This window comes from Serratia oryzae (assembly GCF_001976145.1).
In the GTDB taxonomy this organism is placed as follows: Bacteria; Pseudomonadota; Gammaproteobacteria; order Enterobacterales; family Enterobacteriaceae; genus Chania; species Chania oryzae.
This window is the reverse complement of record NZ_MOXD01000001.1, coordinates 341,388-399,058: the sequence shown is the minus strand read 5'-3', so window position 1 is coordinate 399,058 and position 57,671 is coordinate 341,388. Positions and strand designations below refer to the sequence as shown.

Below are 57,671 nucleotides of genomic sequence, written 5' to 3'. Positions count from 1 at the left end.
TTGGGTAATTGCGGATAATTGATACGTTTTATTAATGACATGACAAACCCCACCAGATCTTTCAAAAAATAATCGCTCTATTACCGGGGAAACTGTGCTGACAAAATTTTTGCAGTATGTTGCCCGGCAATACTATCATCCCAGTGAGTCGTTCTCGCAATAAGGATGCACCAAAGGCATGAACCAGGCATTTACGCCTTATCTGCAACGCTGGCAGCTTGAGCCGGATGGTGATGCTTTCACCACTCACAGCAGCTTGCTGATGCCGGTGCGCTATCAAGGGTTGCCAGCCATGTTGAAGATCGCCCGTGAACAGGAAGAGAAGTTCGGCAACCTGTTGATGTGCTGGTGGCAGGGAGAAGGGGCCGCGCGCATCTTCGCCTGGCATGAAGACGCTATCCTGCTGGAGCGGGCGCTGGGCCAAGCCTCACTGGCGCAGATGGTGCGCAGCGGTCAAGATGAACGGGCAACCGAAATTCTGTGCCAGGTGATTAGCCAACTGCATGCACCGCGCACTGCGCCCTTTCCGGATCTGATCCCTCTGCATCAATGGTTTAACGCCTTGTGGCCAGCAGCCCAGGCCCACGGCGGGCTGCTGCGGCTGAGCGCCACGGCAGCGGCGGAGTTGCTGACGAGCCCACGTGAACAAGGCGTGCTACACGGCGACATCCATCATGACAACGTGCTGGATTTTGCCGAGCGCGGCTGGTTGGCGATCGACCCTAAACGCCTGTATGGCGAACGTGGTTTTGACTATGCCAACATCTTCTGCAACCCCAATTACGGCATTGCCACCGATCCCGATATCTTTCACCGCCGCGTGGAGCAGATTTGTGCACTGGCCGGGCTGGAACGTTGTCGTCTGTTGCAATGGATCCTGGCCTGGGCCGGGCTTTCCGCCGCCTGGTTTCTGGAAGATGGCGAAGCCGCTGATATCGACTTCCGTGTGGCTGAGCTGGCAGCGCGTGCGCTGGGCATCACGCTGCCGCAAGGGGATCCGGGGTTTATCCTGCCGGTGATCGAACGTCTCTGAATAGCGCTAGAGGTTAAGCAAACGCCTGGCTGACAATCCGCGCCGCCGCAGCGATCACCTCATTGTTGGCTTTGGCATCCTGCTGGGGTTGCGTGAAATACACGACGATCGCCAGTGGTGCACGGTTCTCACGCCAAACGATGCCGATGTCATTCGTGGTGCCGTAATCGCCACCCCCGGTTTTATCAGCCACGATCGCACCGGCTGGCACGCCCGCCCGGATGCGTTTACCCCCCGTGGTGTTGCCTTTCATCCATGCCACCAACTGTTCGCGCTGCGCCTGCGGCAACGCATTGCCTAAGGTCAGTTTCTGTAAACTGGCCGCCATGGCCGCTGGCGTGGTGGTATCCCGCTCATCACCAGGGATCGCGCTGTTGAGTTCAGTTTCCCAGCGATCGAGCCGGAATGTGCTGTCGCCGATGCTGCGTGCGTAGGCGGTAATGGCCGCAGGCCCACCAAGCTGTTTCATCAGCAGATTGACGGCGGTGTTATCGCTGTACTGAAGCGCGGCAGCACAGAGTTCAGCCACGGTCATGCCGCCGTCGAGGTGTTTCTCTGTGATGGGGGAATAAGCCACCAGATCGCTTTTCTGGTAACGAATACGCTGCTGCATAAAGCCGTTGTTGTTCAGGCTGTGATGCAAAATGGCACTGGCAGCGATCACTTTGAAGGTGCTACAGAACGGAAAGCGTTGGCCGCCGTTCAGTTGCAACGTTGTACCATCGGCGGTATTGATGGCAACCACTCCCAGACGGCCGCCAGACGCTTTTTCCAGCGCCGCGAGCTGTTGCTGAGCTTGCTGTAACGATGTGTTGGCGGCATACGCCAGCAGGGGAGTGAGCGCACTGATTGCAGGTATAGCAGCCGCAGCCAAAAGCAATTTGCGGCGTAGTGGAGAGAATGGCATAAGGGTAGGGTCCGTGTCGGTTATTTGGCGCTCCATTATATGCAGATTCAGCACGTTATGCGCCGTGGCCGTGAGAAAATAGTGATGTTGCTAAGCAATGCGCATAAAAAACGCCGAGATGATTAACCTCGGCGTTTATCCTGCAATCGCTGCCTCTATCAGAGAGCGGCAGCCGCCTGCGCTTTGGCTTCGGTATCTTCTGCCGTATCCAGCGTCATGCGGTACAGCTTCGGTGCCGTCAGCATCATCAGGATGGCGATAACGGCGGTAGCGATACCGATCTGCATAAACACGTGGCTATAGATAGCCAGTGAGGCATGCGCATCGTTGATATCACTTGGCACCGCGGTTAGCCCCGCCACCTTGCCGGCAATCAGCGCAGCGGCAGCGGTGGTCAGGAACCAGGATCCCATGATAAAGCCCATCAGGCGTTGCGGCACCAGTTGTGCCACCATCGCCAGGCCCAGGCCGGAAATCATCAGTTCACCGATACTTTGCAACGCATAGCTCAGGATCAGCCAGTTAACTGACACAATGCCCTGATCGTTAGCAAAGCTGGCACCCCACGGCAGCACTAGGAATGCCCCTGAGCACAGGATCATACCGAAGGCAAACTTGTGCGGCATGGGCAGGCGATCGCCCATCTTGTTATACAGCGCCGCCAGGATCGGGCTGGCCAGCATGATCCAGAAGGGGTTCAGCGCCTGATACTGTTCCGGCTCAAAGGCAACGCCCAGAATGTTGTGCTCAACGTTGTGGATGGCGAAGAAATTGAGAGAAGTTGGCATCTGGCTGTACAGCACAAAGAAGACCACCGCTTCCAGCATCAGCAGGAATGCCACGATCATCTTACGGCGAGCGGCACCGTGCAGTGCAAAGGTCTCCTTGGCGAATACGATCACGATCCCGACAGAGACGATCGCCAGCGCCCAGCGCGCAATGGTCTGGTTATGCAGCAGCCAACTTGAGATGGCGATCAGCGCAACCACGCCAACCATAACCATCAGCAGCTTACGCACTTGCAGCGGCTGAAAGTCGGGTTTTGAGCCGTGTTGTTTAACCCAGCCCTGGCACAGCATAAAGTTGACCAGAGTGATCAGCATGCCCACCACGCTCAGCGAGAAGGCGACGCTCCAGCCATACTTGGCCGCCAGCCAAGGCGTAGCCAGCATAGAGAAGAATGAACCGATATTGACGGACATATAGTACATGGTAAATGCACCGTCCAAACGCGGATCGTCTTTCTCATAGCAGGTAGACAGCAGGGAGGAAGGGTTGGCTTTGAACAGGCCGCTGCCCACAGCAATGGTCGCCATACCCAGATAAACCCAGAACACATCGTGGCCGGAATAGGCCACCATGGCATAACCGGCGGCCAGAACTATCGCCCCCAGAACGATCACTCGCTTTGAACCGAGAACTTTATCCCCCAGCCAGCCGCCAATGGCCACGAAGCCATACACCAGCGCGCTGAAAGAAGAGAACAGGGTAATAGAGTCGGCTTCGCTCAGGCCAAGCATTTTGACCAGATAGACGGCCATGATGCCTTGTAGGCCGTAATAGCCAAAACGTTCCCAGAGCTCAATCGAGAAGATCAGGTAGAACGCCTTTGGCTGTTTGAAAGCGTTAAGACTGACGCTTTCTGCTTGTTTGTTGTTTGCAGTTGACACTGGGACCTCTGGTTTTTTCACTGCCCGTATTATCACGACGGGAAAGGGCAAAAGTGATGCAGGGCTGCATCCTTTGCTTGTTATAGGATTAAATGACGGCGGGTAATGTTCACTATCTTTGTCAACGAGGCAAGCTTTTTGACATGTTCTGTTACAGATAACTTGTATGATGTGATAAAGCCATGTTGCAAATTTTATGCAGCATTAACGTTCGTATTCCTTATCTATATCGATTTTTTGTTTTGATTAATTAATAGCGTTTATTTTTAAAGTGATATATTCTGCTATTTATAACTTATTCAGCTTATGTAGATAATCTATTGAAATAACCCGAGCGATCATGGTGCATAAGTTGCCTTTTGTAAAATTATCGAAATTTGGGAAAACAGCAGAAAGTATGTAAACGGAATGTGATCGTGAAAACCTGATGCGATTGGCAATTCTTGCCTAATTTTTTTATTGAAAATATCTCAACCATGCGCTTCACGGCAAAATCGGTAGGGCTAGCGCTGGTAAGACAGCGTGATATCACTTTTTTGACAAAAGATCGCTACGGCAGGGTAATACTTGTCAGTTACGGCTAACCAGTCCCCTCTCCCTGCGGGAGAGGGGCGACCCCTTTGCCATTGATGCATATTTATGCCGCTTTGCGCTTAATTGGTCAGCAGTAGCTACGGCAGGGGGAACTGAGTGAGGCTGACTACGCTTGGGCCAATGATTACAACTCTGTTTTGTCGTTATACTCGCACAGATCTTCGATCAGGCAGGAACCGCAGCGCGGTTTGCGCGCGATGCAGGTATAGCGGCCATGCAGGATCAGCCAGTGGTGGCAGTCCACTTTGAAGGCGGCGGGCACCACTTTCAGCAACTTTTCTTCTACCTGCTCCACGTTCTTCCCTGGAGCAAAGTGGGTGCGGTTGCAGACGCGGAAAATATGCGTATCCACGGCGATGGTTGGCCAGCCAAAGGCGGTGTTAAGCACCACATTGGCCGTTTTGCGGCCCACGCCGGGCAAGGCTTCCAGTGCAGCGCGATCTTCCGGCACTTCACCCGCGTGCTTTTCCAGCAGAATACGGCAGGTCTTGATCACGTTCTCGGCCTTGCTGTTAAACAGGCCGATGGTCTTGATGTACTCTTTTACGCCATCGACACCCAGAGCCAGCATTGCCGCCGGCGTGTTGGCGATCGGGTAGAGTTTGGCGGTGGCCTTGTTGACGCTGACGTCGGTGGCCTGTGCGGAAAGCAGCACGGCAATCAGCAGCTCAAAAGGTGTGCTGTAGACCAACTCCGTGGTTGGGTGCGGGTTGCTGTCCCGTAAACGAGTCAGAATTTCCAGGCGTTTTTCTTTATTCATAACGCTTTCTCGGCGTGTCCCTGTTCCATTTTGGCTTCAGCCAGCAAAAGTTTAGCCTTGCGCGCCTTCATTTTTTCATCAATCACATACTTGGTTGCCAGCATCAGCCCCAGGCCGATAAACGCCCCCGGCGGCAGCATGGCTAGCAGAAAGGGGCTGTCGAAATGCACGACTTCAATGCGCAGCACCTTGGCCCAACTGCCCAGCAGCATGTCAGCACCGTCAAATAGGGTACCGTTGCCAATCAATTCGCGCAGCGAACCGAGCACAAACATCGCCCCGGTGGCGCCCAGACCGATGGCGATGCCATCTACCAAGGCCAGACCGACCGGTTTTCTGGCGGCAATGGCCTCGGCACGGCCTACCACGATACAGTTAGTGACGATCAACGGGATAAAAATCCCCAATGACTGATACAGACCGAATGCGTAGGCGTTGATCAGCATCTGCACGATGCTGACTGCCGCCGCAATGATCATCACATAAATCGGAATGCGGACTTCGCTGGGCACCCAGCGGCGCAGGGCAGAAATGGAGCCGTTGGTGATGGTCAGCACCAGCGTGGTAGCCAATCCCAGCCCCAGCGCGTTGGTGGCGGTTGAGGTCACCGCCAGCAGCGGGCACAGGCCCAGTAATTGCACCAGCGCAGAGTTGTTTTTCCACAGCCCTTGAACAATTAACTCTTTGACTTCACTCATTCGCTGGCTCCACAGACGGGTAAGGTGTCCAGTTTAGATGGCAGTGTTTCCATATACAACGCCGTACGGCGCACGGCGTTGACCACCGCACGCGGGGTAATGGTGGCCCCGGTAAACTGATCGAACATGCCGCCGTCTTTCTTCACTGCCCAGCGGCCATCATTGGCGCCTTCAACTTTTTTACCGCTGAAGAAGGTGATCCAGTCAGAGAGGCGTAACTCAATTTTGTCGCCAAGCCCTGGGGTTTCGTGATGCTCTACCACGCGGGTACCGAGTACGGTGCCGCCGAAATCGGCTCCCACCAGTAGCTTAATTGCCCCGGAATAGCCGTCTGGGGCGGTGGTTTCCAGCGCTGCCGCCACCGGTTGGCCATTTTTACGTGCCAGATACAGACGATGCGGTGCGCCATTGCCCAAGGCCGAATCGCTCACCACCAGGCATTCACTCTGCATATCGTTGTCGTAATATTCCGGCGGAACTACCTGATCCAGCAAGGCTTTCTGCTGGAGCGCTGCCTGGTGGGCAATGGTGGTTTTGGTCAAGGTGTAGACCAGCGCGGTCAAACCGGTGGTCACCGCAGCAAACACCGCCAGGGTGATGCCATGCTTTCTCATTGAATTCAGCATGATAGTTCCTTAGCGGTGGCCATATACGCGCGGCTGCGTATAGTGATCGATTAACGGTACGGTGATATTGGCCAGCAGCACGGCGAACGCCACGCCGTCGGGATAACCGCCATAAACACGGATCAACCAGACCAGCAAACCCACTAAAGCACCGTAAATCAACCGGCCCTTAGGCGTTGTAGCGGCACTGACCGGATCGGTGGCGATAAAGAAAGCCCCCAGCATAGTGGCACCCGAGAAGAGATGCAGCAGCGGCGACGCTTGGTGTGCGGGATCCAGCAGCCAGGCCACGCCTGAACACAGGGCGATGGCGGCCAGCATGCTGAAGGGAATTTGCCAGTGAATCAGCCTGCGCCCGAGCATAAACAGCCCACCGGCCAGGAACCCTAAGTTAATCCACTGCCAGCCGATACCGGCAAACATGCCGCCAAACAGCGGCTGTTGTAGGATTTGCTCTACCGAGTGGCCGCTGCGCAGACCGGTTTTAAAGCCGTCGAGCGGCGTAGCTTGGCTGATGCCGTCAATCCCCAACTGGAGCTGATGGATGGTAGTACCTTGAGCAGTATGGCCGGTAAAAATACTCAGCAGCGTATCTGGCAACGAGAGTGCGCTGGCCCGCAGTTCGTCCGGCGGCAACCAACTGGTCATTTGCACCGGGAAGGAGATCAGCAGGACCACATAGCCGACCATCGCCGGGTTGAACGGATTCTGCCCCAGGCCACCGTAGAGCTGTTTGGCGATCACAATGGCACAAAGGGTACCTATCACGATCATCCACCAAGGGGCTAATGGCGGCAGGCTGATCCCCAGCAACAGGGCGGTAAGCAGGGCAGAGTTATCTGCCAGCCGCGCGCGCACCGGTTGTTTGCGCAACGCCAGCACCGCCGCTTCCGCCAGCAGCGCTGTCACCATCGCCAGCGCCGTTTGCACCAGATTGCCATAGCCAAAGAACCACACCTGTGCGGCCATGCCGGGAATGCAGGCCAGCATCACCCAAAGCATGATCCGGCGGGTGCTTTGCTGGTTATGGGTAAAGGGGGAACTGGCGATATGTAAGCCTTTGGTGGCTGTTTGTTGTACCGGCCTGAACTTCATAGAGTCACTACCATTTCTTTGCCATGTTATCAGCAGGTTCACAGCGCCTTGGTTGCGGCACTGGGGAAATTACAGCGCTGCATTCTACCTCATTCATACCGAGGGTAATACGTGCTAATGATAAGGATATTCAGGTTTTCGCATTTGTGGCCTGGCAGGGGGCCTAACGATAGCCGGACTGGTTTTTTCGCCATAAACATGAGCTAGGTTAACCTGACATAAAATGATTTCGCGTATAAAACGTTCGAAAATGATTGGTGCTTACGCGGCTAACACGTTATTTTAGTGGGGATTAGCCGCACAAAATAACAACTTTCATATAATCTACATCGGTTACTATCCCAGGTATTATTAAGTTGGCGAATAAATAATAATGACTGACGAAGACATTTTTTTCATTGAAGAACTGATTGAGTGGGTCGAAATTCACCTAGAAACACGGCCGAATCTTGATGAGGTTGCGCGAATTTCCGGCTATTCCAAATGGCATCTGCAGCGCAAGTTCAAGCGCATTACCGGCATCCAGCTTGCCACCTACATTCGCTCACGCATTCTCACCCGGGCGGCGGTAGCTCTGCGTATTACACATCGTTCAATTATTGATATTTCCGATGAGCTGGGTTTTGACTCTCAGCAGACCTTTACCCGCATGTTCAAACAGCGATTCGGCATCACGCCAAACCGTTATCGCATCATGGACAAGTGGGATGTGAAAAACCTGATGCCGCGCTTCAACTTTGACGCCCGCTATGAAGCGGATTTTTACCCTGAAGTGAAAAGGCTGACGTTGCCGGATATGCATCTGGTGGGGTTCAGGCGGGAGCTGGAGTTTGAGGCTTCGGAAGGGATGGCGCTTTCCTCTTGTGTCGCGATGAAATCCGAGATTTTTAAAGATTTCTTCCGTGGGTTGAACGTTGAATGCCACAAGGTTTTCAGCATCCACTCTTCGCGCGAGTCTGGTGATGACGAGTGTTTGTCCACGCATGTCATGGCCGTAGAACCCGAGCATAAGAAAGACATTCTTTCTGGGCATCATATTGATAATATTCATGTTCCAGGGCGGGAGTATATTTCTATCACCCACCAGGGAACGGCGAAAGAGTGTGGGCAGTTTGTGTCTTATCTGATCGCTAACGTCAGGCCGGGGCTGCTGAATGAGGTGAAAGGCAGCGTGGAGATGGAAATGCTCGAAGCCAAAGAGTGGCAACCGGATGCCAAGTTGCGCCAGATTGATATTAATTACACCTATCTGATCTCTATTGATTAAACAGAGCCTTGCGTTCTGCAAGGCTCCCTTCACTACTCTTTATCTGCGGTGGCGAGCTGTTGCGCGGCCTTTTTGGCTTTAACGCGCGCGATGGCGGCAGCTACCGCGACTTTGCGTGGATCGTCTTCTGCGGCAGGTTCAGCCGCTGCGGCCTGCGCTTCCTGCTGCGTGGCCTTTTTGGCCTTCACGCGCGCGATGGCGGCAGCTACTGCGGCTTTGCGCGGATCGTCTTCTGCGGCAGGTTCAGCCGCTGCGGCCTGTGCTTCCTGCTGCGCGGCCTTTTTGGCCTTCACGCGTGCGAGTGCGGTAGCTACCGCGGCTTTGCGTGGATCGTCTTCTGCGGCAGGTTCAGCCGCTGCGGCCTGTGCTTCCTGCTGCGCGGCCTTTTTGGCCTTCACGCGCGCGAGTGCGGCGGCTACTGCGGCTTTGCGCGGATCGGCTGCTTCTGTCAGCTCTGTGATTGCCGGAGTTGCTTGCACCGCCTGAGCTTTGCGCTCTCTGGCCTGTGCTTTACGCGCCTCACGAGCGGCAATGGCGGCACTGTTATCTGGCTCTTGCCCAGTGATTACCACACCAGCGGCTTCACTGTTCTTACTGCGTACGCGCGCCAAAGCGGCGCTGACGGCATTCTGCTCGCTGTCAGTCAGCTTCACCGCCGCTTTTTTATGGCGTTCTTCGCGCGCGAGTTTTTCACGCTCTAAGCGGGCCAATTTAGCTTCATAACGTGCCTTGGCTTCTGCTGCGCGGGCTGCTTCCTGATCCTGCGCCTTAATCTCGGCTTTCTCCTGGCGGTAATACTGCACCAGCGGAATATTACTTGGGCAGACATAAGCACATGCGCCGCATTCAATGCAGTCGAACAGATTATGGTTGCGCGCTTTCTCGTGTTCACCGCCTTTGCTGAACCAGTACAGCTGTTGTGGCAACAGCCCGGCCGGGCAGGCATCAACGCACAATCCGCAACGGATACAGGATTGCTCCTGTTCCTGCGGGGCCATTTCGTCGATCGTGGGTGCCAGCAGGCAGTTGCTGATTTTCACCACCGGCACATTCAGCGAAGGCAGGGTAAAGCCCATCAGCGGGCCCCCCATGATCACCATCTGCTGTGGCTGCGGCTGGCAACCGCCAAACGCCAACAGATGTTGCACCGGTGTGCCGAGGCGTGCCCAGACGTTGCCGGGCTGGCTCATGGCGGCACCCGTCAGGGTCACCACACGTTCAATCAGCGGTTCACCATCCACAATCGCACGCTTGATGGCGAACGCAGTGCCGACGTTTTGCATCAGTACGCCGATAGCAGACGAATGCTTGCCATGCGGCACTTCTTTGCCGGTCAGGATCTTGGTTAACTGCTTGGCCCCGCCGGAAGGGTATTTGGTAGGAATAACGCGCAGTGCGATATCAGAATGGTCACGCAATGCGGCTTGTAATGCAGCGATCGCCTGCGGTTTGTTGTCTTCAATGCCGATCAGCGTCAGCTTGGGTTGCAGCAGATGGCGCAGGATCTGGGTGCCTTCAATAATCTGATCGGCATGTTCCTGCATCAGCCGATCGTCGGCGGTAATGTAGGGTTCGCACTCGGCGGCATTCAGGATCAGCGTTTCTACACCTTGGCCGCCCTGCAATTTACTGGCGGTGGGAAAGCCGGCCCCGCCTAGGCCCGCAATTCCGGCCTGGTGGATACGTTGCATCAGCTCTGCCGCATCCAATTGGCGGTAATCTGCCACCGGAGCCAGTTCACACCAACGATCTTCACCGTCCGGTTCGATGATCACGCACAGCTCTGCCAATCCTGAAGGATGGGCGGTGACATGGGGTTCAATGGCGCGGATGGTGCCTGACGTGGGAGCGTGTACGGGCAACGTGCGGCCGCGGCCAAAGGTCAGCGGTTGGCCTTTCAAGACGCGATCGCCAGCCTTAACGCACAGTTCGCCTTCCGGCCCCAAATGCTGTTGCAGCGGGATAATAAATACGGCGGGCAGGGGAACCACGCGCAGCGGCACACCGCTGGATTGGGTCTTCATTTCGGGTGGATGAATACCCCCGTCGAAATCCCAAATCCGGTCTTTTTTAAAGGCGGTGAACAGATTAAACATGTGGCTCCACGTGAATCACTTGCACCGGAATGGCCTGCATATCCCACTTCCAACTGGCGGTAGTGGTGGCGACCGGTTTCATTTCAATACAATCGGTTGGGCAGGGCGCAACGCACAGGTCGCAGCCGGTACAGAGATCGGTAATTACCGTGTGCATGGCGCGCGTTGCGCCAACAATGGCATCAACCGGGCAGGCCTGGATGCATTTGGTGCAGCCGATGCAGTTGGCTTCATCGATAAACGCCACTTTGCGCACCGGCTCGGCCACGGCTTCGCCATCCAACGGCTGTGGTTCAACGTTGAGCAACTCGGCCAGCTTCAGCATCACCTGCTCGCCACCGGGGGCACATTTGTTGATCATCTCGCCGTTGGCGACGGCTTCGGCATACGGGCGGCAGCCCGGATAACCGCATTGACCACACTGGCTCTGCGGCAGGATCTCATCCACCTGCTCGGCCACCGGATCTTCTTCCACTTCAAAACGGCGTGCGGCAAAGCCCAGCAGCACGCCGAACAGCAGGCCTAGTGCACTCAAGGCGGCAATCGCTATCCACAACGCAGTCATTAGAATTTCACCAACCCGGTAAAGCCCATAAAGGCCAATGACATCAGCCCGGCGGTGATCAGCGCGATCGAAGAACCACGGAAGGGGGCTGGCACGTCGGCGACGGCCAGGCGTTCACGGATGGCAGCGAACAGCACCATCACCAGCGAGAAACCTGCGGCAGCGCTGAAGCCATATACCGCAGACTGCAGGAAGTTGTAGCCCAGATTGACGTTAAGCAGCGCAACGCCCAGCACGGCGCAGTTGGTGGTGATCAGCGGCAGAAAGATCCCCAGCAGGCGATACAGCGCCGGGCTGGTCTTGCGCACCACCATTTCGGTAAATTGCACCACAACGGCGATCACCAGGATGAAGGACAGCGTGCGCAGATACACCAGATCCAGCGGGATCAGGATAAAGCTGTTGATGAGCCAGGAACAGACAGAAGCCAGGGTCATCACGAAGGTGGTGGCCATGCCCATGCCGATGGCGCTTTCCAGTTTTTTGGAAACGCCCATAAATGGGCACAGGCCCAGAAACTTCACCAGGACAAAGTTATTCACCAGCACGGTGCCGACAAACAGAAGCAGGTATTCGGTCATTGCGATGCCTAAAAAAATAAAAGCCGCCTATTATCGGGAATTGGCGGCATAACGACAACCGATGAATCGCAGGGGTATAGCGCTTTTTTGTTTCTTTTGATGAAAATTTGCCCTGCGGAATGCTTAGCGTTCGGTAAATGTGCCTATTACGCGTTTGGAGCGTTTGATATAGGGCACCAGCAAGGCGGCCATCAGCAGCGGCCACATAAGGCTGCGCACTGCCATCTCATCCGATACCGGAGAGAAAGCGAAGGCTTTGATCGCCAGCAGCACGGTGATCAGCAACCAGAGCAGAAACAGTTTCGGGAAGCGCCGCGAGCGTTGGCAGAACAGCCGCAGCAGATACAGGGTAAAGCACCACATCACCAGCGCGGTGAGCACCGAGAAATACCACTGTAGGGTAAATGCCTGGGCGTTGGTGATCAGATATTCGCGCGATTCCGGCATAAAGATCGCCATACCGTACAGCATCAACATCAGGCTGGCGCTGAGCAGGGTGACGATCAGATAGGCCATGGGGGCCAGCAGCCAACCGCCGATGCGGGAGTATTCAGCTTGAGTCATAACGGTATCCTGAGTGACATGATTTAGCATGGTAAGCCGCATAGCTTAACGGGTAATGGCCGGTTCGTCATCAATGTCAATCAGATGGATTTACTCGTCATACTTCAAGTTGCCTGACAAAAACGCGTTGCGTTTTTGTCAGGCAACTCGAATTATTTAGAGTAAATGGGCGCAATAGGTTGCGCCCATGGAGAAAGTTACCGCTCAGCCCCATTGCTGCCGATCAGCTTCTGATACCAGAAGAAGCTCTTCTTGCGCTGGCGCGCCAGGCCTTTGTTGTGATCAACGTACACGAAGCCGTACTGCTTCTGGAAGCCATTGAGCCAGCTCAGCAAATCGATAAACGACCACGGATAATAGCCGCGCACGTCCGCACCTTGGTTGATGGCATCTTCAATCGCCCCAATATGCTGGCGCAGATAGTCGATACGATCGTCATCCACCACTTCGCCATCGATAATCGGGTCTTTGGCACCCAGGCCGTTCTCGGTGATATACATAGGAATATCGCCGTAACGCGCCTTGATGTTCATGATGCCTTCGGTCAGGCCCTGCGGGTAAATTTCCCAGTCCCAGTCGGTGTAAACCCCGTTCGGGTTACGCACGAACTTGAACAGCCCTTTGAAGCCGAACTCGTTACCCTGCTGATGGCCTTTGCCTTTCTCGCCAGAGGTGTTCATGGTCAGGTGCGATTCATGATGGTTGGCGGCGATGGTTTCGCGCTTATAGTAGTTCAGGCCGATAAAGTCGCAGATATTGTCACGCAGCAACTGCTCATCGCCTGGGGCAAATTGCGGCACGCCCCACACTGCCTGCGCCTGCGCCAGCAGCTCCGCCGGGTATTCCCCTTTCAGTACCGGATCGTACAACCAGTGGGTGAAAATGCCCTCCGCCAACTGATAGGCGGCCAGATCTTCCGCAGACTGGCTGAGCGGAGTATGAGTCTGCAACACGTTGACGAAGCCGATCTTGCCATCAATGCCGCTGGTGCGGAATGCGGCGACCGCTTTGGCGTGCGCAACAAACACGTGGTGACAAGCCTGCAGCGCACGCGCCGGGTTTTTCACGCCCGGTGGGTGGCCGCCGGTGATGTAACCGAAGCCGATAAAGCACACGGTTTCATTGAAGGTTGACCAGAGTTTGACGCGATCGCCGTAGCGCTGGTAGCAAAGGCTGGCATATTCTTCGAAGGCTTCTGCGGTGCTGCGAGCTTCCCAGCCGCCCTCGTCCTGCAGCGCCTGCGGTAGATCCCAGTGGTACAGGGTGATCATCGGCTCGATGTTGTGCTCCAGCAGGGCATCGATCAGATCGCTGTAGAACTTCACCCCGGCTTCGTTAATGGTGCCACGGCCCTGCGGCAGCAGGCGCGGCCATGAGATGGAGAAACGGTAGCTCTGCATGCCCATCTCCGCCATCAGCGCCACGTCTTCACGGAAACGATGATAGTGATCGACGGCGACATCGCCATTGGTGCCTTGATAGGTGGTGCCGGGCAGATGGGAGAAGGTATCCCAGATGGAAGGGCCTTTACCGTCAACATCATGCGCACCTTCAACCTGATAGGCTGCGGTAGCCGCACCCCAGAGGAAATCTTTCGGGAAAGCAGACATAACTATTCTCTCTTTGTTAGGAAACAACAAACCAACATTGAGGATAGTTTATGTGGATCGGAAATGTGTTTGCAACCGGTTTCTGAAACCGGTTGCAGTTTTGCGGCAGGGTTAGCGGCGATTCAACTGATAGTTAACTTCATTCCAGCGGATCTCGTTCTTGAAGGCTGGCAGGGTGGTGGCGTGATCGATCAGCAGGAACTCGATGTTATGCATCTCGGCATACAGGCGCAGGTCATCGGCATTGATCGCCTGCGAGAACACCGTATGGTGTGCGCCACCGCCGAGGATCCAGGCTTCGGCCGCCGTTGCCAGCGTTGGCTGCGCCCGCCAGATGGCGCGGGCCACCGGCAGTTTCGGCATCGGGTGAGGTTGCTCAATCGCATCGACCTGATTCACCAGCAGGCGGAAACGATCGCCCATGTCGATCAGGCTGGCATTCACCGCCGGGCCTGCCGGGGTAGAGAAAATCAACCGTGCCGGATCGGCTTTGCCACCGATGCCCAGGGCCTGAACGTCCAGCAACGGCTTTTTCTCTTTGGCGATTGATGGGCATACTTCCAGCATATGTGAACCAACCACCAGATCGTTACCCGGCTGGAAGTTGTAGGTGTAATCCTCCATAAACGAGGTCCCACCGTGCAATCCGGCCCCCATCACTTTCAGGATGCGCAGCAGGGCGGCGGTTTTCCAGTCGCCCTCGGCACCAAAGCCGTAACCTTGCTGCATCAGGCGTTGCACCGCCAACCCCGGCAACTGTTTCATGCCATGCAAGTTTTCAAAGTTGGTGGTAAACGCATGGAACTGGCCTTGCTCCAGGAAGCGTTTTATCCCCAGTTCGATACGGGCGGCGTCAAGCAGGTTCTCACGTTTCGCTCCGTTGGCTTTCACGGCATCGCTCAGCTCATAGCTGGCTTCGTACTCTTCGATCAGCGTATCGATTTCGCCTTTGCTCACTTCGTTAATCACGCTGACCAAATCACCGATGCCATAGGCGTTGACCGAATAACCAAACTGGATCTGCGCGCCGACTTTGTCGCCCTCGGTCACCGCCACTTCACGCATATTGTCGCCGAAACGCGCCACCTTCAGTTGCTGGCTCTCCTGCTTGGCGGCGGCTACGCGCATCCACTGGGCGATGCGCCGATGGGCGGCAGGATCCTGCCAATGCCCGGCAATCACGCTGTGCTGCTGGCGCATGCGTGCGCCAATAAATCCGAACTCACGGCCGCCGTGAGCGGTTTGGTTCAGGTTCATAAAGTCCATATCCATGCTGTTCCAGGGAATTTCAGCGTTGAACTGGGTGTGGAACTGCAACAGCGGTTTGTTGAGGATCGACAGCCCGGCAATCCACATTTTGGCCGGTGAGAAGGTGTGCAGCCAGGTGAGAATGCCGATGCAGTCCTGGTGATAGTTGGCATCGCGGCAGACGGCGGTGATCTCATCCGGGGTGGTAACCAGGGGTTTCAGCACCAGTTTCACCGGCAGGCCCGCTTCGCGATTCAGGCTGTTGACCACCTGTTCGGCGTTTTCTTTTACCTGCTGCAAGGTTTTTGGGCCATACAGATGCTGGCTGCCGATCACGAACCAGACTTCACGTTGTTTAAAGACGTCCATCAAAGACTCCTGATAATAGGGTTAAGTGTGTATTAACGCTGTGCGGCGTAGCGCGGCTCAGCGGCTTGGCACCACTGCTGATAACGCTCATACAGTTGCTGATAACGTGCCGCGCGCTGTGAGTCGGGCTGCATGGTGCGTTCGATACTGCAAGCCATCTGCCGTTGTGCCTGCGGGACATCGTCAAAGTGCCGGGCGGCGACGGCGGCGAAGATCGCCGCGCCCAGCGCGCAGCACTGATCGGAGGCGACGATCTGCAACGGACGGTTCATTACGTCGGCACAAACCTGCATGATCACCGGCGATTTGCGCGCAATGCCGCCTAATGCCAGCACGTTGTCGACGGGGATATCCTGCTGTTCAAAACATTCCATGATGGCGCGCGCGCCAAACGCCGTAGCGGCGATAAAGCCACCAAACAGGGTCGGGGCATCGGTGCCGAGGTTCAGATCGGCAATCACCCCTTTGAGACGCTGGTTGGCATAGGGCGTGCGGCGGCCGTTGAACCAGTCCAGCACGATCGGTAAGTGGTCGAGAGACGGGTTTGCCGCCCAGGCGGTAGTCAGCGCTGACAGCATGCCGTTCTCGATCTGCTGCAACTGTGCCTGTAACCGTGGCTGATCTTTGGCGGCTTCGCGCAACGGCCAGCTCAGCAGACGGCTGAACCAGGCATACATATCGCCAAAGGCGGATTGCCCGGCTTCCATGCCGATGGTGTGCGGCACCACGCTGCCGTCCACCTGGCCGCAGATCCCGCCAATGGCGCGCTCGCCCACTCGCTGACGATCGGCAATCAGAATGTCGCAGGTGGAGGTGCCAATCACTTTCACCAGCGTATAAGGCTGGGCTCCGGCACCGACTGCCCCCATGTGGCAGTCAAAGGCGCCGCCGGAAAGCACCACGCTTTCAGATAGCCCCAGGCGCTGCGCCCACTCTTTGGTCAACGTGCCAACGGGCAGATCGGCGGTGTAAGAGTCGGTAAACAGCGGATAGGGCAGATCGTTCACCAGCAACGGATCCAGCGCGGCGAAAAAACCTTTTGGCGGCAACCCCCCCCAGTCCGGGTGCCACAGGGTTTTATGCCCCACGCTGCAACGGCCGCGCTTCAGTTGCTGTGGCGCGGTGGTGCCAGAAAGCAGGGCGGGCACCCAGTCGCACAGTTCCACCCAAGAGGCTGCGGCGCGACGGACGGCGGCGTCCTGGCGTGAAACGTGCAGGATCTTGGCCCAGAACCACTCAGAGGAATAAACGCCGCCAATGTAACGTGAATAATCGGGGAAATCGCCGCTGCGGCACAGTTGGTTAATGGCATCGGCTTCTTCAATCGCGGTGTGATCTTTCCACAATACGAACATGGCGTTGGGGTTGCTGGCAAACTCCGGGCGCAATGCCAGCACATCGCCATTTTCATCGATCGGCGCGGGGGTGGAACCGGTGGAGTCGACGCCAATGCCGATCACCGCTTGCCGTTGCGCAGGATTCATGCGTTGCACCACGGCAACAATCGCTTGTTCCATGGCCTCGATATAGTCAAGCGGATGGTGGCGGAACTGGTTTTCTGCAGCGCAGCAGAATTCACCGCGTTGCCAGCGAGGGTAGTAGACCACCTCGGTATCCAGTTCATTGCCGTTATGACACTCGACAGCCAGTACCCGTACTGAATCGCTGCCGAAGTCCAGTCCCAGGGTGATCGCGCCTGCCGTCATGATGCTGACTCCTTAGTTGTTAGACAGTGGTTAACGATAGGAGCGTGGGCAGTGGGCAGGTGAGGAGTGGTTAGCTGGAAGTATGCACTTTTCTGCTTCCTGCAGTGATTTTGTGATGGCAGTCAAAAGTTATCGCTTGGCCAAATTTGCTAAATATATGGATCTATCTGCTGTTATTCCTGGATGTGATAGCGCTCTACATTTGAGTAACAAATACCCGTTAAAACTGATCCCGTCTTACTGTTGAGAGCGGAAGAGGGCGCGTAATAAGCGCCACGCCGTGATAAACACCCTAATGATAACGTTTTCACAGCAGGCCCGTTTCAAAGCTGCAGAAAACAATACAGCGGAGAGCATCATGCATAAATTCACTAAGGCACTGGCGGTAATCGGTTTGACGGCGGTTATGTCACATTCGGCTATCGCCGAGACCATGAAGCTGGGCTTTTTAGTCAAACAGCCAGAGGAACCCTGGTTCCAGACCGAATGGAAATTTGCCGATAAGGCCGGTAAAGATTTGGGTTTTGAGGTGATCAAAATCGCCGTACCGGACGGTGAGAAAACCCTGAACGCCATCGACAGCCTGGCGGCCAGCGGGGCGAAAGGCTTTGTAATTTGTACCCCCGATCCCAAACTCGGTTCGGCGATTGTCGCCAAAGCGCGCAGTTACGATCTGAAAGTGATTGCCGTTGACGATCAGTTCGTTACCGCCAAAGGCGCACCGATGGACACGGTACCTTTGGTGATGATGGCAGCGACCAAAATTGGTGAGCGCCAGGGCCAGGAACTGTGGAATGAGATGCACAAACGCGGCTGGAAAGTGGCCGAAACCGGCGTGATGGCGATCACCGCCGATGAGCTGGATACCGCCCGCCGCCGCACCGGGGGCTCCATGGCAGCGTTGAAAGCCGCGGGTTTCCCAGAAAAACAGATCTATAAAGTCCCTACCAAATCTAACGACATTCCAGGGGCATTCGATGCCGCCAACTCAATGTTGGTGCAGCACCCTGAAGTGGAAAACTGGCTGATCGTCGGCATGAACGACAACACCGTGCTGGGTGGCGTGCGCGCCACCGAAGGCCAGGGCTTCAAAGCGCCGAACGTGATCGGCATCGGCATCAACGGCGTTGACGCGGTGAGCGAACTCTCGAAAGCGCAGGCGACCGGTTTCTATGGATCTTTACTGCCAAGCCCGGACATCCACGGTTACAAGAGCATCCAGATGCTGCATGACTGGGTAGAAAAAGGCGTGGAACCGCAGAAATTCACCGAAGTGACCGACGTGGTGCTGATCACCCGCGACAACTTTAAAACCGAACTGCAGAAAAAAGGCCTGATGTAATTGTTGTGCCGCCTGCGTTACGCGGGCGGCGTTATGTCAACACCATGAGGAAAGCATTATGACCGCCGTAACGCCCTATCTGGCTTTCAAAGGCATCGGTAAAAGCTTCCCCGGCGTAAAAGCACTGGATGACATCAGCTTCAGCTGTCAGGCCGGGCAGATCCACGCGCTGATGGGGGAAAACGGTGCGGGCAAATCCACGCTGTTGAAGATCCTCAGCGGCAATTACGCTCCGAGCCAGGGTGAAATCATTCTCAATAGCCAGCCGGTACAGTTTGCCAATACCACCGAAGCCTTGAACGCCGGTGTGGCGATTATCTATCAGGAATTGCATCTGGTACCGGAAATGACGGTGGCCGAGAACATCTACCTTGGCCAGCTGCCCACCAAGCTTGGGCTGGTGGATCGCAAACTGCTGCGCTACGAGGCCCGGCTACAGATGGAGCATCTTGGGCTGGATATCGATCCGGATACGCCGCTGAAATACCTGTCGATCGGCCAGTGGCAGATGGTGGAGATCGCCAAGGCGCTGGCGCGCAACGCCAAAGTGATTGCCTTTGATGAGCCCACCAGTTCGCTGTCTGCCCGTGAGATTGAACAACTGTTCCGTGTGATCCGCGAACTGCGTGCCGAAGGGCGGGTGATCCTGTACGTCTCGCACCGTATGGAGGAGATTTTTGCCCTCAGCGATGCGATCACCGTGTTTAAAGATGGCCGCTACGTGCGTACCTTCGACGATATGCAGCAGGTGAATAACGCTCAACTGGTGCAGGCCATGGTGGGGCGCGATCTCGGCGATGTTTATGGCTATCAGCCGCGTGAAATGGGCGTGGTGCGTCTGCAGTTGGATGGTTTCAAAGCCATGGGGGTAAAAACCCCGATCGATCTCAGCGTGCGTGCCGGGGAGATTGTCGGCCTGTTTGGCCTGGTGGGGGCCGGGCGCAGCGAACTGATGAAGGGGATTTTCGGTGCCACAGCGGCCAGCGCTGGCCGTTTGCTGCTGGACGGGCGGCCGCTGACGATCCGCTCCCCAATCGATGCTATCCGTGCCGGGATCATGCTCTGCCCAGAAGATCGCAAGGTTGACGGCATCATTCCGGTGCACTCGGTACGTGACAATATCAACATCAGCGCGCGGCGCAAAAGTATCAAAGTCGGTTGCCTGATCAATAACGCCTGGGAAACCCGCAATGCCGATCACCACATTCGTGCGCTCAATATCAAAACGCCCAGTGCTGAACAACTGATTATGAACCTTTCCGGCGGCAACCAGCAGAAGGCGATCCTGGGCCGTTGGCTGTCGGAGGAGATGAAGGTGATCCTGCTGGATGAACCGACGCGCGGTATTGACGTGGGGGCAAAGCATGAGATCTACCAGGTGATCTATGAGTTGGCGCAGCAGGGTATTGCAGTGCTGTTCGCTTCCAGTGATTTACCTGAAGTACTGGGGCTGGCGGATCGCATCGTCGTGATGCGTGAAGGGGCCATTTCCGGTGAGCTAAGCCATGATGATGCCACTGAGGAACTGGCCCTCAGCCTGGCAATGCTGAACACCCCTAATATCGCTGCGGCGGTGGCCTGATTGTGAAGGAGAAAGAGATGTCGACCATGACAACCCATTCGGTAAAAAACCGCAGCGGCCAAGGGCTGGCGCGGATCTGGGACAGTTACGGCATGCTGGTGGTATTTGCCGTGCTGTTTATTGTCTGTGCGCTGTTTGTGCCAAACTTTGGCAGTTTTATCAATATGAAAGGCTTGGGCCTGGCGATCTCCATGTCCGGCATGGTGGCCTGCGGCATGCTGTTCTGCCTGGCCTCTGGCGACTTCGATCTGTCGGTAGCCTCGGTGATCGCCTGCGCGGGGGTTACCACTGCGGTGGTGATCAACATGACTGAAAGCCTGTGGATTGGCGTCACGGCAGGGCTATTGCTGGGCGTGCTCTCCGGGCTGATCAACGGCTTTGTGATCGCCCGGTTGAAAATCAACGCCCTGATCACCACGTTGGCCACCATGCAGATCTTCCGTGGGCTGGCTTATATCATCTCCGACGGCAAAGCGGTGGGGATCGAAGATGAGCGTTTCTTTGTTCTGGGGAACACCAACTGGCTGGGGTTGCCTGCGCCGATCTGGCTCACCGTGGTCTGCCTGATCCTGTTTGGCTTCCTGCTGAACAAAACCACCTTTGGCCGCAATACGCTGGCGATTGGCGGTAACGAAGAGGCGGCGCGTTTGGCCGGGGTGCCGGTGGTGCGCACCAAAATTATCATCTTTGTGCTTTCCGGGTTGGTGTCGGCGGTGGCGGGGATTGTTCTGGCTTCGCGCATGACCAGCGGCCAACCGATGACCTCGATCGGCTATGAGTTGATTGTGATTTCTGCCTGCGTGCTGGGTGGGGTATCGCTCAAAGGTGGGATCGGCAAGATTTCTTACGTGATCGCCGGGGTGCTGATCCTGGGAACGGTGGAAAATGCCATGAATCTGTTGAATATCTCGCCGTTCTCGCAGTACGTGGTGCGCGGCGTGATCCTGCTGGCGGCGGTGATTTTTGACCGCTACAAACAGAAAGCCAAACGCACGGTGTGAGGCACAGCGCAGTTTTGCGATCGGCCCGAGCGGCCTTCACTCTGGCTGATAAACTCGCTATAGCTTTACGGCACGATCAATTCCCTCTCCCTTGGGGAGAGGGTTAGGGTGAGGGAATATAAGCATGATACTTTCGGAGGCCAGATGTACCATCGCATAGTTCAGGAACCTCAACCGAATCCGCTGTTGCCGGGTTACACTTTCAATGCCTATCTGGTCGCTGGGCTGACGCCGATCATGGCTGACGGGCCGCTGGATTTCTTTATCGATCGCCCCGGTGGGATGAAAGGTTATATCCTCAATCTAACCATCAAAGGCCAGGGTAAAGTGTTTGACGGTGAAGATACTTTTTACTGCAATCCTGGCGACCTGCTGCTGTTTCCGCCCAAGGCGGCGCACTACTATGGCCGCTCGCCAGAAAGCGACTGCTGGTATCACCGCTGGGTTTACTTCCGCCCGCGTGCCTACTGGGCCGACTGGCTGGAATGGCACAGCAAAACCCACCAGGTGGGCCGCCTGACGTTGCCGAACAATAATCTGTTGCTGGAGTTTGATCGGCTGTTTGCCAATATCGAGCAGACTCAGCGCTCCGGCCGCCGCTTTGCCGAAGAGATGGGCATGAACCTGCTCGAACGCCTGCTGCTGCGGGCGATGGAAGAAGACCCTCTCAGCCCGCAGAGGATTATGGATCCACGGGTGATCGAAGCCTGCCAGTTTATTACCGGCAACCTGGCCGGTGAGCTGCGCATTGATGAAGTGGCACGCCACGTTTGCCTGTCGCCATCGCGCCTGGCGCACCTGTTCCGCGAGCAGGTGGGGATCAACATTCTGCGCTGGCGTGAAGATCAGCGGGTGATCCGCGCCAAACTGCTGTTGCAGACCACGCAGGAGTCGATCGCCACCATCGGTCGGGTGGTGGGATATGACGATCAGCTCTATTTCTCGCGGGTATTTCGCAAGCGGGTGGGCGTCAGCCCGAGCGATTTCCGCCGCCGTAGCCTAGAAATCAATTACCCGGCGAACGGCTTTGGCGATCACGCTTTAGCAACGGCATCCCGTTAACGTTGAATTTACTGCTTGTGACTGCCCGCGCCATGGTGTCAAATCGCGTTAATCGATGTGTAGGCAAGAGAGGAACACCATGGCTGAGAAAATCCGCGTTGGGCTGGTCGGTTACGGCTACGCCAGTAAAACATTTCATGCACCTTTGCTTGTGGGAACGCCCGGCGTGGAGCTGGCCGCCGTCTCCAGCAGCGACGCCGCTAAGGTGCATGCCGACTGGCCGCTAATGACGGTGGTGAGCGATCCCCAGGCACTGTTTAGCGATCCGTCCATCGACCTGATCGTCATCCCGACCCCTAACGACACGCACTTCCCCCTGGCACAGCAGGCGTTGGCTGCCGGTAAACATGTGGTGGTTGATAAACCCTTTACCGTGACGTTGTCACAAGCACAACAGCTGCAACAGCAGGCGGAGCAGAGCGGCCTGCTGCTTTCGGTATTCCATAACCGCCGCTGGGACAGCGATTTTCTGACGCTGAAAGCGTTATTAAAAGAAGGCTCGCTCGGGGAAGTGGTGTATTTCGAATCTCATTTCGATCGCTTCCGCCCGGAAATACGCCAGCGTTGGCGTGAGCAAGCAGGCGCGGGCAGCGGTATCTGGTTCGACTTGGGGCCGCATCTGATCGACCAGGCGTTGCAACTGTTCGGCAAGCCGGAAACGCTGTTTGTCGATCTCGGCGAGATGCGCCCGGGTTCACAGTCAGTGGATTACTTCCATGCGGTGCTGAAATACAGCAAGCTCCGCGTGGTGCTACATAGCACGGTGCTGGCTCCTGCCGCATCCGCGCGCTATATCGTGCATGGTACGCAGGGCAGCTTCGTTAAGTTTGGTTTGGATCCGCAGGAAGATCGCCTGAAGGCCGGAGAGCGCTTGCCGCAGGAGGATTGGGGATATGATATGCGCGACGGCGTGGTGACGTTGTCACGTAATGGTGCGTTAGTGGAACAACCCTTGTTGACCATTCCCGGTAACTATCCCGCCTATTATGCTGCGATCCGTGATGCGATCAACGGTGTCGGCCGCAACCCGGTACCGGCCAGCGAAGCCATCAGCGTGATGGAAATGATCGAGCTGGGCATCGAATCCGCCAAGCAGCAAAAAGCGCTGCCGGTCGCTTAACAATAGAACCTGTGTTCAAGGAATCTCGCTGAAATGTCCTGGTTGCAACGTTTGCGTATCGACAAGTTTTTGCTGGTACTCGTGCTGGTGGTGCTTGTCGCTTCGATTTTCCCCTGCGAAGGGATATGGAAAACCTTTTTTGCCCACCTGACCACTGCCGCAATCGCATTGCTGTTCTTTATGCACGGCGCCAAGCTTTCACGCGAGGCGATTATTGCCGGCATGAGCCATTGGAAGCTGCATCTGGTCGTGTTCCTTAGCACCTTTGCCCTGTTCCCATTGCTGGGGCTGGCAATGAATCTGCTGGTGCCTGGCATGATGACGCCAACCGTTTATCTGGGGTTCCTCTATTTATGCGCGCTACCGGCGACGGTGCAATCGGCGATCGCCTTCACCTCTGCCGCGGGCGGCAATGTGGCGGCGGCGATTTGCAGCGCTTCGGCCTCCAGCATTCTCGGTGTGTTTCTTTCACCGTTGCTGGTCGGGGCGCTGATGCATACCCAGGGAGGTGATACCGATGTGCTGCACGCCATCGGGGCGATCATCCTGCAATTGATGGTGCCGTTTATTATTGGCCATCTGGCGCGGCCATTGATCGGTAAATGGGTCGATCGCCACCGTAAGCTGATCAATCTCACTGACCGTTCATCAATATTGCTGGTGGTGTATACCGCGTTCAGTGCGGCGGTGGTAGAGGGGATCTGGCACACCATTGATGGCTGGTCGCTGTTGACGATCCTGGTGATCTCGTTAGTGTTGCTGACGGTGGTGTTGATTATCAATACCTACGCCGCGCGCGGGTTGGGGTTCAATACCGCCGATGAGATCACCATTGTGTTTTGCGGTTCGAAAAAGAGCCTGGCCAACGGCATCCCGATGGCCAACGTGCTGTTCCCGGTTGCCGCCGTTGGGGCGATGGTGTTGCCTCTGATGATCTTCCACCAGGTGCAATTGATGGTGTGCGCGGTGCTGGCACAGCGCTATGCGCGTAAAATGGCGAAAGAGCAGGCGGTTGCCGTAGCGGCTAAATGAAAATGGGGAACGCAATGACTCAAGTGGTTGAAATCTTGCAATATCGGCTCAAGGCTGGCTCAGGTGAACGTTTTCATACCATTATGCAGGAACACAGTGTGCCACTGCATAATCAGGCGGGATTGGTAGTATTGGAATATGGCCTCTCACTGCATGCGTCAGACGCCTATTATCTGATGCGTTTGTTTGATGGCGTCGATGAAATGGAACAGGTGTTGCATCATTTCTACCACAGCAGCGCCTGGCGCGCAGGCCCTCGCGCCGAGATTGTTGCGCTGATTGAAGAAAGCCACCGCGTGGTGCTGCCTTACAAGAATGGCACATTACCGTTGGTTGATTAGTGAGAAAGAGGTGGGTTCTCCACCTCTTGGCATCTCGCTCGTTAACTCCGAACCTTTTTACACAATGCCTGTTTTTCTGCCTCGCTGAGGAACGCCATTTTCAGGCCGTTTTCTTGAGCGCTGCGGATTTCTTGCGGCGTTAACCCGGCCTGTGGCGCAGCCACGCGGTATTCATGCTCAATCTCAATGCCCTGAACCGCCGGATCGTCGGTGTTGATGGAGGCTAATATGCCGTGGCGCAGGAAGATCGCCAGGGGATGTTGAGCTAGTGAAGGCACCGTGCTGGTCTGGATATTCGAGGTCAGGCAGGACTCGATGCCAATAGCATGCTCGGCCAGGAAGTCCATCAGCGCCGGATCCTGCACCGCTTTAACGCCGTGGCCGATGCGTTCCGCCCCCAATTCACGGATCGCCTGCCAGATGCTTTCCGGCCCGGCGGCTTCGCCCGCATGGATGGTAATACGCAGGCCAGCGTCGCGGGCGCGCTTGAAATGGTTGAGGAACAGGCTGCCAGGGAAGCTTAACTCATCGCCAGCCAGATCCAGCGCCGTGACACCGTCACGGTGTGCCAGTAGTCCCTCTAACTCTTGCTGACAAACGTCCGCGCCAAAGGTGCGGCTCAGGATACCGATCAGGCGTACATCAATGCTGCGATCGCGGCAGCCGGAGCGGACACCGTCGATCACCGCTTCCACAACGCCAGCCACGGGCAGGCGGTGTTTTCGTGCCATGTAATAGGGCGAGAATCGCAACTCTGCGTAGTGCAAGCCGGCATTCGCCGCATCCTCCACGTTTTCATAGGCCACACGGCGGCAGGCATCCAGATCGCCCAGCACGGCTACGCCCCAATCCAGTTTTTGCAAAAAGCTTATCAGATCGGGTTCGGTATGGGTGATTTGCACATGCGGGCGCAACGCTGCCAACTCATCGGCGGGTAGGGTGAGATTAAACTGGCGGCCGAGATCGAGAATGGTTTGAGCACGAATGTTGCCATCAAGGTGGCGGTGAATGTCGGTAAGCGGCAAGTTGGGATCAATCATGTTAGGCACTCGTTATGTTGTTATACCCGCCATGCTTTAAGTTGCTGGGGTGTTTGCTAGGTGTTTTGTCACCTGCAGGCAACTCGAATTATTTTGGGTATAGCGAGAAAGTGCGTATCAGTATAAGAACAAATGAGTGAAAATCACCATCAAGTTGCATAAAAAAGTGATTTAAATCACACTTATTCGAAGGGTAACAAAAAGCAGGAGCAAGGCCTAATGCTGGTCAGCTAAGGCTAACCAGCATTAAGCTCAAGGCCTGCGATTTTTATTTACTGATTTTCCAACACAAATTTCAGCCCGGCAATCAGCTTATCCATCCCAGCCTCTACCTTGCTGCGTGGGCAACCGACGTTCAAGCGCAGGAAACCGCGGCCTTCTTCACCGTAGGTAAAGCCCGGCATGATGGCAACTTTTTCGCGCTCGATCAGCACCTGCTGCAACTGGCGATCGTCAATACCCAGCGGGCGCAGATCGATCCACGCCAGATAGGTGGCCTGCGGTGGTTGCCAGTTTAACTGCGGGAAGGCCTGATTGAGCCGCTCGGCAACGTAGGTGAGGTTATCTTGCAGATAACCGCGCAACGCATCCAGCCAAGGTTCGCCATGGCGATAGGCTGCGATGTGGGCCGCGACGGCTAACACCGCCGGAGAAGAGAGCCCATCGCGGTTTTTCAACGCCAAGGTGTAGCTTTCACGCGAGCTATCGTCGCTGATAAAGCCGTAAGCGCCGGTCAGCGCCGGAATGTTGAACGTCTTGGAACCGGAGGTCAGCAATGCCCATGGTGACCTGGCCACCTGGCTCCATGGCGTGTGGCGCTGCGCGCCCCAGGTCATGTCCATATGGATTTCGTCGCTGATCACCTTCACATCGTGGCGTTCGCACAGTTCAGCCATCTGCTCCAGCTCCTGCTGGCTCCACACTTTGCCCGTTGGGTTCTGCGGGCTGCATAGCAACAGGATCTTGGTCTGCGGGCGGGCCAGCAAGGCTTCCAGATGTGCCATATCACACAGCCAGTCGTTATCGACTTTCTGCAGCGGGCATGGCAACACCTGGCGCTGATTGCCGAGGATCACTTTATAAAACGCATCGTAGGCCGGGGTGTGGGTAACGACGAACTCGCCCGGTGCTGACCAGAGGCGAATCAACTGCGCCACCATGTAAATCACCGAAGGGCCATAAACCGCCATTGAGGTATCGATAGGGGCATTAAAACGTTGCAGATACCAGTGCCGCAGCGCACCGAGAAAATCCTCGTGCTGCCAACGGCTGTAGCCCAGCACGCCGTGCTGCAAGCGCTGTTGCAGGGCATCGAGAATGCAGGGGGCAGTAGCGAAATCCATATCAGAAATGGTGAAAGGCAGCAGGTCGGCCGAACCGAACCGGTCAGCAATGTAATCCCACTGGGTACACCAGGTACCGTGACGATCGACCGGGGTGGAAAAATCAAACATATGTAGCTCCGGATTGGGGCGCAGCATAGGCTGCGCCCGGAGAGGGATTTATGCTGTGGCTATCAGTGAGTCTAATTCATCTTTCACCGATTGTACCTGCGGGCCAATCACCACCTGCAGATTATGTTCATTGAGATGAACCACACCGATGGCACGGTTGGCCTTCAGCGCGGCATCATCCACTTTGCTCATGTCGTTCACCGACATGCGCAGGCGAGTGATGCAGTTATCCAGTGACACGATATTCTCTTTGCCGCCCAGCGCGGCCAGGATCGCAGGAACGTTGTAGCCGGATTTACCGACGGCACCGACAGGGGCGCTCTGGGTGGCAGTGGTTTCAGCCTCACGGCCCGGTGTTTTGATGTTAAAACGCTGGATAGAGAAACGGAAAATGCTGTAGTAGACCGCGAACCAGATAGCGGCCACGACCGGCACCCAGTACCACTTGGTCGCGGTGCCGTGCAGGATACCGAACACCACGAAATCAATAATGTTACCGTCGGTATTACCGATGGTGACGCCCAGCAGAGCCATCACGGTGAAGCCCAGGCCGGTGAGCACCGCGTGGATCAGGTACAGGAACGGGGCAACGAACAGGAACAGGAACTCGATCGGCTCAGTCGTGCCGCCCACCACACAGGCGACGACGCCGGAAATCAGCAGGCCTTTAATTTTATGGCGATTTTCCGGTTTGGCGCAGTGATACATTGCCAACGCGGCACCCGGCAGGCCACCGAGGAAGGCTGGCATTTTACCCTGCGACAGGAAGCGGGTAGCGCTTTCAGCAAAGCCGTGGGTGGTTGGGCAAGAAAGCTGTGCCTGGAAGATGGTCAACGCACCGCTGACCTCACGGCCACAGACATCCAGCGTGCCGCCCGCTTCGGTGAAGCGGATCAGCGCCACCAGAATGTGGTGCAAACCGAACGGCAGCAGCAGGCGCTCGCCGGAGCCGAAAATCATCGGCCCAAAGATGCCAGCGCCGTTGATCATCCGGCCCAGGCCGTTGATACCAGCAGCAAACCACGGCCAGATCAGCGGGATCAGCAAGCCACACAGGCCCAGCACTACGGTGGTGACGATCGGCACAAAGCGGGTGCCACCGAAGAACGCCAGTGCATCCGGCAGGCGGATGGTGTTGAAACGCTCATGCAGCAGATAAACGATAATACCGACGATCACCGCGCCAAGGATCCCGGTGTCGATCGACTGGATCCCCAGGATGTTCTGGATATTGTTGGCCTTCAGCACCAGCGGATCGCTGGAAGGCAGGATGCCCGCGGTGGTCAGGTAGAAGTTGGTAGCCAGATTCAGCACCGCAAAGCCGACAAAACCAGAGAACGCGGCTACGCCTTTGTTCTCACGCGCCATACCTAGCGGGATGGCAATGGCGAACATCACCGGCAGGAAGCTGAAGGCAAACGAACCGATCTTGCTCATCCAGGTGAAGATCAACTGGAATACCGGATGACCGATAAACGGCAGCAGGGTGATAACGTCACGGCTGCTTAATGAACTGCCGATCCCCAGCATAATGCCGCAGAACGAAAGTAGCGCGACGGGCAGCATAAATGTTTTGCCCAGGCTTTGGAAAAACTCCCAAAGCGTGATTTTTTGTTTTTTGGACGCTGGCATAACCGACGACTCCTGGCGAAAAAGCATGCAATGTTGTGTATACCCGATTTAGGTAAAAATAAGATAAAACGTTTTACCTAGCAAAAATGCGCCGCCAGTCACAATTATGCACCAGGCTTTGCGGTGACAATAACAAGACCAGTAAAACGTTTTACCGCAGAAAGAGATTCGGTATACCCTTTATTGCCAGATAACTGTTTTGCAGAGGCTATGACTATTAAAAAGATCACCATCACCGATGTTGCGCAATTGGCCGGGGTATCCGTGACCACGGTATCTTTGGTGCTGAGCGGCAAGGGGCGTATTTCCCCGGCGACCATGGCCCGGGTGAATCAGGCGATCGAGCAGCTTGACTATGTGCGTAACCGCCAGGCGGCAACGTTGCGCGGGGGCGAGTCGGGTGTGATTGGGCTGATCCTGCGCGATATCTGTGAGCCGTTTTATGCCGAAATGACCGCCGGGCTGAGTGAAGTGCTGGAAGCCAATGGCAAAGTGCTGTTCCTGACGCAAAGTGGGCGTGAAGGGAAAGGGCTGATGCGCTGTTTCGACACTCTGTTGGCACAGGGTGTCGACGGGATGGTGCTGGCAGGCGGCCTTCGTTCCGTCAGCGGCCTGAAAGAGAAAGCCGAAGAGCAGGGCGTGCCGTTGGTGTGCGCGGCGCGTTCCAACGGCTTGGAAGGTGTTGACGTGGTGCGGCCAGACAATATGCAGGCGGCGAAGATGGCTACCGAATTTCTGATCAAACGGGGTCACAGCCAGATCGCCTATCTTGGCGGGCAAAGTGACTCGCTGACGCGCGCCGAGCGCTTGGGGGGATTTTGTGCCACGTTGGTGCAGTACGGCCTGCCGTTCCGTTCTGAATGGATCGTCGAGTGCGACTGTCATCAGAGGGCGGCGGCAGAAGCGGCAGAAAATCTGCTGCGCCAGTACCCTAATATCAGTGCGCTGGTGTGCCATAAGGCGTCGGTGGCTTTAGGCGCCTATTTCGGCATTGTGCGCAGCGGCCGCAGCATTGGCTCGGAAGGGATGGACAGTTTCTACGGCCAGCAGGTGGCGCTGATCGGTTTTGGCGATGTGCCGGAAGCCGAACTGACCGAGCCGCCGCTCACGTTTATCTCCAGCTCTGCGCGCGAAGTTGGGCGCAGCGCGGCGTCTCGGCTGTTACAGCGCATCACCGATGGTGATTTGTCGCCGCAGAACGTGATCTTGCCGCCCACGCTGATCAAGCGCGGATCGGCGTGACGTGCCGTGTACGTTTTTCGCGCATAAAGTCAATTCAATAAAGAACCATAACTTGAGCGGCATATTCTCAACCTGCCGCCCAGCGTTGATTGTAGAGGCCACGCGGGTAGCCCCATACGTCAGTCTTTACTGCTCCAGAGTAGATTGATCGGGTGTGATAGCGGTACGATAAACCAGAGATCGCGCATTATTCAAAGCAGTAATAAGGTTATCAACATCTGCCGTCACAGAGCGGAAACTCGTTATGCAGGTGCGAAAAACCTTGTTTTTGGCAAATACCGTTGAAGATAACCAGACTTTGTTGGCTGTCAGTACCTGTTCAAGAATCAGGTCAACATCACCGTTCAACACATCACGGAAGCATATCACTGGCAGCGTAGTTACATTCACCACAACCCAGTCGTTCTGTTCTAATGCCATTTTCAAATAGTCCCCCAGTTCGACCTGATAGTCGATCATCTTGCTGAAGCCTTTTCGTCCGAGGATCGCCAATGGTAAAAACAAGCGTAACCCATTGAAGCGCCGGGACCATTGAACGGAGTTTAGATAAGGATCTTTGTTGATGCTGTCGCCCACCGGCATGTAGCTGGTCGTGACGGCAAAAGGCTCACTCAACAACCCTTTATCTGCACAAATGAATATTCCTGTTCCCATTGGCGCAGTCAGCCATTTATGTGCATCTAATGTGAACGAGTCTGCCTCGGCAATACCTGTAAGCAGCGAGGCGTGCTGTTCACTGAGTAGAATGGCACCCGCCCAAGCTGCATCAATGTGGAAATAAAGGTCATACTCTTTAGCCACCACCGCCAATTCTCTCAGCGGGTCTATGCTCCCCGCATTGGTGGTCCCAGCAGTCCCTACCAGCATGAATGGCATAAAGCCGTTTTCCAGATCTTCGCGTAATACGGCATTCAGCCGCACAATGTTCATCTTCCCAGCACTATCAACGTCAACCAAACGCACCGCGTCGTGCCCAAGCCCACATTGCAAGGCAATCTTCAACCACGCCAGATGGCTGTCTGCTGAAATGTAGATCACCGGTCGTTTGGCCTGAATTTGTAAACCATGCTGAGCAAAACCTTTAACCTTCTGTGTCAAGGCGCAAATCATTGCCGTGCAGTTCGCCTCCGCCCCCCCCGTGGTGAATGACCCCCCGACAGTTTTTGCATCGAAGCCGGCCAGTTGGCCGAGGTAGTTGACCAGCTTTTCTTCGATATCCACACAGGCCGGAGCATGGCTCCAAACCGCCAACTGTGGGTTATAAAGGCCAGTAATAAAGTCTGCCACGCAGCCCCAAAGGGATGTCGAAGGATTGAACAGGCCAAAATAGTTTGGGCTGGTGACATGCACGATACCCTGTTCCAGCATGTTCAACACATCAGACAGCACCACTGCTGATGGTTGGCTGCTATCAAAGTCATAGCATGAAAGGATCTCGCTAATCTCGGCTTTGGACATCTGCGGATTGATTTTAAGGCTGGGAATATGGTTCGAGTAACGGTCAACGACGCTTTTGAGAAACTCGAATATCTCGGCACGTTCACGCTGTTCAGGGAAAAGCGAAGCAATGATTTCGCCGCTAATATCGGTATCTACAGTCAATTTTGTCATGATGGTACTCCGCGATCAGGGCTAGATGGCATAGTCAATAGGAGCGTTCGAGCATGCCTGTATTGACTTGTAGATCGCCCCGGCGCGGAAGGCCACCGCAGAGAACGATTGTGCATCACTGATGCCGTGTGTGCGTTCAGAAAGCCCGTTAACATAAACATGCACATCGTCGCAACCGTGCAGTTTCACTTTGTAATCACTACCGACGACAAGTCCTCCTTCGGCATCTTTAACCAAGAAGTCATCTAACTGAATGAGCAACGCAGGTACGATGGGTTGTTGGTAACCGGTGCCAAGGGCAATGGCATCAACGTCATAATCACTCTGCGCGCCGGTGAACGAATCACGCAGGGTGACATGATAGCCTTGACCCGAAGGCATCAAGCTCAGTAGTTCCGTATTGACTACCATCTTCAAGCGTTCTCGACCTATCACTTCATCTTCATAAATCACCGAGTACAAATGCTGGCTTTCGTCGGTGTCAATTCCGGAATAGTTGGTGCTTTTTACATGATTAAAGAAACGGTCGCGGCCTTGGTCGTCCAGTCCTTTAAAGTATTCGATGCTTTCCGGCAGGAATACCAGATTAGGAAACTGGCCTAATTGGGCGATTTTGAAGCCGATGGATCGATGTAGCGAAATAATGTGAACGTCACCATATTTGCCGATAAGATCGGCAATAACTTCACCCGCACTTTGGCCTGAGCCTAACACCAGCCAGCGCTTGGGAATATTTCCCTTGAAGGCATTGAGCCGCTCCAAATATTCGCAAGCATGGAATACATGGCTGCCAAGATACTCACGATACACTTCAGGTATTTGAGGTGAAGATCCGTTTGAGAGGATGAGTTTCTTGGTCGTGTAGCTGAAATCATCACCCTTAACGCAAAGGCCAACCAGTTGACCGTTCTCTAGCATTGGCACTATCTCCGTCACGGCACTGTTGTATTGCACTTTATTACCAAGCTTCTGTGCCACCCAGCCCATGTAATCCGACCATTCAAAGCGACTTGCAGGGCGTCCCAACAGCCCGAACTTGAACAAACGGTTTTTTTCTTTCAAATACATAGCAAAACTGTAAGGACTTTGTGGGTTACGCGGGGTCACCAGATCACGGTAGACGTGATGGTTAATATCAGTATTGGCCAGGAGCAAGTTAGGGTGCCAGGTACAAGCCTCTGTTTTTTCCAAGGCCAGAAAAGCCTTTCCTCCTCTTGCCGTGGGCTCTTCATCGAAGATACACGCAAGAGCCAGGCCCGCAGGACCGCAACCAACACATAGAGTGTCGATATAGTTAGACGCCTTCAATATATGATTCATTTGAGATAGCCCTCTGGTCGTTTAATCATTCCGATGGGGTGGAGTTGTTGGGCTTTGCTGTTGGCCCACAAGCACAAAGGAGCCAATAAGTTTTCCCCCTGTTGAAAACGAAGCTCTCCAAGTGAGGTGGAGAATGAACAACGGTTGAGGTCTGCAATCAAATTCTCTGATTTCGCCTGCAGTTGGCTAACAATTTCGAAAGCTGCGATGGTCTCTAGAAAAAACACACTGGGCATGGCGTGATAGCGTTTCACGTATTCATGTACGCAAGGAGCCTGTGGGTTAACGAGCTTTGCTGGAGCAAAACCAATGCCATGGATTTGCCCCACAGCCATCGATTGTGGAATGACAAGCTGGGCGCAGGCGGCATCATCGGTAAGGATGATGTTGCCACTGACTCCTTTGTCTTCACAGTCTTGCAAGAACATGGCGCTGCGGTCTCCCGTACCAATGAAGACGATATTTGAGGCTCCGGCCTCTTGCACCAGACGTGGAGCGTAATCGGCCAACGTACTTTTCAGAATACTGGCAAGTTTTTTCGCGTACGGCGATTCATCACTGAAAACATCGAATTTGACTTCCACATCTGAAGGAAACAGCGACAGCAGTGCATGTACAATGTTGTCATTGTTGGCGCACAAGCGAAAAACAAGGTTCCTATCGTGCGTCAAACAGGTGTCAGTGGCGGTAGGTAATAACATGGGAATTGATTGCTCAGCATAAAGAGGTAGGGCACCCAAGGCTGAGTTGCTGGCATAGTGACCGACCACGATATCAACACCCGCAGACACAAGAAACTCAGCGGCTTGAGCACCGCCATCCAGCGATCCATAATCTTCGCAACAAATGAATTCTATGGTTTTTGCAGCAAACAGGCTCTGGTAGATACGTAATGCCCGTAGCACCGTTTCTGTATGTATGGATTTTGCGGGGTCGAGAATGGCCGCAAATCCACAGCGCAAAGGCTTACTCATGGCACCCCCTCCTGAGAGGGAAAGCGTGAGGCAGAAAATATCCCTGCCATTTGTGTATCCGGTAAGCTCCCTTTTGTCGCCTCAGATAACAGCGTGTTTTTGACTCGTTCGGCCACCGCTAAAGCAATTTTGTAGCCAATCCCGCAGAACCCGGCGATCCCCATACAACGTTGGTATTCATCAACAAAATCAATTATTGGCCGACCGTCGGCGGTATAGGAGTCAAATCCCTTCAACACGGACACTACATCGGTTGGTATGTGCATAAGCTTTGACCCGCTAAGCCGCTCCAGAATATCGGGGATGATCAATTCTGTTGCATAACGTAATGATTCGGGCTCGGAAGCCGAGGCACGAATCTTCGATCCTGCCTGATAAAACCCACCGTTAAGAGGAATGATATGAGTACCGGTCTGGGTATCGATGATCGGTAAGGGGGATTCACGGGCCGTGCTTAGGCTGGCCAACGGAATGCTTCTGGTCTCTATCGGCAGGTGTTTGACCAGTTGTCTCGACCAGGCACCAGCGGCAAGCACCAGATAATCTGCTTGGAGGTGATAATCACCACAACGGGCAAAGACCCCCGTGGGCGTAGAACCGATTTCATCAACTTGAGTGTTTTCCAGCACCAAATTGCCATAGGATTGCACCAGATGACTCAGGTCTCGCGCCGCTTTTCTGATATCACCGAAACCACCTTTGGCTTCATACAGTAAAGTACGTACGTTCTCTTTAGAGTAACAACCATGGCTGATATCGGAAGCTACGTCCTGGCTTACCAACCGCATGGGATACAAATCATCGCTGTACTGAGTGATGCAGCGCGAGATTGAGTCATCATTAAACTGGCTTTTTTCACAGGCGTAGAGAATGCCGCAGCGTCGAAGACTTTGCGCAAACGCTTTGCCTACCAGGCTATTTTCCATTAATTCAATGCTGGTACGAGCGAGTCGTGCAATCTCCCGATCGGGGTCGTAGAGCCGAAATAAAGCTCCGGAGAATTTTGTGGCGCCGTTGCCACCGACAGTTTCCTTTTCCAGCAGCGATACCTGAAGCCCCTGAACGGTAAGGTTTGCGGCTATCGTTGCACCGATGATGCCGCCACCGATCACTATCACTCTGGGCTTATTCATCTTTACTGACCTGCCGCAACCCCAGCAGAGCATTGAACGCCGTACGCTCATCAAAGCCGAGTTGCTGCTGTAGTGCTTGGGATAGTCTTGGCATGGTGGGTTCACTCAGCAGTGCAAACAAGACAATACAGTTACGTGGTTGTTCACCGGCATTGAGCTGGACTTCGATAATTTCGAGTAACTGCATTAGCACTGACGCAATACTCTTCATAGAAAAATCATCGTGCTGCGCCCCCTTTTGCCACTGTCTTATGAGGTCAGTTTCGTGTTCTGACAGCATGAGGGGATGGGGCATTTTTCGAGATACATCTGGTACTGAGATAGCTGATACGATTTGCGGTAACAATTCGCCGAAGATATGTTTCCGCCAAGCCCAAAAGGCCTCCACCGAGAAATTTTCGCTTTGTTCTTCCGGTGTGACCAGCGAAACATAGAAACGTACACTGTCGACACAAGCATCGCTGACGAGATCTCTGACCCAAATTGCATGGCTACGGCTGGTGGAGAAATCTATCCCATCAAGTTTCAAGAACGCATTGGTATAAAACACGTTCTTGAACTTGAAGCGCTGATCCAGTAGCACTTGCGCGGGGTAAGCCAAGACATGACTGTAGGAACAGTCCATACCGAGGAAATTGACAACATGTGTCGTCGGGTCGAATAACAGTTCGTAAGCATCCTGAGGAGATGCGCTCTGCTCGGATAGTTCCTTGAGTGCAGCAAAGTAGCCCGCTTGCCCCATGAACCATGTGTGTACACGATGTGCTTCATTTTTGTATAACTTCAGCCCTGATTCACCAGGACGCGTTATGCCCCAGTCGGTTAGGCCGCGTTCAAAGGCGTCATTGAGCCAGGTACGCAACTGTGTACGCATCGGTGCTTTTTCGAGGTGGGTACGCAGTGCCTGCGCCACCATTGGCAGTTTGAGAAACATGCGTTCTACAGACTTGTAAACCAGCGACTGGTTGCAAAGTGTACACCTGAGGTCAGTCATCTCCGGCGAGTCTGGTGCCATTGCGCAGAATTCACACTGGCTTGGGTCAGAGCTGTTTCCGCAATGATTACAGCCTCCTCGGGCAAATGCTTCATAACCCCAGATTTGGCAGTGCTCGCAGTAAGGTACCAGGCTGGTTTTCAATTCAATCAGGTTATGTTCCAAGCCGAACTCGTATAGCATCTGTACCGCATCTTCAAAGTGGCGGTTTTCATAGGATTCGAGCCAATGATCGATATGGATATCAGTCATGCGCAACGATTCCTGGATTTTCGCCGAGTTGACTTTGGCCAAGGTGACTTCGTTAATGCCGCTTTCCAGCGCCTTGCGTTTCAAGTACGACTGATAGTCATCCGAATAAGAAACCAGGTAACAGCGTGCCCCTTTAAGGCGTTGAGTGCGCGTGAAAACGTCAGCGCTCAGGAATGGCCCGGCGATATGTCCAATGTGCAGATCGCCGTTTGGGGTTGGGGGAGTGATGGTGACGATGAATTGGCCTGACATCATTGCTCCTCCAGTTTGTTCAGAAATTGGCTAGCGCTCTTTTTGTCCCACCAAATTGAGTAGAAATGAAAATCTTCATTGCTGTTGTTTCTCACTGAATGTTCAGTATTCAATGGCAACAGGACGAGATCGCCTTTTTCCGCCTCGATAAAGCGCTCGCCGATTCGTACTTCAGCATGTCCATGAATAGCAATGAACAGTTCATACTCATCGTGAGAGTGACGGCGGCTCTCAGTACCGGGGTGCACAACGCACCAGGCTCCACCAAAGGGTGCGTTCATTCCATCCCATGGCAACAGTCGTGAGCCATCGAGGTCATATTCATGAATTAGCGTATCCCAGTTCATTTTGCGGAAAACATTCATCAATGGATCTCCTCGATTGCGTTCGTTTGTTCGAACAAGACGCGTTCGAGTACATTCAGCGCTTCGTTGACACATTGAGGGCTGACGTTGAGGGGAGGCAGCATCCGCAGAACCGTATCGTCACGACCACCTAGTTCAGCAATCAAGCCACGCCGCAGAGCGCGTTTCTGGATCTTCGAAGCGGTAACGTCACAGGCTTTACCTGTCACAGGATTAAGGATCTCAACGCCGATCATTAAACCCAAACAACGGATTTCACCCAGTAGGGCAAAGTCGTGCTGCAGCTCAGCAAGGCGTACCCTGATCTGTTCAGAACGTTCACATACGTTGTGCAGAATGGCGTCACGGTTGATCACGTCGATAGCTTTGCTGCCAGCAATAAAGGCAAATTGATTGCCACGGAAAGTACCGATATGACTACCGGCAGGCCAGGGCGCCAGACTTTTTTTATAGAACATCAGTGCGCATGGAAGCCCGATACCACTTGTACCTTTAGAGGTCACAAAAATATCCGGTTCAATTCCGTATTGCTCGAAGGCGTACCAGGTACCGGTTCGACCACAGCCGGTTTGAATCTCATCGACAATAAGCAGGATGCCGAATTTTCGCGCGAGCTGATAAACACGTTCAATAAAGCCTTTATCAGCGATGTAAACGCCACCTTCACCTTGAACCAATTCCAGGACGATCGCTGCAACATTACCCAGCCCTGAATTGGCATCCTCCAGGGCCGACTCTAGCAGCAGTGCTGCATCGATCTGGTTCGAATTCAATACCGCGCTTGCCGCAGATGTGGAGGTGGAGCCGAAAGGGAAAAAATGTACGCCGGGCATCTTGCCGAGGACATTTTTCTTCATTGCCCGGTTACCTGTCAGCGACAGGGCACCGTTGGTACAGCCGTGATAACCACCACGAAAACTGATGATTTCATCAGCCCCGGTGGCCACTTTAGCCAGTTTAATTGCGGCTTCGACAGCGTCGGCACCTGTCGGGCCACAGAAGTGTATAAGATACGCGTTGCGGATCTCCTCGGGCAGCATACTTAAATGCGCGTCGATGAAGCTTTCTTTGGCTGGTGTTGGGAAATCCAAACCTATACACAACTTGTCGGCTTGCTCAATCACCTCACCAACCAGTTCGGGATGAGAATGACCAAGGGGCAGGGAACCCGCGCCCGAAAGAAAATCGATGAACACATTGCCATCTACATCCTGAACATAACAGCCTTTCCCTGCTTCCAGAGAAATAGGTAGGCGTTTGGGATAGGAAACCGCGGTGGATTCTTGTCGAAGTTGTTTTTGGAGTGCCTGCAACGAACGCGGACCAGGTATTTCCATTCGCACATTGATTGTGTTCATGTTCTAGGCTTCCGTTTTCAATGAGTGGGTAAGGTGGTCGGTACAGGTACGCAGCTTGTTGATAGAGTCGGCGATTTGTTTCGAACGGAGTGAAACCAAGCTGAGTGAGCCAGCGTCACCCATACCGTGGGAGGATTCACACAGCCCATTAAGGTATAACCCGAGCTTACCGGCATTGGTCAATTCAAGGCGATAGTCACGTCCTAACTGTATCTCCCCAATGTCGTTTTTATGGAGGTGCGGATAGAGGTCATTAAGCAGCGGTGGGCAAACTTCTTGATGCTCATAAGGACCGATGTCACGGAATCCCGTTGCTGAAACCACCAGATCCACTTGTACTCGCTCGATCTCCTCATCACTATGCGCCGTAGCCAACTCAAGCGAGACTTTAGTCCCGTCCATCACTGCATTGGTAATATCGACAGAGTTATGGATAGTTAATTTTTTATTCCCAAAGTATTTATCCCGGTAGATTAACCGATATAACTCATCCAACACATCTGCATCAGAGGCAGAGTAATTGGTCAGATTTAAATCATCCTTTAAACGTTGCTTATACACAGCCTTACTGTTGTAGAACGTATCGACGAAATCCGGGAAATAGACTTCGCCAGTGAAAGGTGATGTGTCCTTTAAACGATAACCAAATTTACGGGAGATACCGTGGAGGGTCACCTGCGGGAAATTATTAGCAAGATAAAGCATAATCTCAATCGCTGACTGACTTCCGCCTACCACTGCGATACTGTTGACAGTGCCAGAAGAGATACGTTCGGTGACTGACTTGAAATTTGCGCCGTGGATGAGATTATTGTGCTCAACGGCATTAAGAACTTGAGGAATATACGGTGTACGGCCTGTCGCGATAACTAAATTGTCGCAGGTGATGATTTTCCCCGTGTTGGTGGTGAGTTTGAACCGTGCTGAACCTTCGAGTAACGGTAATAGCCTGACCGTCTTTACGGTTGTTGAATATTCTACCGCTCCATCGAAATGCCCTGCGGCCCATTTGATATAATCACGATATTCGTAGCGATAGGGAAATTGCAGGCCCAAATTAAAATGCTCAAACAAGCGGCCTTTTTTAAATAAATAATTTGTAAAAGAGTAGTGGCTTCTGGGGTTGCGAGGGGTAGCAAGATCACGTAACGGATGATTCTGAATATCAGAGTTTGCCAGTAATAAACCCGCTTGCCATTCGCTGGATGGCGCACTTTCAAAAAAAATACATCGTGTCCCTGGAAAGTCCTCTTCTAACGTGATCGCCAGTGCGATATTTGAAGGGCCAAAACCTATGCCAACTATTGAATAATGCGCATATATGCTCATTTTGCTCCGTTGAGCTTAGTGACTTATTATGGAAACTGCTAAGATATTATCCCATCCCATTTCTTACTTGTTGCTATAAAATTCAAGCAAGAAATGTCAGGATTATGTTTGCGAGCAATGTAGACCGTAGCACTAGTATTTTTTATCGTATAATCATTTAAACTAAACTTATCATTTAGTTTTTCTGAAGTTAACATGAAGAGGTCATATCTTTTGGGTGCGCTTACGGCTGTTTTTTCGTAAAACCTGTTCAACTCCAGTACAGAAATAGCAGTGCATAATCATTTGCTACTTCAATGCTCTAAATAAGAGTGTCTGATAGTTGGTGAGTGAGTGGATGGTCAAAAATATAAATTGATAAATCACCACCGAATTTTATGGTTTAGTATTGACGTATTAAATACTGAATATGAGCTACGGCAACGTATTTTGCGCTTCTTCCATAACCCAATCCACAAACGCTTTCACTTCTGGTCGCTGCATTGCATCCTGTTTGGTCACCACATAGTAAGCGAAGCGCGCGGGCCAAGGTTTGTTCAGCACTTGAACCAAACGCCCAGCGGCGATTTCTGTCTGCGCATATTCCAATGGTACCAAGGCTAACCCCTGGCCCGCTTCCGCCGCACGAATAAGCAGAAAATCATCTTCAAAAGCTGTCCCTCGTTCAGCTCGTTGGTCTTTGGCAACGTTATGCGCCGCAAGCCATAAAGGCCAATCGGCACGGTCAGAATCATGCAGCAGTGGGTAGTTCAGGCAGTCCCTTGGTTCCTTAAGCTCAGCGCTCTCAGTGACAAGGCCAGGGCAAGCAACAGGGATTAATACCGGCGCCATCAGGCGCATAATGTTAAGCCCAGGATAAATACCCAAACCATGTCGCAACGCGACATCAACTCGCCCTCGATGCATATCTACCGTGGTTGATGTGGCTTCAATTCTCACTTCGATGTTCGGATAGCGTTGGGTGAAACGGCCCAGGCGGGGCACCAGCCAGGATGCGGCGAATGTGGCTACCGTACTGACAGTTAACGTCTGCCGCACTTTGATTTCACCCAGAGTTTGCGCGGCCTTTTCGATTTGCTCGAACGCCAAGAGTAGCGAAGGGTAAACGCTAGCTCCAGCTTCGGCCAGGCGCAGCCCTTGTCGTTCACGTGTAAATAGTGTTACTCCGACCCGATCTTCCAACAATCGTATTTGTTGGCTGACTGCCCCAGAAGTAACGTTCAGTGCACTCGCTGCCGCTTTGATGCTGCCTAAGCGGCCAACTTCGACAAAAGCGCGCAAAGCCAATAATGGAAGCGATGAGGCCATAATATTTAGTTTTCCTAAAGGCTATATAAAGAAACAATCATTTCCAATAACCAAGCTGGAAGGGGATCATGCATCACTTTTAGATTAATTGCATTAATTTAGGAAATCTATGTTTACTTCAAATGTTCGTATGAACAGTTCGCAGTTGCGGCTTTGTTTAATCTTGCTCTGCACTACTCAATTTGTCGCACTGCTCGATTTCTCTATTACCATGATTCCTTTACCGCAGATCCAGGAAAGCCTGGGCTTCACTCCTGGCGCATTGCAGTGGGTCATTAACGCCTATGGTGTGGTCATTGCAGGGTTTCTGCTACTGGGGGGGCGTGCTGCCGATATGTTTGGCCGTCGTCGCGTATTCCTGCTCGGTCTAGTGATCTTCACTCTCGGCTCATTACTCGGTGGTTTCTCTCAGAGCCCTGCGATGCTCATCATCACCCGCGCTGTGCAGGGTTTTGGCGCGGCGTTGTTTTCACCGGCCGCCTTCTCCTTGTTACTGGCAGTGTTCCCCGAACAAAAACAGCGTAATCGTGCACTCGGTGCCTGGACGGCCGTTGCTGCCAGCGGATTCGTTGCAGGTCTGATCCTGGGGGGGATCATCACCGATCTACTGGGATGGCGCTGGGTTCTATGGATCAACGTGCCGGTTGGCGTATTCGTCATCGCGTTGACCGGACTTCTGCCTGAGGGACGGCCCGATAGTGAAAGCGCAGTGAAAAGTCTGGACGTATGGGGGGCCATTTTAGTTGCCGCAGGGGCAGCAACGCTGGTTTTCGCCTTTGCTAATAGCGAGCATGTTGGCTTAACTTCTCTCACCACATTGGGTTTGATTGTTTTGTCGCTGATGCTGCTGGCTTTGTTCGTTTGGGTGGAGAGCCAGGTTGAATCACCCTTGATGCCTATCCCCATCTTTTGGCGACGCCTGACGGGCGGAGCGAATCTGGTGTCACTGCTGGCGAATACCGCTTTGGGGCCGACCTTTGTCGTTGTGGCACTTTATATGCAAGAGATCCTGGGCTTCACCGCTACGCAGGCAGGGTTGGGATTACTGCCGATGGCTGCCGCTTTTACGCTGTCCAGCGCCTGGGCTGGCCCAGCCCTGATCGCCAAGGTGGATACCAAACCGGTCATCCTGGGGGGGATGGTGTTGTTCATCGCGGGGCTTGCCCTGTTAGGGCTCTCTCTGGCGGCTGATGCCTCATGGGCGGCATCTATCCTGCCTGGAACCCTGTTAGCGGGCATCGGCTACGGTATCGCTTTCCCGGCGTGGACGGTGGCCGGTATTGAAGGGGTGGATGCCGTCGATCACGGGCTGGCTGGCGGCATGCTCACTACGACGCAGGAAATCGGTTCCGCTGTCGGGTTGGCGATCGGTGTCGCCATCAGTATTGCAGCGCTGGCTGGTGGAGACAGTGCTGCACAGGGTTTTAGCTACGCCATTCTGGTTTCCGCGGGCATGGTAGTGATAGGGTTAGTATGCGCGGCGCTGATCCTGCCGGGTAAAACGACAACGTTGGGGACGGTACAATGATCCAGCTCTATACCGATAGCTCACCCAACGGCTTCAAGGCCACGATTGCCTTGGAAGAGTTAGGCCTGCCCTATACCTTACGGCATGTCCGTATCGAGGAGGGAGATAACCGCAAACCTGAGTTTCTGCGCCTTAATCCCCACGGCCGTATCCCCGTTTTAGTGGATAACGATACCGGGATCACGCTGTTCGAATCTGCTGCAATCCTACTCTACCTGGCTGAAAAAACAGGCCAATTACTCTCTTCGACGCCCAAAGTCCGTTGGGAAACGCTTCAATGGTTGGTATTTCATGCGTCGAGCGTCGGGCCATTAATAGGCCAGCGAGTCTATTTTGAGATATTCGCTGCCGCTAAGATCCCTGAAGCCGTTGCTCATTATCGTCGGTTGACCGATGAAGCCTTTGCCACACTGGACAACCATCTGGCCACACACGCTTACATGGCCGGCGATGATTACTCCATTGCCGACATCGCACATTTTGGTTGGACTCACATCATGCGGATTATCGATTTTGATTTCAGTACATATCGACACCTGAGTACCTGGCACGAACGAGTAGCGGCGAGGCCTGCGGTACAGAGAGGTATCGCTTTACCTGCCCTCGCAACGGGCGCATGAACTTGGCTTTTCAAGGAGTAAGCAATGAGCCATTCTGCACAATACGCATCTGGAGCGTCGTTTCAGGCTTTCACCACCCATCCAGGTTATCGTCGCATGTTCGCGCCCAGTGCGCTTACGATAGGTATCTTTCTGCCATTGCGGTTCTATGAGGGGGATATGCACGTGCTGGCCGGGCAGGCGGAATGGGTAACAGACATTGATCGCTATGGTTTTGCCGCCGTGTGGGTGCGGGATATTCCGCTGTTTGACCCTACGTTCGGTGATGCAGGGCAACTGTTTGATCCCTTCACCTACCTGGCGTTTCTCGCTGCACGGACGAAGGTCATTGCGCTGGCAACGGGGAGCGCGATTTTTTCCCTACGCCACCCCATCGACTTGGCCAAAGCCGCCACCACTATTGATCAACTGTCGGGGGGGCGACTGGTGTTAGGGATTGCGTCAGGCGATCGACCTATTGAGTTCCCAGCATATGGTTTAGAACATAGTGAACGTGGTGAACGGTTCTCTCAAAGCGTGGAATATTTCCGCCAACTCATTCGTTCGGGTAGCCAAGCCATTGTGTCTCCCTTAGGTAAGGTTGTGGGAGCTGAGTTACTGCCTAAACCGGTCACGGGTAACCTTCCTCTTATTGTGACCAGTTCATCAGGGCAATCGTTGAGATGGATCGGTGAGCATGCAGATGGTTGGTTAACTTATCCCGAGGCAACACACACCCGTCAGGGGCCACAACGCTTGGCGGAAAAGATTCGCGCTTGGCGCCAGTTAATCCCGGACGGGGGATTTCGGCCTCATATGACTAATGAGTGGATTGATCTGGTGGAAAACCCTGACTACCCGCGCACACCGTTGCGTGGCGGTTATGTGCTACAGACCGGGCGTAAGGGATTAATTGATTTGCTGGGTGAATGGAAAGACGCGGGTGTTAACCATGCTGCCCTGGGGATACAATTTTCACAACGGCCTACCCGTGAGGTCATACAGGAGTTGGCTGAAGAGGTGTTGCCGCACTTTCCTTCCCATGAAGGACCAATACCTCAGGATATTTTATGGTGAGCTTATTGCCAGGTAACCACTCGCCAAAATCAGTAAACCGTTATCAACCTGAAGCTCAAACTGATACACCAGAGGCCAAATACTGTTGGCCCCTGGCGTTAACTTTTACTGCCCTAACGTTGGTTGATCCGGAACTGGTGCGCTCTCTTCCTCTGCCGGGCCACCCATCATGCTGAACAGGCCAACAAAATCCTGCAGCGACATCTTGTTGCCATTCAGTTCAACCTGATTGTCGGCATACAGGAAGGTACTGCCAATCACCTCATCCTTCAGCGTGGTCAGTTTGAACATCTGGCCCATCGCTGCCAGGCCTTGTATTTGCTGCTGCGCCATCTTTTGTGCTTCTTCGGCGCTATAACCCTGCAGTTTAGCCGCTTGCGCCGTGGTTTCGGTCGCCATCGCCACCGGGATGGTCAGCGCGGCTTCCAGTTTCTTCACGGAACGGGCGAGCAACTGATCCGGGGTTTCGGTAGTGGCGCCATCCGGCGTTGGATCGGCCAAATTCAGATTCAGGGTAAAGGTGCTTTCGCCTTTGCTGTTTTTCCAGCTTAGCGGTGCGATGCTGATGGTTGGGTTACCTTTCAGCAACAGCGGCAGGTTCTTGATCAGCATTTCAGAAGTTTGCTGCTGATAAGCCTGTGGATCCAACGCTTCGGACTGCTGAAGCAGGGCCATGGCTTCTTGGTTGTAGCGGGTGGCGAACTCTTTCAGCCATTTGCCATCCAGATTATCAATTTTCAGCAACAGCTTGCCTGAGCCAAAATCGCTACCCTGAATTTTTACGGCATCCAACGTGTAATCGAATTGACCATTCAGCTTGGTGTCTTTCTCACCAAATTGACTGGCGAGGTTTAACCCTTCCATTGCTACCACTTCTTTACCATCAACGGCCACTTTCAGCTGTTTCAGCCCTAGCTTCTGGTCACCCAGGCTGAGATCGAACTGGCCTTTATGGGTATTGCTTTTGAGCGTCAGGCCTTGCAGGGTGACTTGCTCGATCAGGCCAGATTGGCCTGGGCCGCTGATCACGGTGCTGTCGCTGTTACCCTCCAGCACAATGGTTTTTAGATCGCTGCCAACGTCGGCGTTGATGGTTGCCCCACTGAATTTCAGCGTGGACTTGTCCTTTTGAAACTCTACCGGGATCACGTCGATTGCCGAAGACGTATCGCCACTGTAAGCAATGCGCGAGTCAGCGGTGAAGAGGGACTTGCCTTTGGTGATCTCAAACAGCGGTTTGACCGGTGGCGTGTTTTCCAGCTCGGTATGGATAGATGCCAGGCTCGGGATCAGGTTGAATCTTTTCAGTTGGGCAAGCGGGAACGGACCATGGTCGACGGTTTCAAACAAAGCCAACTCTTCACCGGCTTTCAGCAGTGCGCCATTATTCTTGGTGTTACCGTCGGAGCGCAGTACATAGCGCACATGGCTGCTGAAAATCCCGCGCTGATAATTTTCATAGCTCAGTTTCACCCCAGCATTGGGCAGGTAAGCTGTCAACTGGCTGTTGGCATTGTCCACCATTTCGCCCATCCGTTGCTCGATCAACTTGCCTGTGTACCAGGAGGCACCGGTCCATGCCGCGCCAAGAACCACAATGACGCTGACAGCCACTAACGATTTTTTCATAGTTCTCTTCATCCTTTCAAAGCCATCTATTCCAGATGATAGATGGATGGGCAAATTGGACCTGCAAAAAACGCCCGCAGGCGTTTAATTGTGGAGGTAAGTGACTCATGTTAGCAACTTATTTGCTTAATTTTACCGCCGATTAAGACAAGGTATTATAAACGCGGGCGATACGGCCAACGCCGGTAACCTGTACCGGTGACTCAGCGGCCGCGATAAAGCAGGACTCACCCGGCTTTAACACCACCCGTTGATCCTGCTTTTGCAGGATCGCTTCTCCTGCCACACAAAACACGATGGCTGCGCTGTTTTGCGCCAGTGGCTGCGCGGAGGCGGAAAGATCGTGCAAAGAAAAAGCAAAATCCTCGACCGGGATCGGGAAAAACAGCTCATCGCCGCGCTTCTCTGGCTGAGTTAGCAAGCCAGACGCCGGTTGTGGGCGGAATTGCAGGTTGGCCAGCAGTTCGGGGATATCGATGAACTTTGGCGTCAGCCCCGCGCGCAGCACGTTGTCCGAGTTGGCCATCACCTCCAGTGCCACACCGTGCAGGTAGGCGTGCGGGGTTTCCGCGTACAGGAACATAGCCTCGCCTGGCGCCAGCTTGACGACATTCAGCAGCAGCGGTGAGAACAGGCCGCTGTCGTCCGGGTAGAAGCGGGCGATAAAACGCAGGGTATCCCAAGGCTCGCCCTGTTGGCTGTTCAGGGCTGCCTTTAGCACGCCCAAGGCTTTGGTTTTCTGCTCACCGTGCATACCCAGCAGGCTGGCAAACAGCGTCGCTAAGTGAGCGGTATCCGGCTGTTGCAGGAAGGTGGCGATGTCGTGATGTGCGCCCGCGAGCGGCTGCAGCAGGGAAACGATGTCGGCAAGCTCACGAAAGCCGTTCATGGCGAGGAATGGCGTCAGAGCAAATACCAATTCGGGTTTATGGTTGGGATCTTTGTAGTTGCGTTCTGCGGCATCGAGCGCAATACCGGCCGCATTCTCTTTGGCAAAACCGGCTTCTGCGGCGCTCTTGCTCGGGTGAACCTGAATAGAAAGCGGCTGATCGGCACACAGCACCTTAAACAGGAATGGCAACTCACCAAAGCGCTCTGCCACCTGAGCACCCAACTGCTCCGGCTGGTTTTCATCAATCACATCGCGCAATGAACGCAGAGCACCCTTGGCGTCGGTGACTTGCGAACTGCTTTTCGGGTGTGCGCCCATCCACAGTTCTGCCATCGGCTTGCCGTCTGGATTGGCGATACCATAGAGCTGGGTTAGCGCATCAAGGCTACCCCAGGCGTAATTCTGTATCGCATTGGTCATTTTTTGCATGATTACTACCTGCTTTTTAAAGGAAATTGCGCTAAGTAAACAATGTGCCCCCTGAGCATGCAAGCAAAGATCGCTAAAAATGCCCTCTAGCCGGGCAGTTAATGCGAATAATTATTATCTCGCTATACTGAGGGGACCTGATAAGCACTGTGCTAAGGAGATCGTAATGGCAGGCGTTCGTATTGAAAAAGACTCGATGGGGCCGATCGACGTCCCGGCCGACCAACTCTGGGGAGCGCAAACCCAGCGCTCGCTGGAACACTTCCGCATCTCTTCAGAGAAAATGCCTCCGGCGCTGATCCATGCGTTAGCCATGACCAAGCGCGCCGCAGCCAGCGTCAATATGGATTTAGGGTTGTTGCCAGCCGAGCGGGGTAACGCCATTATCCAGGCGGCCGATGAGGTACTGGCCGATCGGCACGCTAACGAATTCCCGTTGTCTGTCTGGCAAACCGGTTCCGGCACCCAGAGCAACATGAATATCAACGAAGTGCTGGCCAATCGGGCCAGCGAGTTGTTGGGGGGAGAGCGCGGCGAAGGGCGCCGGGTTCACCCCAATGACGATGTGAATAAAAGCCAGAGCTCGAACGACGTTTTCCCCACGGCCATGCACGTGGCGGCGGTGATCGCCGTGCGTGAACACCTGCTCCCTGAACTGAAGGTGTTGCACCAGACCTTGAGCAGCAAAGCGGCGGCTTTTCACGATATCGTCAAAATCGGCCGAACCCATTTGCAGGATGCGACTCCGCTGACGCTGGGGCAGGAGATCTCTGGCTGGGCGGCGATGCTGGCACACAATCTCAGGCATATCGAAGACAGCATCCCGCATCTTTGTGAGCTAGCGCTGGGGGGCACGGCGGTGGGGACCGGGCTGAACACCCATCCTGAATATGCGGTACGGGTCGCTAAGGCCTTGGCAGATCTGACCGGGCAGCCCTTTGTTACCGCCCCCAACAAGTTTGAAGCCTTGGCAACCTGTGATGCATTGGTGCATAGCCATGGTGCGTTGAAAGGGCTGGCGGCATCGCTGATGAAGATCGCCAACGATGTGCGCTGGCTGGCATCTGGCCCGCGCTGCGGGATTGGTGAGATCGCCATTCCAGAAAACGAACCAGGCAGCTCGATTATGCCGGGCAAAGTCAACCCGACGCAGTGTGAGGCGATGACCATGCTGTGCGCACAGGTGTTGGGTAATGATGTGGCGGTGAATATCGGTGGTGCCTCCGGCAACTTCGAACTGAACGTGTACCGCCCGCTGGTGATCCACAATTATCTGCAATCTGTCCGTCTGCTGGCAGACGGCATGAAGGGTTTCAACGAGCACTGTGCGGTGGGGATCGAACCGAATCGTGACCGTATCAGCCAGTTGTTGAATGAATCGCTAATGCTGGTGACCGCGCTGAATCCCCACATCGGCTACGACAAAGCGGCAGAGATCGCCAAAAATGCCCACAAACAGGGGCTGACGCTGAAAGCCTCCGCGTTAAAGCTGGGGTATCTCACCGAGCAACAGTTTGATGAATGGGTACGGCCAGAAGATATGGTGGGGAGTATGAAGAAATAACCTGCCTTAATATTTCAGGCGCAGCCTGTGCTGCGCCTGTTATCTGTTTTACCTTAACCGTTCCAGCACCGGCAGTACCTCCAGTGGATCCGCGCGCTGAGTGTAATCAGGGCTAACCTGCGCACAAACAATTTTACCGGAGGGTGCAATGACAAAGCGCGCGGGCATCGGCAATATCCAACTATCATCATCATTAAAATCCGCCAGATTGGTATTGAAACTGTGTAAATACAGTTCGATAAGGTAATCCGGCAGCCTGAAGTTCAAGCCAAAGCTGGCAGCGACGGTATTGCCAGGATCTGCCAATAGGGGAAAAGTGAACGTGCGCTCCTGCATCATGATCTGGCCGTTAGCCGGTGTTTGTGGCGAGATGGCGACGACGTTGACCGCTCGAGCCAGGAATTCTGGCATTGCTGCTTGCAACGCTTGCAGATCCAGATTGCAGTAAGGGCACCAGCGGCCCCGATAGAAGCTGACGATTAACGGCCCCTGAGACAATAACTGCGCAGATGAGACGGTGTTACCTTGTGCGTCCTGCAATATGAAATGGGGGGCAATATCGCCTGCCGATAACGCATTCCCTGCTATGCCAGAAGCGATAAGTTCATCGTTGCCACGGCGCAGTAAGGAGTGCACTCCAGCCGGAGGGTTAAAATCGAGCTTACCCGCTTCGAAAGCGGCTTTGAAGGCATCAAGTTGATCCTGCAGTTTCATCATGTCCTCGGTATAAAAATGCAATGTCAGCAGTTTGCCTATTCCCTTATGGTGAGGGTAGATTGGTGATATGACTAATAGTTATTCCAATGAGGAATGGCATGATGAATAAATTTGCTGATTTCAATACTTACATCAGCGTGTTTGAGGCGGGTTCTTTCTCCGCCGCTGCCCGGAGGTTGAATGTGGGGCAACCGGCAGTATCAAAAGCTATTGCCCGGTTGGAGCAGCAATTGCAGTCACGCTTGCTGCTACGTTCCACCCATGGCCTGCAACCGACAGAGGCCGGGCAACAGTTTTATTTGCGGGTGAAGCGTATTCTGGAGGATGTGGCAGAAACCGAGCTCGCCATCTGTGGTGCAGGAAAACAGCTGAGCGGACGTTTACGTGTTGCTTCGGCCGCTGTGTTTGCCCGGCTGATTGAATTGCCCGATCTTACACAATTTCTCTATACCCATCCTGCGCTGGAAATGGATCTGCTTTTGGATGAAGGTAATTTAGGGCTGGTTGAAGAAGGCATTGATGTCGCTTTGCGCATTGGTAATTTGCAGGATACCTCGTTTACTGCCCGCAAATTGGGGATGGCAAAGCAATGGGTTCTAGGCACCCCCGCGTATTTTGCCGCAGCAGGCATGCCCAAAGTACCGCGAGATCTGGTGCAGCATGAAATGGTGATCCACCAGCGGCCCGGGGGGCACGAACGCTATGTATTCAAGCATCAGCAGCAGCAACAGGAAGTCCAGTTACACGGCCGGGTTAGGGTCAGCGCTGCGGAGTGCGTGCGTGAAATGGTGATGGCTGGATTTGGCGCAACGGTGGCCTGTGAGGGAATGTTCCGTACTGAACTGCGCAACGGCACTGTGGTGGCTATTCTACCCGAGTGGCAACTGCCAGCACTGGAGTTGTGGGCGGTGTTTCCTAGTGGTCACTTGGTTTCTGCAAAAGCGCGTGCTTTTGCTGATTTTATTCAACAGTTGATGCAACGGGAGTAGTGGCGATCTTGTCCACCCGCGTTGCGCTATAGGCTTTTCTTGCTCTAAATCTGCGTAATTCTAATCGTTAACCCGCCTTAATTAAGAAATTACTTATTTACCCCTGGGGTGGTGAAAAAATGCTCACCATCCTCTATAGTCCCCCGTCTTATTTTGTATTGGCAATGTTCCAGCGCTTTTTCGGCCTGATGAATAGGCTGACACAAGGATGATATTAAATGCAACCTAGAGGGAATTATGGCGTTAAATGTGATCTATGTAAGTGCCAATGGCACTAAAAATGCGCTGGGAACTGAGAATAGTCCCATGGATCTGGCTACCGCTGTGTATGCTGGTGGTGAAAATAGCATTATTGTTTTGTTGAATACCGCTGGGGCTATTCAAACGTCTGGCGTGGCGCTGTTCAAAAATCAGTATATTTTAGGTGCAGGGGCCAGTGCAGTGGTGTACCACACGGACGGTGTCACCACGGAGAACTACACTGCGCCTGGATCGGGTGGCGCGCAGCTAAACGGCATATCAAAATATAACGCCGTGGTCGGTACCAACATGCATACTGAAGGCCCGGCCGTGGTAGGGGTAACTGCCAGCGGAGGCGTGAACAACGCGGGGATTATTGCAGAGACACGCTATAACTTTGTGTTGTCTGGCCAGTCGAACATGGCAGGCTGGGAAGATGTGGCCGATTTTGACCCTGAACTGCGCGGCGTACAGGAACAGGTAAAAATCTGGACCGGTAACCAGTTTGAAAGCCTGACGCCAAATAAAAACACCCACCCGCTGGAGTTTGGTGCTGGGTCGGCTAAAACGTGGGCGGGCTCAGAACTGTCCCTCGGTGTCAACCTGACACAGGCATTAGGCTCAGATGTCTATTTCACCAAAGTTACGGCCGGTGGTACTTCTATCGATCGCTGGCTGAACGGCGACATGCTCACCCGCATTTTCACCAATACTCTCAAAGCGTCACAGGCGATTGCCGATCAGGGATATGCGCCTTTTATCGGCGGCGTGGGTTGGACTCAAGGGGAAAATGATTACGGCAGACACAGTGACTACGATCAGAAACTGCTCACCTTATTTGCTCGCATGCAAAACGAATTTGCCATGGAGGATCTCAAACTGGTGGCGAGTGGCACTTCGCCATACCAGGGGGGCGCACAGATAGAAGCTGAACTGCAGCAGGCGGCTAATGCTTCTGATCATATTGAATTTTTCAGTATGCAACACTTCCAGAAGTCGTCTAACGGACTGGTGCACTTCGATGCGGAAGGATACTCCTATATGGGGTACCAGTTTGCCGTCAATTTCCTGAAGGACTTGATGGGAAGCCCGGTTTCGCAAGAAGATATCACCGGTTATGTTCCACTCTGGCTGCGGCCGGTTGCTCCAGAGGCCACTGACGATCGCGTGACCGTGATCCCAGGTATCACCGAAGATGTTGGCAACGTTCTGCTCAATGATCGTGACTATAACCCGCAGGTGATCCAGGTTTCTGCCGTTTGTAACCGCGCGGATGCCGTTGGTGAATGGATGAGCCTGGAACAAGGTGGGCGCATCAAGATCTCCGCCGATGGGCAATATATCTTTGAGCATCAAGGTGCCTATGCCGACTTAGCCTTTGGGGAGTCAGTAAGGATCGCCATCGACTATCAGATCAGCGATGAAACCGCGTTAACCGACCATGCTCAACTGCAACTGGTGATCTTCGGGCAAGGCCCTGCCGGAGGACAGACCACTATTTATGGTAACCAATACAATAACGTACTGAGAGGCAGCGAGCAGAACGATATCATCTATGGTTATGACGGCAATGATGTCATTTATGGTAATAAAGGCAGTGAGATTATCTTTGCTGGTGCAGGTAATGACATTATCTATGCGGCCAACAATGGCGACACGGACGATGCTGACGCACGTCATATTATCTATGCCGGTGACGGTAACGATATTGTCTACGGTGCCAAAGGGGATGATGTCATCGATCTGGGTGAAGGCAGTAATACCGTGCGCAGTTATGGAGGTAATGATGAGATCATTGCCGGCGCAGGTAATGATACTATTTATGCTGCATCTAATAACCGTCAGCAGGACAAAGGGTTCACCAAACTGATCAACAGTGGAGCGGGTAAAGACTATATCGAAACCTCGGACAGCGACGATACCATTATCGGTGGTGACGGGGATAAACGCATTCATTCCTTTGGCGGTACAGACAGCATCGAGGTTGGTAACGGTAACAATATCATTGCGGCTTATGCTACTAATCGTAACGACGATATCAATGCCACCAAAACCATCATCAGCGGTAATGGCCGCGATGTGATCGATACCTCTTATGGCAATGACAAAATCATGGTGGGGGATGGCAATAAAGTCATCCGTACCTACGGGGGGAATGACAGCATTATTACCGGTAACGGTAATAACCATGTAGATACCGCCAGAAACCGCACTGAAGGGGGGAGCAATACGGTCAAGGTTATAACCGGCAGCGGTAACGATGCTATTTACACTGGAGCCAGCAACGATTTGATTGATGCGGGGGCGGGTAATAACACCATTTACAGCTATGGTGGTGATGATTACATCAAGACTGCCGATGGTAATGATAATATCTATGCTTATGCCAGCAACCGCAACGACGACATTGGCCGCAGTAAAACCGTGATCAGCGGTGCAGGGCGTGACGTTATCTCGACCTCCTACAGTAACGATACGGTTATCGTGGGTGACGGCCAGAAGACGATCCGCACCTACGGTGGTAATGACACAATCATCACGGGTAACGGCAATAACTATATTGATACGGCTGTTGATCGTCGTGCGGGTAGTGGCGGGCAAACCCTGATCAAGACGGGAGACGGTAATAATGTGATCCATACCAGCAGAACGGATGATCATATCGTGACCGGGAATGGGAATGACACCATCTATGCATACGGTGGGAATAACATTATTGAGTCCGGTGGGGGCAACGACGTTATTTATGCTTATGACCTCGACCGGAATAATGACAAAGATAAATTGAATTATATCGACGCCGGATCAGGGAACGATACTGTCCATGGCACGCAGGGAATAGACACCATCATTGGTGGGCTGGGTGATGATATGTTGTACGGCTACGGTGGCAACGATTTGTTCATCTTCAGCGGGAGCGCGGGTAAAGACATCATCGGCGACTTCAATGTCAAAGAAGACAAAATAATGTTCACTGATTCCTCCGTGAGTTTTGACGATCTGCACTTTAAGGCGGTCAATAACGACACAGTGATATCTTATCTGGACAGTCAGGTTACCCTGCGCGGCGTAGCCATCAGCAAGATTGAAGAAAGCATGTTTATTTTCTAACCCCGTCCCCAGCCAGATAACCAAGGCGTTATCCTTGTTGTCTGGCTGATTTTTGTTACCCTTGGGCACTGATTTCACATTTACCCCAGGGTTGATACCGAACAGGTTCAGCACGTTTACCAATGGGTATAGACATGTCCCGAACCCAGCGTTTACTTGATTTAATGCAAATCCTGCGTCGTCATCGCTATCCGCTGGCGGGCCATGCCCTGGCCGAAGAACTGAGGGTCAGTATGCGTACCCTGTATCGCGATATCGCCACCTTGCAGCAGCAGGGGGCGGATATTGCCGGTGAGGCGGGCGTTGGCTACATCTTGCGGCCAGGATTTATGCTGCCGCCGCTGATGTTTTCGCCGCAAGAGACGGAAGCGCTGGTGCTGGGGATGCGTTGGGTTGAGCGCAGAGGCGACAGCCAGTTGGCAAAGGCCGCGACCAATGCGCTGGCAAAGATTGGCGCAGTCTTACCTAATGAATTGCGGGAAGAACTCGACGCCAACACCCTGTTGATCGGCCCGGTGGAGGAGGTCAAGGTGGCCGATGAAACACGGGTGTTGATCCGTGAAGTGATCCGCCTTGAACGCAAGATCAGCGTGGAATATCAGGATCAGGCGGGCAATGTCAGCGAACGTACTCTGTGGCCGTTTGCCATGGGCTACTTTGAACAGGTTCAGGTGCTGATAGCCTGGTGCGAACTGCGTGCTTCATTTCGTCATTTCCGCCTGGATCGCATCCGCACGCTGACGCAGTTACCACAACGCTATCCGCAAGGCCGCCGGGCATTGATGAAAGCGTGGCGTGAAACCGAGGGGATTGGCTCAACCTAATGGGCTACTGCCAGAAACTGACAGTCGGGCAGGCTAGTCTATGGGTATCGGGAACACTGAGGTTCCCTTGATTACCAGGAGACAAGCATGATAACGCCAAGCATGACCATTATTTATGTGGATAGCCCAGAAAAAAGCGCCGATTTCTATCAGCAACTGTTAGGCGTGGCGCCGGTTGAAAAATCACCCACCTTCGCGATGTTTGTCTTCAGTAACGGCTTTAAGCTGGCGATGTGGTCGAAGCACACCGTGGAGCCCGCCGCGAAGGCAAGCGGTGGTGGGGGGGAAATCAGTTTCGTCTGTGAACAACAGGAACAGGTCGATGCGCTCTATCAGCAGTGGCAAGCTGCAGGATTAACGATAGCGCAACACCCGGTAGCGATGGATTTCGGCTATACCTTTGTGGCTGAAGACTTGGATGGCCACCGCCTGCGTGTTTACCAGTTTTACGGTTAATCCGGCACGTTGGTGTACAAATGTAGGCGCTTGACCAATAAGCGTAACGGTTGGGCATCCGGCTTGTATTTATGCTTCACCGTTGCCGCGTCGTAGTTGAGCAACTCGCCAATTTTTGGCACCTTTGCCCCAGCCTCTAACTGGCAGAGGGCTATCAGCGGCAGCGGGCAGGGGTGTTGAACCTGTTTTTGCTGCGGCTGATACCAGGCGCGTGCGATCGGTTGTACCTTAACTGGCCGCTTGATCTTTAGCTGCGCATTTTGCGGCAGGCGGCTGACATCATCGATCTCACGGCTGACCAGTTCAGCCCATTGCTCGCGATCAAACGGCGGCACCGCCCGCCCGGCCTTTTGGCTTTTTTCCAACTGGGTAAGAATATCGTCGCGCTTGACGTTCTTGATGATGTGCTTGTTGGCCCAGCCGAAGCGCACGGAGTCAGGATTGGTCAGCAAAATCAGCGAACGATAGGCGCTAAGGGTGATCAAACCATGCAAGCGGGTATGCACAAAATCGAAACGTTGTTCTGGAGCCAAGCCGGACTCAACGGTGATGATCTGTTCCAATTCGGCTTTCAGGCGGTTGATTTGCGCAATCTGCTGCTGTAGAGCCAGATACTCGGCATTATCCACCGCCAGGCAGAGCACCCCGGGCAAACGCACGGCGGCCTTACTGCTGACGTGTGGTTGATTATGATGGATAAACAAGCGCTGGTAGTGTTCCAGAGCCAGCTCACGGGCCGCCTGGCCAACATGTTGCTCTACGTTGATTTGTTCAACAGCGACATGCTCTTTGCCTTTTTCGATCTCGGGTAAGGTAAAAACCCGCGCGGCGAGGAGAGGTAGCGGCAGGATCTGCTGGTGCAGTGTCGCTAATGCCTGTTCCAACTCGGCAAAGCACGCATTCATTCTGCCAATAAGACTGTATTTATCCATCTCCCCTCCTTTTTTAGTTACAACATACATTAGACGTAAACACAAAGAAAGGGGCAACTTCAGCCCCTTAGCACTATTAACCACCGAGTCGTTCAAGCCAAACAGGGAGATATCGCCCTTTTAAACACGCGTGGCTTCCGGCAGTTTCTTCAGATAGCGCGCCACCAACAGGGCTAAAAGTAACATCGCGCTGATAAATGTCACCACGCCGCTCCAACCGAAACTGTGCCAGAACACGCCACCCAGGGTTCCGGCAACGCTGGAACCTACATAATAACAGAACAGATACAGCGACGAAGCCTGGCCCTTGGCGCGGCGCGCGCGGCGACCGATCCAACTGCTGGCAACCGAGTGCGCGGCAAAGAACCCAGCGGTAAACAGCATCATACCGATAAAGATCGCCGCGAGCGGTGCCAGAGTAGTGATCAGGATCCCAGCCAGCATAATCAGGATTGAAACCAGCAGCACGGGCCCGCGCCCGAAGCGGGTCGTCAGGGATCCCGCTTTGGGTGAGCTGTACGAACCGGTGAGATAAACCACGGAAAGCAACCCAACGGCGGCCTGGCTGAGATGGTAGGGATCGGCCAACAGGCGATAGCCAATATAGTTGAACATGGTGATAAAACTGCCCATCAGCAGGAAACCTTCGGCAAACAGCAGCGGCAGCCCTTTATCATGCCAATGCAGCCTAAAGTTGATCAGCAGGGTATGCGGGCGCAGCGAACTGGCCCGAAAATGTGTTGATGCCGGTAAAATGCGCCAGAACATAAAGGCGGCCGCCAGCGCGAACAGCCCAATAACCGCCAAGGCAATGCGCCACGAGAAGAAATCAGTCAGCACCCCGGTAACCAAACGCCCGCTCATGCCGCCAATGGAGTTGCCGCTGATATACAGCCCCATCGAAAAGGCGACAAAGCTGGGGTGAATCTCCTCACTCAGATAGGTCATGCCAACCGCTGCAACGCCGCTCAGTGAAAGCCCTATCAGGGCGCGCATGAGCAGAATGCTGTGCCAACTGGTCATAAAAGCACAAATCAGCGTACAGATCGCCGCCAGCAGTAAGGCCACGACCATCACCGGCTTGCGGCCAACGGCATCGGACAGTGGGCCGGTGAACATCAGGCCGATAGCCAATAATCCGGTAGAGAAGGAGAGCGAAAGGCTGCTTTCGGCGGGAGAGATGCCAAAATCTTGCGAAAGCACCGGCAGAATGGGTTGTACACAATACAGCAGAGCAAAAGTGGCTAAACCAGCGGAAAACAATGCCAAGGTGACGCGCGTAAATTGCGAGGTACCACGTTCGATAAAGGGCAGTTTGTTCAGCGTTGAGCGTCTGGTTTTGGCTAAGGCACTAGCGTCATCATGCGGAGTCAGCGTTAGCGGTGTGGTGGCCGCAGAACGCACTGGGGTTGTCACAGCATTTCCTTACCGGGTTCGGAAGAATAAAAACACGTCTTGAGTCACAAAATGATAGGGAGAGGGCAGTTTTTTGTCTAATATATTAATCATTACAATTGAGACTTTTAAAATATGAATATTGAGCTCAGACAC

50 protein-coding genes (2 of these 50 cut by a window edge) are annotated in these 57,671 nt (G+C 53.9%); 19 read left to right on the top strand and 31 right to left on the bottom strand.

The window, feature by feature from the left end; translation table 11 throughout:
- Positions 1-41 carry the beginning of a RidA family protein gene (locus BMI79_RS01860; protein ID WP_076940132.1) on the bottom strand. It extends 337 nt beyond the left edge of the window, so 41 of the gene's 378 nt are visible here — the first part of the coding sequence; its start codon is at positions 39-41; its stop codon lies off the left edge, out of view.
- Between the two features lie 137 nt (positions 42-178).
- Between BMI79_RS01860 and BMI79_RS01855 the strand changes: the two genes are divergently transcribed.
- Positions 179-1,033, top strand: coding sequence for an aminoglycoside phosphotransferase family protein (locus BMI79_RS01855; protein WP_076940131.1), 855 nt, complete (start codon positions 179-181; stop codon positions 1,031-1,033).
- A gap of 13 nt (positions 1,034-1,046) precedes the next feature.
- On the opposite strand, the gene bla is transcribed toward BMI79_RS01855, so the two are convergent.
- The 6 genes from bla to rsxD all read right to left on the bottom strand — a co-directional run bounded on the left by bla (position 1,047) and on the right by rsxD (position 7,383).
- Positions 1,047-1,940 (bottom strand): class A beta-lactamase, encoded by an 894-nt coding sequence (bla, locus tag BMI79_RS01850; RefSeq protein WP_076940130.1) that lies wholly within the window; start codon positions 1,938-1,940, stop codon positions 1,047-1,049.
- A 158-nt stretch (positions 1,941-2,098) separates the two neighbouring features.
- Positions 2,099-3,610 (bottom strand): dipeptide/tripeptide permease DtpA, encoded by a 1,512-nt coding sequence (gene dtpA / locus BMI79_RS01845; protein ID WP_076940129.1) that lies wholly within the window; start codon positions 3,608-3,610, stop codon positions 2,099-2,101.
- A 718-nt stretch (positions 3,611-4,328) separates the two neighbouring features.
- Entirely contained in the window at positions 4,329-4,964 is a 636-nt protein-coding gene (nth, locus tag BMI79_RS01840; protein WP_076940128.1) for an endonuclease III, read from the bottom strand.
- A complete protein-coding gene (locus tag BMI79_RS01835; RefSeq protein WP_076940127.1) occupies positions 4,961-5,662 on the bottom strand; it encodes an electron transport complex subunit E in 702 nt (233 codons plus the stop codon). Before BMI79_RS01835 ends, nth begins: the two co-directional genes overlap by 4 nt.
- Positions 5,659-6,288, bottom strand: a complete 630-nt coding sequence (gene rsxG / locus BMI79_RS01830) for an electron transport complex subunit RsxG (RefSeq protein ID WP_076940126.1) — start codon at positions 6,286-6,288, stop codon at positions 5,659-5,661. The genes BMI79_RS01835 and rsxG overlap by 4 nt, the downstream gene beginning before the upstream one ends.
- Positions 6,289-6,297: 9 nt before the next feature.
- Complete coding sequence (gene rsxD / locus BMI79_RS01825) at positions 6,298-7,383, bottom strand: electron transport complex subunit RsxD (RefSeq protein ID WP_076940125.1); 1,086 nt, start codon at positions 7,381-7,383, stop codon at positions 6,298-6,300.
- 373 nt (positions 7,384-7,756) lie between these two features.
- Between rsxD and BMI79_RS01820 the strand changes: the two genes are divergently transcribed.
- Positions 7,757-8,650 (top strand): helix-turn-helix domain-containing protein, encoded by an 894-nt coding sequence (locus tag BMI79_RS01820; RefSeq protein WP_076940124.1) that lies wholly within the window; start codon positions 7,757-7,759, stop codon positions 8,648-8,650.
- Positions 8,651-8,682: 32 nt separating this feature from the next.
- Here the strand turns inward: BMI79_RS01820 and rsxC are convergent, their stop codons facing one another.
- The 7 genes from rsxC to BMI79_RS01785 all read right to left on the bottom strand — a co-directional run bounded on the left by rsxC (position 8,683) and on the right by BMI79_RS01785 (position 17,389).
- Positions 8,683-10,746, bottom strand: a complete 2,064-nt coding sequence (gene rsxC / locus BMI79_RS01815) for an electron transport complex subunit RsxC (protein ID WP_076940123.1) — start codon at positions 10,744-10,746, stop codon at positions 8,683-8,685.
- A complete protein-coding gene (rsxB, locus tag BMI79_RS01810; RefSeq protein ID WP_076940122.1) occupies positions 10,739-11,311 on the bottom strand; it encodes an electron transport complex subunit RsxB in 573 nt (190 codons plus the stop codon). The genes rsxC and rsxB overlap by 8 nt, the downstream gene beginning before the upstream one ends.
- A complete protein-coding gene (rsxA, locus tag BMI79_RS01805) occupies positions 11,311-11,892 on the bottom strand; it encodes an electron transport complex subunit RsxA (RefSeq protein ID WP_076940121.1) in 582 nt (193 codons plus the stop codon). Before rsxA ends, rsxB begins: the two co-directional genes overlap by 1 nt.
- A 123-nt stretch (positions 11,893-12,015) precedes the next feature.
- A complete protein-coding gene (locus BMI79_RS01800) occupies positions 12,016-12,456 on the bottom strand; it encodes a DUF2569 domain-containing protein (protein ID WP_076940120.1) in 441 nt (146 codons plus the stop codon).
- A gap of 197 nt (positions 12,457-12,653) precedes the next feature.
- Positions 12,654-14,066 carry a glycoside hydrolase family 1 protein gene (locus tag BMI79_RS01795; RefSeq protein WP_076940119.1) on the bottom strand — a complete coding sequence of 471 codons (1,413 nt, stop codon included), beginning with the start codon at positions 14,064-14,066 and terminating at the stop codon, positions 12,654-12,656.
- Positions 14,067-14,177: 111 nt separating this feature from the next.
- Complete coding sequence (gene araA, locus BMI79_RS01790) at positions 14,178-15,683, bottom strand: L-arabinose isomerase (RefSeq protein ID WP_076940118.1); 1,506 nt, start codon at positions 15,681-15,683, stop codon at positions 14,178-14,180.
- A 32-nt stretch (positions 15,684-15,715) separates the two neighbouring features.
- Complete coding sequence (locus BMI79_RS01785) at positions 15,716-17,389, bottom strand: ribulokinase (RefSeq protein WP_076940117.1); 1,674 nt, start codon at positions 17,387-17,389, stop codon at positions 15,716-15,718.
- Between the two features lie 358 nt (positions 17,390-17,747).
- Between BMI79_RS01785 and BMI79_RS01780 the strand changes: the two genes are divergently transcribed.
- From BMI79_RS01780 to BMI79_RS01750, 7 genes are all read left to right on the top strand, one after another.
- On the top strand, positions 17,748-18,731 hold the full coding sequence (locus tag BMI79_RS01780) for an arabinose ABC transporter substrate-binding protein (RefSeq protein ID WP_076940383.1): 984 nt from the start codon (positions 17,748-17,750) through the stop codon (positions 18,729-18,731).
- Positions 18,732-18,789: 58 nt separating this feature from the next.
- On the top strand, positions 18,790-20,313 hold the full coding sequence (gene araG, locus BMI79_RS01775; protein ID WP_076940116.1) for an L-arabinose ABC transporter ATP-binding protein AraG: 1,524 nt from the start codon (positions 18,790-18,792) through the stop codon (positions 20,311-20,313).
- Positions 20,314-20,330: 17 nt separating this feature from the next.
- Positions 20,331-21,314, top strand: a complete 984-nt coding sequence (gene araH / locus BMI79_RS01770) for an L-arabinose ABC transporter permease AraH (RefSeq protein WP_076940115.1) — start codon at positions 20,331-20,333, stop codon at positions 21,312-21,314.
- 144 nt (positions 21,315-21,458) lie between these two features.
- A complete protein-coding gene (gene araC / locus BMI79_RS01765; RefSeq protein ID WP_076940114.1) occupies positions 21,459-22,376 on the top strand; it encodes an arabinose operon transcriptional regulator AraC in 918 nt (305 codons plus the stop codon).
- 79 nt (positions 22,377-22,455) lie between these two features.
- A complete protein-coding gene (locus BMI79_RS01760) occupies positions 22,456-23,496 on the top strand; it encodes an oxidoreductase (protein ID WP_076940113.1) in 1,041 nt (346 codons plus the stop codon).
- Positions 23,497-23,529: 33 nt separating this feature from the next.
- Positions 23,530-24,528 (top strand): bile acid:sodium symporter family protein, encoded by a 999-nt coding sequence (locus BMI79_RS01755; RefSeq protein ID WP_076940112.1) that lies wholly within the window; start codon positions 23,530-23,532, stop codon positions 24,526-24,528.
- Between the two features lie 14 nt (positions 24,529-24,542).
- On the top strand, positions 24,543-24,869 hold the full coding sequence (locus BMI79_RS01750) for a hypothetical protein (protein WP_076940111.1): 327 nt from the start codon (positions 24,543-24,545) through the stop codon (positions 24,867-24,869).
- Between the two features lie 41 nt (positions 24,870-24,910).
- Here the strand turns inward: BMI79_RS01750 and add are convergent, their stop codons facing one another.
- The 3 genes from add to malX form a co-directional block, all read right to left on the bottom strand.
- Complete coding sequence (add, locus tag BMI79_RS01745; protein WP_076940110.1) at positions 24,911-25,909, bottom strand: adenosine deaminase; 999 nt, start codon at positions 25,907-25,909, stop codon at positions 24,911-24,913.
- Between the two features lie 272 nt (positions 25,910-26,181).
- Positions 26,182-27,363, bottom strand: a complete 1,182-nt coding sequence (locus BMI79_RS01740; RefSeq protein WP_076940109.1) for a MalY/PatB family protein — start codon at positions 27,361-27,363, stop codon at positions 26,182-26,184.
- Positions 27,364-27,411: 48 nt separating this feature from the next.
- A complete protein-coding gene (malX, locus tag BMI79_RS01735; protein WP_076940108.1) occupies positions 27,412-28,995 on the bottom strand; it encodes a maltose/glucose-specific PTS transporter subunit IIBC in 1,584 nt (527 codons plus the stop codon).
- A gap of 210 nt (positions 28,996-29,205) precedes the next feature.
- On the opposite strand from malX, the gene BMI79_RS01730 reads away from it, so the two are divergent.
- Positions 29,206-30,237 (top strand): Mal regulon transcriptional regulator MalI, encoded by a 1,032-nt coding sequence (locus BMI79_RS01730; protein WP_076940107.1) that lies wholly within the window; start codon positions 29,206-29,208, stop codon positions 30,235-30,237.
- Between the two features lie 126 nt (positions 30,238-30,363).
- On the opposite strand, the gene BMI79_RS01725 is transcribed toward BMI79_RS01730, so the two are convergent.
- From BMI79_RS01725 to BMI79_RS01685, 9 genes are all read right to left on the bottom strand, one after another.
- Positions 30,364-31,848: a pyridoxal phosphate-dependent decarboxylase family protein gene (locus tag BMI79_RS01725; RefSeq protein WP_076940106.1), complete on the bottom strand. Its 1,485-nt coding sequence runs from the start codon at positions 31,846-31,848 to the stop codon at positions 30,364-30,366.
- Positions 31,849-31,869: 21 nt separating this feature from the next.
- Positions 31,870-33,168 (bottom strand): SidA/IucD/PvdA family monooxygenase, encoded by a 1,299-nt coding sequence (locus BMI79_RS01720; protein ID WP_076940105.1) that lies wholly within the window; start codon positions 33,166-33,168, stop codon positions 31,870-31,872.
- On the bottom strand, positions 33,165-34,142 hold the full coding sequence (locus BMI79_RS01715) for a type 1 periplasmic-binding domain-containing protein (RefSeq protein WP_076940104.1): 978 nt from the start codon (positions 34,140-34,142) through the stop codon (positions 33,165-33,167). Before BMI79_RS01715 ends, BMI79_RS01720 begins: the two co-directional genes overlap by 4 nt.
- Positions 34,139-35,275 (bottom strand): NAD(P)/FAD-dependent oxidoreductase, encoded by a 1,137-nt coding sequence (locus BMI79_RS01710; protein ID WP_076940103.1) that lies wholly within the window; start codon positions 35,273-35,275, stop codon positions 34,139-34,141. Before BMI79_RS01710 ends, BMI79_RS01715 begins: the two co-directional genes overlap by 4 nt.
- On the bottom strand, positions 35,268-36,776 hold the full coding sequence (locus BMI79_RS01705) for a methionine--tRNA ligase (protein ID WP_083704344.1): 1,509 nt from the start codon (positions 36,774-36,776) through the stop codon (positions 35,268-35,270). The genes BMI79_RS01710 and BMI79_RS01705 overlap by 8 nt, the downstream gene beginning before the upstream one ends.
- Positions 36,773-37,138, bottom strand: a complete 366-nt coding sequence (locus BMI79_RS01700) for a cupin domain-containing protein (protein ID WP_076940101.1) — start codon at positions 37,136-37,138, stop codon at positions 36,773-36,775. The genes BMI79_RS01705 and BMI79_RS01700 overlap by 4 nt, the downstream gene beginning before the upstream one ends.
- Positions 37,138-38,496 carry an aspartate aminotransferase family protein gene (locus BMI79_RS01695; RefSeq protein WP_076940100.1) on the bottom strand — a complete coding sequence of 453 codons (1,359 nt, stop codon included), beginning with the start codon at positions 38,494-38,496 and terminating at the stop codon, positions 37,138-37,140. Before BMI79_RS01695 ends, BMI79_RS01700 begins: the two co-directional genes overlap by 1 nt.
- Positions 38,497-38,499: 3 nt before the next feature.
- The gene (locus tag BMI79_RS01690; RefSeq protein ID WP_076940099.1) at positions 38,500-39,825 is read right to left on the bottom strand and encodes a SidA/IucD/PvdA family monooxygenase; all 1,326 of its coding nucleotides are present in this window, start codon (positions 39,823-39,825) and stop codon (positions 38,500-38,502) included.
- A gap of 414 nt (positions 39,826-40,239) precedes the next feature.
- Positions 40,240-41,133: a LysR substrate-binding domain-containing protein gene (locus BMI79_RS01685; protein WP_076940098.1), complete on the bottom strand. Its 894-nt coding sequence runs from the start codon at positions 41,131-41,133 to the stop codon at positions 40,240-40,242.
- Positions 41,134-41,242: 109 nt separating this feature from the next.
- On the opposite strand from BMI79_RS01685, the gene BMI79_RS01680 reads away from it, so the two are divergent.
- From BMI79_RS01680 to BMI79_RS01670, 3 genes are read left to right on the top strand one after another with little or no spacing between them, the layout of a single operon-like run.
- Entirely contained in the window at positions 41,243-42,661 is a 1,419-nt protein-coding gene (locus BMI79_RS01680) for an MFS transporter (RefSeq protein ID WP_241679962.1), read from the top strand.
- Positions 42,658-43,281, top strand: a complete 624-nt coding sequence (locus BMI79_RS01675) for a glutathione S-transferase family protein (protein ID WP_076940096.1) — start codon at positions 42,658-42,660, stop codon at positions 43,279-43,281. Before BMI79_RS01680 ends, BMI79_RS01675 begins: the two co-directional genes overlap by 4 nt.
- A gap of 24 nt (positions 43,282-43,305) precedes the next feature.
- Positions 43,306-44,337 (top strand): LLM class oxidoreductase, encoded by a 1,032-nt coding sequence (locus BMI79_RS01670; protein WP_076940095.1) that lies wholly within the window; start codon positions 43,306-43,308, stop codon positions 44,335-44,337.
- 105 nt (positions 44,338-44,442) lie between these two features.
- Here the strand turns inward: BMI79_RS01670 and BMI79_RS01665 are convergent, their stop codons facing one another.
- On the bottom strand, positions 44,443-45,966 hold the full coding sequence (locus BMI79_RS01665) for a YdgA family protein (RefSeq protein ID WP_076940094.1): 1,524 nt from the start codon (positions 45,964-45,966) through the stop codon (positions 44,443-44,445).
- 142 nt (positions 45,967-46,108) lie between these two features.
- Complete coding sequence (manA, locus tag BMI79_RS01660; protein ID WP_076940093.1) at positions 46,109-47,287, bottom strand: mannose-6-phosphate isomerase; 1,179 nt, start codon at positions 47,285-47,287, stop codon at positions 46,109-46,111.
- Positions 47,288-47,453: 166 nt separating this feature from the next.
- Between manA and fumC the strand changes: the two genes are divergently transcribed.
- A complete protein-coding gene (gene fumC, locus BMI79_RS01655) occupies positions 47,454-48,851 on the top strand; it encodes a class II fumarate hydratase (protein WP_076940092.1) in 1,398 nt (465 codons plus the stop codon).
- 48 nt (positions 48,852-48,899) lie between these two features.
- On the opposite strand, the gene BMI79_RS01650 is transcribed toward fumC, so the two are convergent.
- Positions 48,900-49,568, bottom strand: coding sequence for a peroxiredoxin-like family protein (locus BMI79_RS01650; RefSeq protein ID WP_241679963.1), 669 nt, complete (start codon positions 49,566-49,568; stop codon positions 48,900-48,902).
- A 98-nt stretch (positions 49,569-49,666) separates the two neighbouring features.
- Between BMI79_RS01650 and BMI79_RS01645 the strand changes: the two genes are divergently transcribed.
- From BMI79_RS01645 to BMI79_RS01630, 4 genes are all read left to right on the top strand, one after another.
- Entirely contained in the window at positions 49,667-50,557 is an 891-nt protein-coding gene (locus BMI79_RS01645) for a LysR family transcriptional regulator (protein WP_241679964.1), read from the top strand.
- Positions 50,558-50,863: 306 nt separating this feature from the next.
- Positions 50,864-53,908 carry a sialate O-acetylesterase gene (locus tag BMI79_RS01640; protein ID WP_208611164.1) on the top strand — a complete coding sequence of 1,015 codons (3,045 nt, stop codon included), beginning with the start codon at positions 50,864-50,866 and terminating at the stop codon, positions 53,906-53,908.
- Positions 53,909-54,042: 134 nt separating this feature from the next.
- On the top strand, positions 54,043-54,732 hold the full coding sequence (locus BMI79_RS01635; RefSeq protein ID WP_076940089.1) for a helix-turn-helix transcriptional regulator: 690 nt from the start codon (positions 54,043-54,045) through the stop codon (positions 54,730-54,732).
- A gap of 87 nt (positions 54,733-54,819) precedes the next feature.
- Positions 54,820-55,188 carry a VOC family protein gene (locus BMI79_RS01630; RefSeq protein ID WP_076940088.1) on the top strand — a complete coding sequence of 123 codons (369 nt, stop codon included), beginning with the start codon at positions 54,820-54,822 and terminating at the stop codon, positions 55,186-55,188.
- On the opposite strand, the gene tus is transcribed toward BMI79_RS01630, so the two are convergent.
- Both tus and BMI79_RS01620 read right to left on the bottom strand, forming a co-directional pair.
- Entirely contained in the window at positions 55,185-56,120 is a 936-nt protein-coding gene (tus, locus tag BMI79_RS01625; protein WP_076940087.1) for a DNA replication terminus site-binding protein, read from the bottom strand. The genes BMI79_RS01630 and tus overlap by 4 nt on opposite strands.
- 120 nt (positions 56,121-56,240) lie before the next feature.
- On the bottom strand, positions 56,241-57,524 hold the full coding sequence (locus BMI79_RS01620; protein ID WP_208611167.1) for an MFS transporter: 1,284 nt from the start codon (positions 57,522-57,524) through the stop codon (positions 56,241-56,243).
- A gap of 126 nt (positions 57,525-57,650) precedes the next feature.
- Here BMI79_RS01620 and BMI79_RS01615 point away from each other — a divergent pair, with 126 nt between their 5' ends.
- On the top strand, positions 57,651-57,671 hold the beginning of the coding sequence (locus BMI79_RS01615; RefSeq protein WP_076940085.1) for a LysR family transcriptional regulator. 879 nt of this gene lie beyond the right edge of the window; 21 of the gene's 900 nt are visible here — the first part of the coding sequence; its start codon is at positions 57,651-57,653; the stop codon falls past the right edge of the window.

Coding starts and splice junctions, on each gene's coding strand:
- BMI79_RS01675 (WP_076940096.1), top strand. CDS start 42,658: ATGATCCAGCTCTATACCGATAGCTCACCCAACGGCTTCAAGGCCACG.
- BMI79_RS01835 (WP_076940127.1), bottom strand. CDS start 5,662: ATGAGTGAAGTCAAAGAGTTAATTGTTCAAGGGCTGTGGAAAAACAAC.
- araG (WP_076940116.1), top strand. CDS start 18,790: ATGACCGCCGTAACGCCCTATCTGGCTTTCAAAGGCATCGGTAAAAGC.
- BMI79_RS01715 (WP_076940104.1), bottom strand. CDS start 34,142: ATGAGTAAGCCTTTGCGCTGTGGATTTGCGGCCATTCTCGACCCCGCA.
- BMI79_RS01750 (WP_076940111.1), top strand. CDS start 24,543: ATGACTCAAGTGGTTGAAATCTTGCAATATCGGCTCAAGGCTGGCTCA.
- BMI79_RS01690 (WP_076940099.1), bottom strand. CDS start 39,825: ATGAGCATATATGCGCATTATTCAATAGTTGGCATAGGTTTTGGCCCT.
- BMI79_RS01730 (WP_076940107.1), top strand. CDS start 29,206: ATGACTATTAAAAAGATCACCATCACCGATGTTGCGCAATTGGCCGGG.
- BMI79_RS01700 (WP_076940101.1), bottom strand. CDS start 37,138: ATGAATGTTTTCCGCAAAATGAACTGGGATACGCTAATTCATGAATAT.
- bla (WP_076940130.1), bottom strand. CDS start 1,940: ATGCCATTCTCTCCACTACGCCGCAAATTGCTTTTGGCTGCGGCTGCT.
- araH (WP_076940115.1), top strand. CDS start 20,331: ATGTCGACCATGACAACCCATTCGGTAAAAAACCGCAGCGGCCAAGGG.
- BMI79_RS01785 (WP_076940117.1), bottom strand. CDS start 17,389: ATGACGGCAGGCGCGATCACCCTGGGACTGGACTTCGGCAGCGATTCA.
- araA (WP_076940118.1), bottom strand. CDS start 15,683: ATGGACGTCTTTAAACAACGTGAAGTCTGGTTCGTGATCGGCAGCCAG.
- add (WP_076940110.1), bottom strand. CDS start 25,909: ATGATTGATCCCAACTTGCCGCTTACCGACATTCACCGCCACCTTGAT.
- rsxB (WP_076940122.1), bottom strand. CDS start 11,311: ATGACTGCGTTGTGGATAGCGATTGCCGCCTTGAGTGCACTAGGCCTG.
- tus (WP_076940087.1), bottom strand. CDS start 56,120: ATGGATAAATACAGTCTTATTGGCAGAATGAATGCGTGCTTTGCCGAG.
- BMI79_RS01855 (WP_076940131.1), top strand. CDS start 179: ATGAACCAGGCATTTACGCCTTATCTGCAACGCTGGCAGCTTGAGCCG.
- BMI79_RS01780 (WP_076940383.1), top strand. CDS start 17,748: ATGCATAAATTCACTAAGGCACTGGCGGTAATCGGTTTGACGGCGGTT.
- araC (WP_076940114.1), top strand. CDS start 21,459: ATGTACCATCGCATAGTTCAGGAACCTCAACCGAATCCGCTGTTGCCG.
- rsxD (WP_076940125.1), bottom strand. CDS start 7,383: ATGAAGTTCAGGCCGGTACAACAAACAGCCACCAAAGGCTTACATATC.
- BMI79_RS01820 (WP_076940124.1), top strand. CDS start 7,757: ATGACTGACGAAGACATTTTTTTCATTGAAGAACTGATTGAGTGGGTC.
- BMI79_RS01725 (WP_076940106.1), bottom strand. CDS start 31,848: ATGACAAAATTGACTGTAGATACCGATATTAGCGGCGAAATCATTGCT.
- BMI79_RS01710 (WP_076940103.1), bottom strand. CDS start 35,275: ATGAATAAGCCCAGAGTGATAGTGATCGGTGGCGGCATCATCGGTGCA.
- BMI79_RS01650 (WP_241679963.1), bottom strand. CDS start 49,568: ATGATGAAACTGCAGGATCAACTTGATGCCTTCAAAGCCGCTTTCGAA.
- BMI79_RS01665 (WP_076940094.1), bottom strand. CDS start 45,966: ATGAAAAAATCGTTAGTGGCTGTCAGCGTCATTGTGGTTCTTGGCGCG.
- BMI79_RS01645 (WP_241679964.1), top strand. CDS start 49,667: ATGATGAATAAATTTGCTGATTTCAATACTTACATCAGCGTGTTTGAG.
- manA (WP_076940093.1), bottom strand. CDS start 47,287: ATGCAAAAAATGACCAATGCGATACAGAATTACGCCTGGGGTAGCCTT.
- BMI79_RS01695 (WP_076940100.1), bottom strand. CDS start 38,496: ATGAACACAATCAATGTGCGAATGGAAATACCTGGTCCGCGTTCGTTG.
- BMI79_RS01685 (WP_076940098.1), bottom strand. CDS start 41,133: ATGGCCTCATCGCTTCCATTATTGGCTTTGCGCGCTTTTGTCGAAGTT.
- rsxC (WP_076940123.1), bottom strand. CDS start 10,746: ATGTTTAATCTGTTCACCGCCTTTAAAAAAGACCGGATTTGGGATTTC.
- BMI79_RS01760 (WP_076940113.1), top strand. CDS start 22,456: ATGGCTGAGAAAATCCGCGTTGGGCTGGTCGGTTACGGCTACGCCAGT.
- fumC (WP_076940092.1), top strand. CDS start 47,454: ATGGCAGGCGTTCGTATTGAAAAAGACTCGATGGGGCCGATCGACGTC.
- rsxG (WP_076940126.1), bottom strand. CDS start 6,288: ATGCTGAATTCAATGAGAAAGCATGGCATCACCCTGGCGGTGTTTGCT.
- malX (WP_076940108.1), bottom strand. CDS start 28,995: ATGCCAGCGTCCAAAAAACAAAAAATCACGCTTTGGGAGTTTTTCCAA.
- BMI79_RS01680 (WP_241679962.1), top strand. CDS start 41,243: ATGTTTACTTCAAATGTTCGTATGAACAGTTCGCAGTTGCGGCTTTGT.
- BMI79_RS01670 (WP_076940095.1), top strand. CDS start 43,306: ATGAGCCATTCTGCACAATACGCATCTGGAGCGTCGTTTCAGGCTTTC.
- BMI79_RS01800 (WP_076940120.1), bottom strand. CDS start 12,456: ATGACTCAAGCTGAATACTCCCGCATCGGCGGTTGGCTGCTGGCCCCC.
- BMI79_RS01630 (WP_076940088.1), top strand. CDS start 54,820: ATGATAACGCCAAGCATGACCATTATTTATGTGGATAGCCCAGAAAAA.
- nth (WP_076940128.1), bottom strand. CDS start 4,964: ATGAATAAAGAAAAACGCCTGGAAATTCTGACTCGTTTACGGGACAGC.
- BMI79_RS01635 (WP_076940089.1), top strand. CDS start 54,043: ATGTCCCGAACCCAGCGTTTACTTGATTTAATGCAAATCCTGCGTCGT.
- BMI79_RS01755 (WP_076940112.1), top strand. CDS start 23,530: ATGTCCTGGTTGCAACGTTTGCGTATCGACAAGTTTTTGCTGGTACTC.
- rsxA (WP_076940121.1), bottom strand. CDS start 11,892: ATGACCGAATACCTGCTTCTGTTTGTCGGCACCGTGCTGGTGAATAAC.
- BMI79_RS01795 (WP_076940119.1), bottom strand. CDS start 14,066: ATGTCTGCTTTCCCGAAAGATTTCCTCTGGGGTGCGGCTACCGCAGCC.
- BMI79_RS01740 (WP_076940109.1), bottom strand. CDS start 27,363: ATGTTTGATTTTTCCACCCCGGTCGATCGTCACGGTACCTGGTGTACC.
- BMI79_RS01705 (WP_083704344.1), bottom strand. CDS start 36,776: ATGATGTCAGGCCAATTCATCGTCACCATCACTCCCCCAACCCCAAAC.
- BMI79_RS01640 (WP_208611164.1), top strand. CDS start 50,864: ATGGATCTGGCTACCGCTGTGTATGCTGGTGGTGAAAATAGCATTATT.
- BMI79_RS01720 (WP_076940105.1), bottom strand. CDS start 33,168: ATGAATCATATATTGAAGGCGTCTAACTATATCGACACTCTATGTGTT.